Source organism: Halalkalibacterium ligniniphilum (genome assembly GCF_000334155.1).
Classification (GTDB): domain Bacteria; phylum Bacillota; class Bacilli; order Bacillales; family Bacillaceae_D; genus Halalkalibacterium; species Halalkalibacterium ligniniphilum.
The window spans coordinates 1-43,210 of record NZ_ANNK01000120.1 but is presented as its reverse complement, the minus strand read 5'-3'; the positions used below and the strand labels follow the sequence as shown (position 1 = coordinate 43,210).

At 40.1% G+C, this 43,210-nt stretch carries 73 protein-coding genes, 1 tRNA gene and 3 pseudogenes; 73 read left to right on the top strand and 4 right to left on the bottom strand.

All coding sequences use genetic code 11. The features are described from left to right. The 9 genes and pseudogenes from BLT_RS0114885 to BLT_RS0114850 all read left to right on the top strand — a co-directional run. Window positions 1-423: orotidine 5'-phosphate decarboxylase / HUMPS family protein (locus BLT_RS0114885; protein WP_017728572.1), on the top strand; the 423-nt coding region annotated here is incomplete at its 5' end. A 5-nt stretch (window positions 424-428) separates the two neighbouring features. Next, a complete protein-coding gene (hxlB, locus tag BLT_RS0114880) occupies window positions 429-986 on the top strand; it encodes a 6-phospho-3-hexuloisomerase (RefSeq protein ID WP_026105143.1) in 558 nt (185 codons plus the stop codon). A gap of 153 nt (window positions 987-1,139) precedes the next feature. Further along, complete coding sequence (locus tag BLT_RS0114875; protein WP_017728570.1) at window positions 1,140-1,910, top strand: TIGR01457 family HAD-type hydrolase; 771 nt, start codon at window positions 1,140-1,142, stop codon at window positions 1,908-1,910. Between the two features lie 238 nt (window positions 1,911-2,148). Further along, window positions 2,149-3,285, top strand: coding sequence for a M20/M25/M40 family metallo-hydrolase (locus BLT_RS0114870; RefSeq protein ID WP_017728569.1), 1,137 nt, complete (start codon window positions 2,149-2,151; stop codon window positions 3,283-3,285). Between the two features lie 237 nt (window positions 3,286-3,522). Next, complete coding sequence (locus tag BLT_RS0114865; protein ID WP_017728568.1) at window positions 3,523-3,747, top strand: hypothetical protein; 225 nt, start codon at window positions 3,523-3,525, stop codon at window positions 3,745-3,747. Window positions 3,748-3,845: 98 nt separating this feature from the next. Next, a complete protein-coding gene (locus BLT_RS0114860; RefSeq protein WP_017728567.1) occupies window positions 3,846-4,631 on the top strand; it encodes a PhzF family phenazine biosynthesis protein in 786 nt (261 codons plus the stop codon). Between the two features lie 45 nt (window positions 4,632-4,676). Further along, window positions 4,677-5,243 carry a phosphatase PAP2 family protein gene (locus tag BLT_RS0114855; RefSeq protein ID WP_017728566.1) on the top strand — a complete coding sequence of 189 codons (567 nt, stop codon included), beginning with the start codon at window positions 4,677-4,679 and terminating at the stop codon, window positions 5,241-5,243. A gap of 321 nt (window positions 5,244-5,564) precedes the next feature. Next, window positions 5,565-5,827, top strand: a pseudogene (locus BLT_RS24525) (DDE-type integrase/transposase/recombinase); the annotation flags it as partial. Between the two features lie 43 nt (window positions 5,828-5,870). After that, the gene (locus tag BLT_RS0114850) at window positions 5,871-6,353 is read left to right on the top strand and encodes a hypothetical protein (RefSeq protein WP_017728565.1); all 483 of its coding nucleotides are present in this window, start codon (window positions 5,871-5,873) and stop codon (window positions 6,351-6,353) included. 8 nt (window positions 6,354-6,361) lie between these two features. Here BLT_RS0114850 and BLT_RS24520 read toward each other — a convergent pair. Then, window positions 6,362-6,864, bottom strand: a pseudogene (locus BLT_RS24520) (transposase); the annotation flags it as partial. A 304-nt stretch (window positions 6,865-7,168) separates the two neighbouring features. On the opposite strand from BLT_RS24520, the pseudogene BLT_RS22095 reads away from it, so the two are divergent. Then, window positions 7,169-7,522, top strand: a pseudogene (locus BLT_RS22095) (sigma-70 family RNA polymerase sigma factor); the annotation flags it as partial. A gap of 113 nt (window positions 7,523-7,635) precedes the next feature. Here the strand turns inward: BLT_RS22095 and BLT_RS0114835 are convergent. Beyond that, on the bottom strand, window positions 7,636-8,250 hold the full coding sequence (locus BLT_RS0114835; RefSeq protein WP_017728562.1) for an ImmA/IrrE family metallo-endopeptidase: 615 nt from the start codon (window positions 8,248-8,250) through the stop codon (window positions 7,636-7,638). An 84-nt stretch (window positions 8,251-8,334) separates the two neighbouring features. After that, window positions 8,335-8,673 carry a helix-turn-helix domain-containing protein gene (locus BLT_RS22090; protein WP_017728561.1) on the bottom strand — a complete coding sequence of 113 codons (339 nt, stop codon included), beginning with the start codon at window positions 8,671-8,673 and terminating at the stop codon, window positions 8,335-8,337. A gap of 163 nt (window positions 8,674-8,836) precedes the next feature. On the opposite strand from BLT_RS22090, the gene BLT_RS0114825 reads away from it, so the two are divergent. The 15 genes from BLT_RS0114825 to BLT_RS22075 all read left to right on the top strand — a co-directional run bounded on the left by BLT_RS0114825 (window position 8,837) and on the right by BLT_RS22075 (window position 16,402). Further along, window positions 8,837-9,067: a helix-turn-helix transcriptional regulator gene (locus BLT_RS0114825; RefSeq protein ID WP_017728560.1), complete on the top strand. Its 231-nt coding sequence runs from the start codon at window positions 8,837-8,839 to the stop codon at window positions 9,065-9,067. A gap of 162 nt (window positions 9,068-9,229) precedes the next feature. Next, window positions 9,230-9,496, top strand: coding sequence for a hypothetical protein (locus BLT_RS0114815; RefSeq protein WP_017728558.1), 267 nt, complete (start codon window positions 9,230-9,232; stop codon window positions 9,494-9,496). After that, window positions 9,496-9,714, top strand: coding sequence for a hypothetical protein (locus tag BLT_RS0114810; protein ID WP_017728557.1), 219 nt, complete (start codon window positions 9,496-9,498; stop codon window positions 9,712-9,714). Before BLT_RS0114815 ends, BLT_RS0114810 begins: the two co-directional genes overlap by 1 nt. Then, on the top strand, window positions 9,714-10,307 hold the full coding sequence (locus tag BLT_RS0114805; RefSeq protein ID WP_017728556.1) for a host-nuclease inhibitor Gam family protein: 594 nt from the start codon (window positions 9,714-9,716) through the stop codon (window positions 10,305-10,307). Before BLT_RS0114810 ends, BLT_RS0114805 begins: the two co-directional genes overlap by 1 nt. Before the next feature lie 2 nt (window positions 10,308-10,309). Further along, the gene (locus BLT_RS0114800) at window positions 10,310-10,966 is read left to right on the top strand and encodes an ERF family protein (RefSeq protein ID WP_017728555.1); all 657 of its coding nucleotides are present in this window, start codon (window positions 10,310-10,312) and stop codon (window positions 10,964-10,966) included. 338 nt (window positions 10,967-11,304) lie between these two features. Next, complete coding sequence (locus tag BLT_RS24730; RefSeq protein WP_017728553.1) at window positions 11,305-11,634, top strand: DNA adenine methylase; 330 nt, start codon at window positions 11,305-11,307, stop codon at window positions 11,632-11,634. A 34-nt stretch (window positions 11,635-11,668) separates the two neighbouring features. Beyond that, a complete protein-coding gene (locus BLT_RS24725) occupies window positions 11,669-12,112 on the top strand; it encodes a DNA adenine methylase (RefSeq protein WP_268871135.1) in 444 nt (147 codons plus the stop codon). Between the two features lie 26 nt (window positions 12,113-12,138). Next, window positions 12,139-12,690 (top strand): MT-A70 family methyltransferase, encoded by a 552-nt coding sequence (locus BLT_RS0114785; protein WP_017728551.1) that lies wholly within the window; start codon window positions 12,139-12,141, stop codon window positions 12,688-12,690. 74 nt (window positions 12,691-12,764) lie between these two features. Further along, window positions 12,765-13,046 carry a hypothetical protein gene (locus BLT_RS0114780; RefSeq protein ID WP_017728550.1) on the top strand — a complete coding sequence of 94 codons (282 nt, stop codon included), beginning with the start codon at window positions 12,765-12,767 and terminating at the stop codon, window positions 13,044-13,046. 155 nt (window positions 13,047-13,201) lie between these two features. Further along, entirely contained in the window at window positions 13,202-13,663 is a 462-nt protein-coding gene (locus BLT_RS0114770; protein ID WP_017728548.1) for a hypothetical protein, read from the top strand. Then, on the top strand, window positions 13,660-14,469 hold the full coding sequence (locus BLT_RS0114765) for a thymidylate synthase (RefSeq protein WP_017728547.1): 810 nt from the start codon (window positions 13,660-13,662) through the stop codon (window positions 14,467-14,469). Before BLT_RS0114770 ends, BLT_RS0114765 begins: the two co-directional genes overlap by 4 nt. A gap of 64 nt (window positions 14,470-14,533) precedes the next feature. Then, a complete protein-coding gene (locus BLT_RS0114760) occupies window positions 14,534-14,917 on the top strand; it encodes a hypothetical protein (RefSeq protein WP_017728546.1) in 384 nt (127 codons plus the stop codon). Between the two features lie 93 nt (window positions 14,918-15,010). Then, window positions 15,011-15,316: a hypothetical protein gene (locus BLT_RS0114755; protein ID WP_017728545.1), complete on the top strand. Its 306-nt coding sequence runs from the start codon at window positions 15,011-15,013 to the stop codon at window positions 15,314-15,316. A gap of 187 nt (window positions 15,317-15,503) precedes the next feature. Further along, on the top strand, window positions 15,504-15,713 hold the full coding sequence (locus BLT_RS0114745) for a hypothetical protein (protein WP_017728543.1): 210 nt from the start codon (window positions 15,504-15,506) through the stop codon (window positions 15,711-15,713). A gap of 452 nt (window positions 15,714-16,165) precedes the next feature. Continuing rightward, the gene (locus BLT_RS22075) at window positions 16,166-16,402 is read left to right on the top strand and encodes a hypothetical protein (RefSeq protein ID WP_017728540.1); all 237 of its coding nucleotides are present in this window, start codon (window positions 16,166-16,168) and stop codon (window positions 16,400-16,402) included. Between the two features lie 173 nt (window positions 16,403-16,575). Here the strand turns inward: BLT_RS22075 and BLT_RS0114725 are convergent, their stop codons facing one another. Beyond that, entirely contained in the window at window positions 16,576-16,788 is a 213-nt protein-coding gene (locus BLT_RS0114725) for a helix-turn-helix domain-containing protein (RefSeq protein WP_017728539.1), read from the bottom strand. 142 nt (window positions 16,789-16,930) lie between these two features. On the opposite strand from BLT_RS0114725, the gene BLT_RS0114720 reads away from it, so the two are divergent. The 48 genes from BLT_RS0114720 to BLT_RS0114465 all read left to right on the top strand — a co-directional run. Beyond that, on the top strand, window positions 16,931-17,155 hold the full coding sequence (locus BLT_RS0114720; protein WP_017728538.1) for a helix-turn-helix domain-containing protein: 225 nt from the start codon (window positions 16,931-16,933) through the stop codon (window positions 17,153-17,155). Between the two features lie 67 nt (window positions 17,156-17,222). Beyond that, window positions 17,223-17,375 (top strand): DUF6906 family protein, encoded by a 153-nt coding sequence (locus tag BLT_RS24265; RefSeq protein WP_017728537.1) that lies wholly within the window; start codon window positions 17,223-17,225, stop codon window positions 17,373-17,375. 26 nt (window positions 17,376-17,401) lie between these two features. Then, on the top strand, window positions 17,402-18,181 hold the full coding sequence (locus BLT_RS0114710; protein ID WP_017728536.1) for an ORF6N domain-containing protein: 780 nt from the start codon (window positions 17,402-17,404) through the stop codon (window positions 18,179-18,181). A 37-nt stretch (window positions 18,182-18,218) separates the two neighbouring features. Further along, window positions 18,219-18,413, top strand: coding sequence for a hypothetical protein (locus tag BLT_RS0114705; protein WP_017728535.1), 195 nt, complete (start codon window positions 18,219-18,221; stop codon window positions 18,411-18,413). Between the two features lie 98 nt (window positions 18,414-18,511). Beyond that, window positions 18,512-19,297: a DnaD domain protein gene (locus tag BLT_RS22070; RefSeq protein WP_017728534.1), complete on the top strand. Its 786-nt coding sequence runs from the start codon at window positions 18,512-18,514 to the stop codon at window positions 19,295-19,297. Continuing rightward, the gene (locus tag BLT_RS0114695; RefSeq protein ID WP_236611101.1) at window positions 19,230-20,111 is read left to right on the top strand and encodes an ATP-binding protein; all 882 of its coding nucleotides are present in this window, start codon (window positions 19,230-19,232) and stop codon (window positions 20,109-20,111) included. Before BLT_RS22070 ends, BLT_RS0114695 begins: the two co-directional genes overlap by 68 nt. A gap of 55 nt (window positions 20,112-20,166) precedes the next feature. Further along, window positions 20,167-20,412: a hypothetical protein gene (locus BLT_RS0114690; RefSeq protein ID WP_017728532.1), complete on the top strand. Its 246-nt coding sequence runs from the start codon at window positions 20,167-20,169 to the stop codon at window positions 20,410-20,412. A 14-nt stretch (window positions 20,413-20,426) separates the two neighbouring features. Beyond that, window positions 20,427-20,771, top strand: coding sequence for a zinc-finger domain-containing protein (locus BLT_RS0114685; protein WP_017728531.1), 345 nt, complete (start codon window positions 20,427-20,429; stop codon window positions 20,769-20,771). 2 nt (window positions 20,772-20,773) lie between these two features. Further along, a complete protein-coding gene (locus BLT_RS0114680) occupies window positions 20,774-21,460 on the top strand; it encodes a sigma-70 family RNA polymerase sigma factor (RefSeq protein ID WP_017728530.1) in 687 nt (228 codons plus the stop codon). 196 nt (window positions 21,461-21,656) lie between these two features. Continuing rightward, window positions 21,657-22,055, top strand: a complete 399-nt coding sequence (locus BLT_RS24995) for an HNH endonuclease (protein ID WP_017728528.1) — start codon at window positions 21,657-21,659, stop codon at window positions 22,053-22,055. Further along, on the top strand, window positions 22,033-22,617 hold the full coding sequence (locus tag BLT_RS22745; protein ID WP_236611100.1) for an HNH endonuclease: 585 nt from the start codon (window positions 22,033-22,035) through the stop codon (window positions 22,615-22,617). The genes BLT_RS24995 and BLT_RS22745 overlap by 23 nt, the downstream gene beginning before the upstream one ends. Next, complete coding sequence (locus BLT_RS24105; protein WP_017728526.1) at window positions 22,614-22,790, top strand: hypothetical protein; 177 nt, start codon at window positions 22,614-22,616, stop codon at window positions 22,788-22,790. Before BLT_RS22745 ends, BLT_RS24105 begins: the two co-directional genes overlap by 4 nt. Before the next feature lie 40 nt (window positions 22,791-22,830). Continuing rightward, on the top strand, window positions 22,831-23,076 hold the full coding sequence (locus BLT_RS0114650; protein WP_017728525.1) for a hypothetical protein: 246 nt from the start codon (window positions 22,831-22,833) through the stop codon (window positions 23,074-23,076). Between the two features lie 137 nt (window positions 23,077-23,213). Continuing rightward, on the top strand, window positions 23,214-23,402 hold the full coding sequence (locus BLT_RS0114645; RefSeq protein WP_017728524.1) for a hypothetical protein: 189 nt from the start codon (window positions 23,214-23,216) through the stop codon (window positions 23,400-23,402). Beyond that, window positions 23,403-23,828, top strand: coding sequence for a single-stranded DNA-binding protein (gene ssb / locus BLT_RS0114640; RefSeq protein ID WP_017728523.1), 426 nt, complete (start codon window positions 23,403-23,405; stop codon window positions 23,826-23,828). Between the two features lie 27 nt (window positions 23,829-23,855). Beyond that, on the top strand, window positions 23,856-24,047 hold the full coding sequence (locus BLT_RS0114635; RefSeq protein ID WP_017728522.1) for a hypothetical protein: 192 nt from the start codon (window positions 23,856-23,858) through the stop codon (window positions 24,045-24,047). After that, window positions 24,044-24,610, top strand: coding sequence for a dUTP diphosphatase (locus BLT_RS0114630; RefSeq protein ID WP_017728521.1), 567 nt, complete (start codon window positions 24,044-24,046; stop codon window positions 24,608-24,610). Before BLT_RS0114635 ends, BLT_RS0114630 begins: the two co-directional genes overlap by 4 nt. Window positions 24,611-24,924: 314 nt before the next feature. Next, on the top strand, window positions 24,925-25,194 hold the full coding sequence (locus tag BLT_RS0114620) for a hypothetical protein (protein ID WP_017728520.1): 270 nt from the start codon (window positions 24,925-24,927) through the stop codon (window positions 25,192-25,194). After that, entirely contained in the window at window positions 25,194-25,634 is a 441-nt protein-coding gene (locus BLT_RS0114615) for a DUF1064 domain-containing protein (RefSeq protein ID WP_017728519.1), read from the top strand. The genes BLT_RS0114620 and BLT_RS0114615 overlap by 1 nt, the downstream gene beginning before the upstream one ends. Before the next feature lie 4 nt (window positions 25,635-25,638). After that, window positions 25,639-25,926, top strand: a complete 288-nt coding sequence (locus BLT_RS24100) for a hypothetical protein (RefSeq protein WP_017728518.1) — start codon at window positions 25,639-25,641, stop codon at window positions 25,924-25,926. Window positions 25,927-26,055: 129 nt separating this feature from the next. Continuing rightward, complete coding sequence (locus tag BLT_RS0114605) at window positions 26,056-26,403, top strand: hypothetical protein (RefSeq protein ID WP_017728517.1); 348 nt, start codon at window positions 26,056-26,058, stop codon at window positions 26,401-26,403. A gap of 10 nt (window positions 26,404-26,413) precedes the next feature. Continuing rightward, window positions 26,414-26,605: a hypothetical protein gene (locus BLT_RS0114600; protein WP_017728516.1), complete on the top strand. Its 192-nt coding sequence runs from the start codon at window positions 26,414-26,416 to the stop codon at window positions 26,603-26,605. Window positions 26,606-26,619: 14 nt separating this feature from the next. Continuing rightward, complete coding sequence (locus BLT_RS24095) at window positions 26,620-26,772, top strand: hypothetical protein (protein ID WP_017728515.1); 153 nt, start codon at window positions 26,620-26,622, stop codon at window positions 26,770-26,772. A gap of 279 nt (window positions 26,773-27,051) precedes the next feature. After that, complete coding sequence (locus BLT_RS0114585; protein WP_017728513.1) at window positions 27,052-27,474, top strand: DUF722 domain-containing protein; 423 nt, start codon at window positions 27,052-27,054, stop codon at window positions 27,472-27,474. Window positions 27,475-27,894: 420 nt separating this feature from the next. Further along, window positions 27,895-27,966, top strand: a tRNA-Arg gene (locus BLT_RS0114580). A 252-nt stretch (window positions 27,967-28,218) separates the two neighbouring features. Further along, window positions 28,219-28,461 (top strand): hypothetical protein, encoded by a 243-nt coding sequence (locus tag BLT_RS0114570; RefSeq protein WP_161603252.1) that lies wholly within the window; start codon window positions 28,219-28,221, stop codon window positions 28,459-28,461. A gap of 131 nt (window positions 28,462-28,592) precedes the next feature. Next, entirely contained in the window at window positions 28,593-29,426 is an 834-nt protein-coding gene (locus BLT_RS0114565) for a terminase small subunit (RefSeq protein ID WP_017728510.1), read from the top strand. Continuing rightward, the gene (locus tag BLT_RS0114560; protein WP_017728509.1) at window positions 29,419-30,699 is read left to right on the top strand and encodes a PBSX family phage terminase large subunit; all 1,281 of its coding nucleotides are present in this window, start codon (window positions 29,419-29,421) and stop codon (window positions 30,697-30,699) included. Before BLT_RS0114565 ends, BLT_RS0114560 begins: the two co-directional genes overlap by 8 nt. Before the next feature lie 73 nt (window positions 30,700-30,772). Then, on the top strand, window positions 30,773-31,039 hold the full coding sequence (locus BLT_RS0114555) for a hypothetical protein (RefSeq protein ID WP_017728508.1): 267 nt from the start codon (window positions 30,773-30,775) through the stop codon (window positions 31,037-31,039). Between the two features lie 11 nt (window positions 31,040-31,050). Further along, window positions 31,051-32,535, top strand: coding sequence for a phage portal protein (locus BLT_RS0114550; RefSeq protein ID WP_017728507.1), 1,485 nt, complete (start codon window positions 31,051-31,053; stop codon window positions 32,533-32,535). Then, on the top strand, window positions 32,535-33,671 hold the full coding sequence (locus BLT_RS0114545; RefSeq protein WP_017728506.1) for a phage minor capsid protein: 1,137 nt from the start codon (window positions 32,535-32,537) through the stop codon (window positions 33,669-33,671). Before BLT_RS0114550 ends, BLT_RS0114545 begins: the two co-directional genes overlap by 1 nt. Next, the gene (locus tag BLT_RS0114540; RefSeq protein ID WP_017728505.1) at window positions 33,668-33,898 is read left to right on the top strand and encodes a hypothetical protein; all 231 of its coding nucleotides are present in this window, start codon (window positions 33,668-33,670) and stop codon (window positions 33,896-33,898) included. The genes BLT_RS0114545 and BLT_RS0114540 overlap by 4 nt, the downstream gene beginning before the upstream one ends. Before the next feature lie 5 nt (window positions 33,899-33,903). After that, window positions 33,904-34,176 carry a DUF2829 domain-containing protein gene (locus tag BLT_RS0114535; RefSeq protein WP_017728504.1) on the top strand — a complete coding sequence of 91 codons (273 nt, stop codon included), beginning with the start codon at window positions 33,904-33,906 and terminating at the stop codon, window positions 34,174-34,176. 79 nt (window positions 34,177-34,255) lie between these two features. Then, a complete protein-coding gene (locus tag BLT_RS0114530) occupies window positions 34,256-34,939 on the top strand; it encodes a hypothetical protein (RefSeq protein WP_017728503.1) in 684 nt (227 codons plus the stop codon). 22 nt (window positions 34,940-34,961) lie between these two features. Continuing rightward, window positions 34,962-35,870, top strand: a complete 909-nt coding sequence (locus BLT_RS0114525) for a hypothetical protein (RefSeq protein ID WP_017728502.1) — start codon at window positions 34,962-34,964, stop codon at window positions 35,868-35,870. A 49-nt stretch (window positions 35,871-35,919) separates the two neighbouring features. After that, a complete protein-coding gene (locus BLT_RS0114520) occupies window positions 35,920-36,225 on the top strand; it encodes a hypothetical protein (RefSeq protein ID WP_017728501.1) in 306 nt (101 codons plus the stop codon). Between the two features lie 13 nt (window positions 36,226-36,238). Beyond that, the gene (locus BLT_RS0114515; RefSeq protein WP_017728500.1) at window positions 36,239-36,634 is read left to right on the top strand and encodes a hypothetical protein; all 396 of its coding nucleotides are present in this window, start codon (window positions 36,239-36,241) and stop codon (window positions 36,632-36,634) included. Next, window positions 36,624-36,962: a putative minor capsid protein gene (locus tag BLT_RS0114510; protein ID WP_017728499.1), complete on the top strand. Its 339-nt coding sequence runs from the start codon at window positions 36,624-36,626 to the stop codon at window positions 36,960-36,962. Before BLT_RS0114515 ends, BLT_RS0114510 begins: the two co-directional genes overlap by 11 nt. After that, window positions 36,959-37,315, top strand: a complete 357-nt coding sequence (locus BLT_RS0114505; RefSeq protein ID WP_017728498.1) for a minor capsid protein — start codon at window positions 36,959-36,961, stop codon at window positions 37,313-37,315. Before BLT_RS0114510 ends, BLT_RS0114505 begins: the two co-directional genes overlap by 4 nt. 76 nt (window positions 37,316-37,391) lie before the next feature. Continuing rightward, a complete protein-coding gene (locus BLT_RS0114500; protein WP_017728497.1) occupies window positions 37,392-37,646 on the top strand; it encodes a hypothetical protein in 255 nt (84 codons plus the stop codon). A gap of 6 nt (window positions 37,647-37,652) precedes the next feature. After that, the gene (locus BLT_RS0114495; RefSeq protein WP_017728496.1) at window positions 37,653-38,057 is read left to right on the top strand and encodes a phage tail terminator protein; all 405 of its coding nucleotides are present in this window, start codon (window positions 37,653-37,655) and stop codon (window positions 38,055-38,057) included. Beyond that, window positions 38,050-38,484, top strand: coding sequence for a phage tail tube protein (locus BLT_RS0114490; protein WP_017728495.1), 435 nt, complete (start codon window positions 38,050-38,052; stop codon window positions 38,482-38,484). Before BLT_RS0114495 ends, BLT_RS0114490 begins: the two co-directional genes overlap by 8 nt. Next, window positions 38,474-38,746 carry a fibronectin type III domain-containing protein gene (locus BLT_RS23265; protein WP_081599676.1) on the top strand — a complete coding sequence of 91 codons (273 nt, stop codon included), beginning with the start codon at window positions 38,474-38,476 and terminating at the stop codon, window positions 38,744-38,746. The genes BLT_RS0114490 and BLT_RS23265 overlap by 11 nt, the downstream gene beginning before the upstream one ends. A gap of 50 nt (window positions 38,747-38,796) precedes the next feature. Beyond that, entirely contained in the window at window positions 38,797-39,174 is a 378-nt protein-coding gene (locus BLT_RS0114480; RefSeq protein WP_017728493.1) for a hypothetical protein, read from the top strand. 9 nt (window positions 39,175-39,183) lie between these two features. Then, window positions 39,184-39,744, top strand: a complete 561-nt coding sequence (locus BLT_RS0114475) for a Gp15 family bacteriophage protein (RefSeq protein WP_017728492.1) — start codon at window positions 39,184-39,186, stop codon at window positions 39,742-39,744. Window positions 39,745-39,824: 80 nt separating this feature from the next. Continuing rightward, window positions 39,825-40,358 (top strand): SHOCT domain-containing protein, encoded by a 534-nt coding sequence (locus BLT_RS24515; RefSeq protein WP_017728491.1) that lies wholly within the window; start codon window positions 39,825-39,827, stop codon window positions 40,356-40,358. Window positions 40,359-40,426: 68 nt separating this feature from the next. Then, entirely contained in the window at window positions 40,427-40,537 is a 111-nt protein-coding gene (locus tag BLT_RS24990; protein WP_081599675.1) for a zinc finger domain-containing protein, read from the top strand. A gap of 57 nt (window positions 40,538-40,594) precedes the next feature. Continuing rightward, window positions 40,595-43,210, top strand: a 2,616-nt coding sequence (locus tag BLT_RS0114465; protein ID WP_017728490.1) for a phage tail protein, incomplete at its 3' end; no start/stop codon positions are given.

Here is a 43,210-nt window from a genome sequence, read left to right as displayed (position 1 = left end):
AGCCAAGCCTCTGCGGCTGGTGCTGACATTATCACGATTCTTGGCGCAGCGGAGGATCAGTCGATCAAAGGTGCTGTTGAAGAAGCGAAAAAACAAGGCAAGCAAATTCTTGTTGATATGATCGCAGTCAAAGACATTGCTACACGTGCCAAAGAGCTGGACGAGTTTGGTGTTGACTACATTTGTGTCCACACAGGCTATGACCTTCAAGCAGTTGGTCAAAACTCGTTTGAAGACCTTCAAACGATTAAAAGTGTTGTTAAAAATGCAAAAACAGCGATCGCTGGTGGAATTAAATTAGAAACGTTGCCAGAAGTGATTAAAGCACAACCAGATCTTGTCATCGTTGGTGGTGGAATCACAGGTCAAGAGGATAAAAAAGCGGCGGCTGCAGAAATGCAAAAATGGATCCAACGAGGGTAATGAGCATGCAAACGACAGATTATCTAGCGGAAATCATTGCTGAGTTAAAGCGGACTGCTGACCTGCTCCTCAATGACGAAGTGGAGCAGCTCGTCGATGCGATCCTTTCTGCCAAGAAAATTTTCGTCGCTGGAGCCGGGCGCTCTGGCTTTATGGCGAAAGCTTTTGCGATGCGGATGATGCACATGGGACAAGACGCCTATGTGATTGGCGAAACGGTGACTCCTGGCTATGAAAAAGAGGATCTTTTGATCCTCGGTTCAGGCTCAGGGGAAACGAAAAGCCTCGTCTCCTTAGCTGAGAAAGCACAGAGCATCGGTGGAAAAGTGGCAGCTGTAACGATTCACCCTGAATCAACGATTGGAAAGCTTTCCGACATCACCGTAAAAATACCCGCACAGGCAAAATCGGAAACCAATGGGGCCTATAAAACGATTCAGCCAATGGGCTCCTTATTCGAGCAAAGCCTTTTGCTCATCTATGATGCGATCGTTTTGAAATTGATGGAAAAGCAAGAGCAAGACGGCGTCAAGATGTATGGCAAGCACGCCAACCTTGAATAGGCATATGCATAAAGTGACCGCAAAGCAGTTTATTCAACAGGCTTTGCGGTTTTCCATTTACACATGTGTGTAAAACGATTACGATAATAGGCGGACAACCAATGTAAGAATGCTCTTTAGTGTTTGTGAGAGTATCGTGTCAGGAGGGGAAAAATGAAGACATATCGAGGATTTTTAATTGATCTAGATGGAACAATTTACCGCGGATCTGAAAGCATTCCAGAAGCGATTGCCTTTGTGAATGAACTAGAACGACGGAAGCTGCCTTATTTGTTTGTCACAAACAATTCAACGAAACCACCGAAAAAAGTAGCGGAAATCTTGGTCGGGATGGACGTGCCTGCAACTGTGGACCATATCTTTACAACGAGTATGGCAACAGCTAATTATATTTTTGAAAGAAAACCAAATGCGCGCATTTATGTCGTTGGTGAGGAAGGCCTTCGTTCAGCTTTAGAATCAAAAGGATTTGAACTTGTTGATAAAGATGCGGACTATGTCGTGATGGGATTAGACCGTTCCATTACGTATGAAAAGCTGACAGGTGCAGCTTTAAATGTTCGAAACGGAGCAGCCTTTATTGCGACAAACGGAGATGCGGCACTACCAACAGAAAGGGGCTTGGTTCCAGGGAACGGATCGCTTGTATCTGTTGTTTCAGTTTCAACGGGTGTTGAGCCAATTTTTATTGGTAAGCCAGAACCAATTATCGTTGAACAAGCATTAGAGGTTTTAGGAACAACAAAGGAAGAAACGCTCATGGTTGGTGACAATTATGATACCGATATATTAGCTGGTATACGAGCAGGAATCGATTCATTGCTCGTTCATACAGGTGTTACAACGAAGGAGCAATTGCTTAAAGTTGTAGAGAAGCCCACTTACTCCATAGGCTCACTTGCTGAGTGGACCTTTGGTGAGTGATAAAGAAAAAATAAAAGAGGATGCTAAATGCTATAGCTTTGGTGTTCTCTTTTTTTGTATTCTCTTTTAGGTTTAGAAAATAATGATGAATTTAAATGGAAAGTTTGTGCCAAAACGATGATCAATTGGGAATGAAAATGGGGAGAGACTGCTGTTTAAAAAATCGCTAACACGTAACGCCTTGCATATGGTATAACAAAAGGAACATCATGAGTTTTGATTAGTAAGGGGAACGAGAATGATGGACGTGAAAATGTATAAAAAGGACATGTTAGCGCTGCTAGAAAAACTCGTCAATGTGGATAGTGGTTCCAATTACAAAGAAGGGGTAGATAAAGTTGGAAACCTTTTAGCAGAAAAATTTAACGAACTCGGTTTTTCTGTTGAACGAATTAAGCAAGAAACGTTCGGTGATCATCTTCGCATTCGTTGTGGACAAGGCACAAAGTCTACGATATTAATTGTCGCTCACATGGATACCGTGTTTAAAGAAGGTACTGCCAAAAAACGTCCATTTTCGATTGTAGGAGAGCGGGCTTATGGACCTGGTGTGATAGATATGAAAGCAAGCCTTGTCTCTGTTCTTTATGCCTTCACCGCGTTGAAAAAGGCAGGGAGTGAGCAATACCGTAACGTTGAAATCTTAATTACTAGTGATGAAGAGATCGGCTCTCCAACGTCAAAAGCATTAATTGAGCAAGCAGCGAAAGGGAAGCGTTATGCTCTTGTGATGGAGCCGGCGCGAAAGGATGGCTCTCTTGTCACAGAACGCAGAGGGAACGGACGCTTCACCCTTGTTGTAAAAGGGCAGGCTGCACATTCAGGAATTGAACCGGAAAAAGGCAGAAGTGCGATTGAAGAATTGGCGTATAAAATTGTAAAGCTCCATCGATTAAATGATCTCGATCAAGGCATTTCCATCAATGTTGGGAAGATTGAAGGTGGGGATGCCGTTAACACGATTTCTCCAAGAGCTGTCGGTTACATCGATGTGCGCGTCTCCACGTCTGAACAAGCAGTTGCAGTAGAACAAAAGATCGAAGAAGTCTGTGCAACATCCGATGTAAAAGGAACGAAAATCGAGCTTCACGGTCATATGAAACGACCACCAATGAAAAAGGATCAGCAAATTGAAGAGCTCCTTCAGATTGTTCAAGAGGTTGGCCGTGAAATGGGGCTTGATTTAAAGGATACAGCAACAGGTGGCGGGTCAGATGCGTCATTTACCGCTGCAATGGGTGTGGCAACCATTGATGGATTAGGTCCTATCGGTGGCAATGCCCATAGTGAAAAAGAATACCTTGAAATCCCTTCATTGACGGAGAGAACACTTTTACTAGCCAAAATCATTGAGCGGCTTGGAGACGAAAAATAAATCTCAGCTTTTTAAAATGACAGGTTCTTTCGAGTCTGTTATTTCTTTTACAATCCTAAAGGAAGTCCATGATAAAATAAAGTGTAACTTCATTCATTTTCTCAAGTGGAACCAACATTGTAAGGTAATTATTCATTTAACAAAGGTGATGCGAGTGGAAGTGCTTTATTGTTTCTCAGCTTGAACAGAAACTCTGTCGCTTTTTCATACACCAAAAAAGGAGTGATACTGGACATTATGGTTGACTCTTGGAATCAATATGGCGCACTGTTTATGAAAATTTTTACCGGGTTTACCGTGATTTTTGGCGTCATCGGTGTGATTATGGGGATGGAAGGCCCCTTATTACCCAAGCTAGGTATCGCCCTCGTCTACGCAAGTCTCGTATGCGGGATGATGTATCTCTATTACCGACTGATGGATTATTTAATAAATCGACTCTCCCAATCTAAACAAGAATAAATAGATAATGTGGGATTTAACCCCTATCCAAAATAATTGTAAGCAAAAATTGAAGCAGTTAAATGATAATCGCCCATGGGATTAGAGGAGGACACGTAATGAATATCTATACCGTTGATGCTTTTACAGACAAACCGTTTTCTGGAAATCCAGCAGCTGTTTGCATGGTTGAAAAAGATGTAGATCACAAATGGATGCAGCAGGTTGCAAAAGAAATGAATCTATCTGAAACGGCTTTTCTAAGACGGTCAGGAGATGAATTTCTTTTGCGCTGGTTTACACCAGAGGTAGAAGTCGATCTTTGTGGTCATGCTACATTAGCGAGTGCTCATGTTCTTTGGCAGGAGGGCTACATTCCTGCAGACGAGGCAATCACCTTTGCGACTAAAAGCGGACAATTAGTAGCGAAACAGAAGGATGGCTGGATCGAGCTTGATTTTCCAAGCGAGCCGCCAGCGTCCTGTGAGCTACCGACGATCATTAAAGAGGCTTTTGATGTGCCAATCAAGGCGGTCGGAAAAAATCGATTGGATTATATCGTTGAAGTTGAGACAGAAGAGCAAGTGAAACACCTCAAGCCAAACATGCACGTGTTAAAAGAGCTTGTTACAAGGGGAACGATTGTCACGAGTAAAAGTGAACGGGACGGCGTTGATTTTGTTTCCCGCTGTTTTTTTCCTGGAGTGGGGATTGATGAGGACCCGGTGACAGGCTCTGCTCACTGTTGTTTGGGGCCTTATTGGGAAGCGAAGCTAGGAAAATCAAGCTTTTATGTTGAACAAATTTCACCACGTCTAGGGAAATTGCACGTGCGTGTGGAGGGAGATCGTTGTTTTCTGCTCGGACAAGCTGTAACGACGATCAAAGGCAAATTGCAGGTGTGATATAAAAATTCGAGATGAACAGCGCAGGGATGAAAGGATTAATTGATGCTAGAATTTATTGTAGAGGTTGATCGGAGTTTATTTCATTGGATTAATCAAAAGCTACATACGAGTTTTTTAGATTCAGTGATGCTTTTTTTGACAACGATTAGTAACTTGGCAATTTTTTGGTTTGTTATGGCACTAGGGTTATTTTTCGTTAGAAAGAAAATTGGCGGTGCTCTTTCGAGTGTGACATTGTTTGTCGGGGTTAGCCTAGCCCTGTTAGTCGATGAGGTATTAAATGCAATTGTTGGACGACCTCGTCCTCCTCAAGTAGAGGAAGGTGTGCGTCAATTGGTTGATTTGCCTCTTTCAAGTTCATTTCCTTCGGGGCATGCAGTCACCTCATTTGCCGCTATGTATATACTTGTCTATTTCTTCCCAAAAACAAAATATTGGTTGCCTCTTTTAGCTATATTATTTGCCTATTCACGTTTATATGTCGGGGTTCATTACCCGCTCGATAGTATGGCCGGGGCACTTATAGGTATATTAGTTGGAATGATGACAATGAAGCTCCCTCTCAATTCCTTACTCAGCAAACTGCAAAAAAGATTTCCCTCACTTTAATTTTTCAGAAAGAAAGAGTCTGAACAGTGTAGAGCCTGTTCAGACTTTTACTTAGGTTTTAAATCTAAATGATAACAGGGGAAGATGAGCTTTACGGTTTATCTACACCGTGTTGACGGAAAAACAAGACGGTTTTGCTACGGTCATTAATACCGATTTTTGCATAAATCACACTAATATAGTTTCTAACCGTACCTTCACCCATAAACAATCAACAAAAGTTTATGAAAAAATCTAATATCAAATGGCTCAAGTAATTGTTGCGAAGCGGATCGCTTTTCAATTGCGATGGTGGCTCAGTTTTAGCTTAACAATCTACATAAATATGGCTCATCACAAAAGGCCTACCTGAGTGCCATTCTTGACCTATATGATGGCTCAATTGTTAGCTACGTATTGGGACCTCTAACAATAATTAGCTTGTGTTTGATACACTTGACGAAGCCTTAGCTATTTCTCCAGAAGCACATTCTCTTTTACATAGTGATCGAGGATTTCAGTATATCTCTCTTGGATTTAAACGGAAGATAGATAAAGCTAAGATGAAGCAAAGTATGTCACGTGTGCTTTTAGAAGAGTTTTGGAGAAAGTAAAGAAGCGTTAGACTTGATGCAGGAGGGGAAAACAATGTATAAAAAAGGAATTTTATTATGTATCATTGCTGCATTCATGACATTGATAGCTTGCAGCAATGCAAAAGAAGCGGAATCATTTTCATCAAAGGAAGAAGCATTAGAGTATTATATTGAGAAGGAAAATATTCAAGGAATGATGGTATTAATTCATACAACATCAGGAGATCAAATACTAATTTCTGAGTACCGTGAAGATTTATATCATTTAGGAGAATTACTTACTATGGATCATTCGTTTTCGACAATCAAACTAACAGAAATGACATCTTTTAAGAATTCGCCTGGAGGGATTATGGAATTTTCCACATCTAATGGAATGGATTATACTATTAAATTTGACAATGAAGAACATGTTCATTCAGTGTCTTTACCGGACAACAAATTTCACATCTCTATAGTTGAAGAACACGTTTTATCGAAAATGCCTTACGTTACAACAGCTGCTATTGAATCAATAGAAATTATTAAAAACTGAATTGTTATTTGTCTAGAAACGATCTTTCCAAGCTTCTTTAACTCGTGTTTTATCTTACGAGTCTCATAGTTTTGACGATTTTGCATGAAAAATCTCAGGTAATATCGGACATGATATATCCTCAGAAGGACGTTCTTTTGCTTCATAATAATAGGTGCTTCTCGGTCATTGTAGAACTTTGCACATTGCTGATATTGAGTATTTGTGTTGATTATTCTTGATCACATTTACTTTCGTTCTAGTATCAGCGCGCTTGCTTTAAAATATCATTCTCCATTTCTAGTTGCTTATTTTGTTTTCGGAGTTCAATCAGTTTCTTCTGTTCAGCCGTTAGATTCTCTTTTTCCTTAAACGAACCGGAGTTCTGACTTTGATTCACCCACTTATCTAAGGAAGAAGGAGTCAGGTCATACTCACGAATGATTTCTTTTCTTGGTTTACCACTTTGGTACAGCTGCACAATCTGTTGTTTAAACTCATCAGTGAAAGTTTGACGTTTTCTTTTAGTCATCGTAGATTCTCCTCAAATGTATTGTCTGTAGTCTACTTGGCCTTAATTTTTCTGTCTGTAGTCGGTACAGGCTTGAAATAAGTATGAAGAGCTGACTTTCACGCTTCGATCCCCTACTCGATATCTCCATCTAGCTTTTGAGGAAGCACAGTCTGTTAACTGCAAAGGTGACCTCACTTCCAACTGTAAGATTTTAGGTCTAAAAGGAAGCCAATGAAATGAAATGGTATGAAATTTTTTCAAATAGTACAGACACGCCCAAGCCCAATTCGACATAGATATAAAAGGAAGAGGGGGTGAGATCGTGTCAGGTATTATTGCGGCGATTTCTTATTTTGTGAAAGAAATCATCGTTTTCGTGTCTTATGTAAAAAACAACGCGTTTCCCCAACCGTTGAAGAAAGATGAAGAGCGTCTTTATCTAAAGCGTATGCAAGAAGGCGATGAAGAAGCACGGAATCGGTTAATTGAACATAACTTGAGGCTTGTTGCACACATCGTTAAGAAATTTGAGAACACCCGGGAAGATACGGAGGATTTAATCTCTATCGGAACGATTGGACTGATAAAAGCAATTGAGAGCTATTCCGAGGGTAAAGGAACGAAGCTCGCCACATATGCAGCGCGCTGTATAGAAAATGATATTCTAATGTCAATAGCTAAGATACATATTTAAAAGGTGTAGCTTGGTAGCTACACCTTAATTATACTCTATAGAAATCTCTTCGAGGTAACAACACCCACTTAGGATGTAATTCTCCGTCCGTGTCATCAAAGTAAACTTTTAACGTCATTACTTAATTTCTCCTCGCCTACCTGATTTTTAAGTTGGTTTAAAATAGCCAATGTTGATTTATAAACTTTCCCTTTGTTAAGAGAACGATTAATCCGTGACTCTTCACTCTTCTTTATCCTCATATATTGCATTTCCGTTTGGTTTTGTTGACGGATCATCCGTACTCGTTCTTTTATCATGCTGTCAGGTAATGCAAAAATTTCTCTCAACTCTATTAATGATTTTACTTCATTCATAATAGGTTCAAAGATGTACCTAGGCATCGATAAATATAACGAGGTCCAGTGAGCTTGACGTTCTTGTAGCCGTTCGAACTCAAGAGGCATATCCCGCTGATCCCCACAGTGAACAAAGTAGTGAGCCATTTCGTGAAAGAAATCCTTACGAATGTCTTCTTTTGACTGTTGATTGTTTATATACATCATTGCACATTTATCGTTATACAGGCAGTCTGTTTCATATTCATAATAGTTCACTTTGATTTTAAATAACGATGATAAATTCTCAATTGTTAAATCATGGGGGTTTTGAATACCTAGTTCTTTATACTTTTTCGCAATTTTTTCTTCTCTCAGATTAGCAAACCTCAAGTTATCACCACCAAGTACATTTGTCCTAATTATACGAATGTACGTTCTGTTTGTAAAGAAAAAGAAAAAGACCAAAAATGGCGATTAACCATTCTCTTGATCTTCTACTTCTTTTTGCCATTCTAAAAACTCCGCGAATTTTTGTTTTAATCTCGCTGTATCATCTTCTGATCTTGTCCGTTTAGAAAATCCGTCTTTTGCTGCATAACTAACAGGAGTTTCCTGATCTGTTCTACCTAATAAGAAATCTGTTGATACCTCAAAGAAATCAGCGAATTTATTTAACATTATAATATCTGGTACATTTTCACCAGTCTCGTATTTTGCATATGTAGACCGTTTAATTCCAAGTCTTTCTGCTAACTTCTCTTGGGTGATTTTCTTTTTATTTCTACATAATTTTAAGCGATCTTTAAACTCCATTAATTTTCCACCCGATTCGTAATGATTTAATTAAATTATAAGTGATTTTTCATCACAATGAAATAAAATGTTATTTTAAATAACAAAAACTTCTTGACTGTGATTTAAAATAACTGTATAATGTGATTATAAATAACAATAACGAGCTTTGGAGGTGATAATTATGGGACTCGTTAAAAGAAGTTGGTTAGTTACATTAAGGAATGAAATTGGGTTGACTCAAGAAGCTGTAGCTGAAATGGCTAAGATTGAACGTTCGACTTACACCAAAGCCGAAAATGGTTATCCAGTTAGAGTACAAACTGCAAAATCAATAGCAAATGTCCTTGGATTCAATTGGATTCTTTTTTTTGAAAATGATTGTGATTTAAAAGGACAAACAGATTGTTCGTAATCACAAATAACATTCTACTAGTTTTTATGAAATCCTGCTAGGAGGTAATTATGAACGTCCGAATAGAGAAAGGACCACATTTCGACCGAAACTTAAAATCGGCCATTTCACAAATCATTAAACAAGCTCTTCAAGAGCAAGAAAAGAAAAAGGAGGCCTAACATGCATATCGCCAAAAAACTAGTCGCACTCGAACAGGAGGTAAGGGGGTTAGGTGCTATCTCAATGTTCATCGGCGCAACCGGCATTTCAGTACAAATGAATTTCGGCGCTATTAATAATTTGGGAATTGAGGTCGAAATCGACAAAGATTACAAGGATGAGGGTCTCAAGCGAATAGTCGGTTACTCAAACGGCGTTGAGTTTATCGAACTGGCAACTGAAGAGGATATGGATAAATACTTCTCGCATTTAAAGGAGGAAGCGTGATGCAAACATTACCTAATTACGATAACTGGAAGTTGGAATCACCAATTGAATATAGTAAAGAGCTTTGTAAGTGTGGTTTTTGTAACACAGCGTTGCATGAGGGGGACGAAGTAATTCCTTATAACGATGCTTTTTATTGTTCTGAAGAGTGTTATCAAGAAAAGCTATGCCGTATGAATGAACCTGATTATATCACATTGAGCGAGGAGGTTATCTAATGTCTGAACGCACGAAAGAAATAAGGCAGGGGTTAGAGGATGTTATGGAGGGATTTTATCAAGAGGAACAACAACAAGAAGTATTCGAGGTAATGGATCTTGAATCAGCAGCAGAAGCGCAAAGACGCGTTGGTTATTTCAAGGAACAACAGGCGCAGATTGATGAAATTGCCCAAAAGCAAATTGAACCATTTCTTAAAAAAATCGAAAAGATCAAAACGTGGGCAGAAGAAGCTAAGAAAGAGTTTGTCGAACGTGAACAGTTCTATACTCATCGCCTAGAGTTTTACATGCGTGAAGAGGTAAAGAGACAAATGAATAGCGGTAAAAAACCCAAGAAAACGATTAAGTTGCCATACGGTCAAATTAAATTAGTTAAGCAACAACCAGAATTCCGAAAGGATGAAAACGAGTTACTGAACTATGCCAAAGCAAACGGATTTATCAAGGTGACAGAAAGTGCCGATTGGGCAGAAATCAAAAAGAGGTGTTCTGTATTGGGCGACAAGTTAATTGATGAAAATGGCGAAGTGATACCTGGAGTAACAGTAGTCGAAAGAGACGACAAATTCTCATTAGTATTGGAGGACTGAACATGAATATCTATCAAAAACTTCTGGAAGTTAGGAAATCCGTTCCTTACTTAAAAAAGGCTAGTCAAGGTCACCAGTACAACTACACAGGTTCTAGCCAAGTTCTGAGTGCTGTTAGAGAAAAATTAGACGAACTGGGTCTTGTGCTTATAACTAAAGTTATTGATAAGAACGTGCTTACAGAAACGGTTGAAAACAAGGATAAGTACGATAACAACAAAAAAACAACAACTTATTTTACTGAATTGAATTTGGAATTTACATGGATAAATGCAGAAAATCCTGAGGAGACAATCGTCATTCCATTCTATGCACAAGGTGTGGATATAGCAGGAGAAAAGGGAGTAGGTAAGGCACTCACATATGGAGAGAAATATTTCTTACTTAAGCAATTTAACATTGCGACTGACAAAGATGATCCTGACGCATTTCAACAAAAAGTAGAAAATTACAAGCCCCCAAAATTAATAACCCCTGAACAAATTGGCGAGTTGAAAACATTAGCATTGCAGTTTGCGAAATTAAGGAATCAAACAGAAGCAGCGGTTTATAAAGTCCTTGGGATTACTGATATCGAGAAATTGCCTGAGGGTATGGCACACAATCACATCGGAACGTTAAAAGCGTGGATTGAAAAAGCAGAAAAAGAATCAGATTGAGGGGCATAGCTTACCCGGCCGCCCCTCTCTAACCACAAGGAGTGTGATTATATGTTCACTTTATCATTAATTTCAGGTGTCGTCTATGACTAAAGAAAACTGGATAGGCCTCAGTATAGGCTTCACCCTATTTCTCGGTCTACTGGTGTATTCGCTTTATTTTAATTACGTTAACTATTGAATAAAAGGAGTTAGCTAAGTGAGTGCGTGGAAATCATTTAAAACAAGCTTCATGAAAGAGTTTAAGGGAAGGAGACTATTAGAAAATTTATTGTTTGGAGCGGTTGTCGCTCTAACATTCTTCGTCCTTTCCCACTTTATATAAGGAGGGTTGATATATGAAGGTAAGATCGCCTTTGATTTGGTTTGGTGGCAAGAGCAAGCAAGCTGAACACATCATCAGCAAAATGCCTAGCCACAAAGTATATATTGAGCCATTCGGCGGTGCTGCTCATGTGATTTCTCAAAAAACCCGTGTTAACCATGAAGTATATAACTATATTGATGGGATTCTAGTTAATTTCATCATGCAATCTATTGAAAATACAGAAAAATTGATTGAACGCTGCGCTGAACTTCCGTACAGTCGGGAACTTTACGACCGGTACCGGAAAGAGGAAATGCCTCGAGATCCATTTGAGCAAGCAGTCCGTTTTTTTCTACCTTAATCGATCGGCCATTAGCAAAGGAAATGCTGAGAAAGTGCCAACTACTGGTTGGAGACACAGTACAACGTGCAATCAAAACCCTGCTATGGGTTACGTTAATGCTTGCCAAGTTATTAAAGACTTTGCTAAACGAATGCAAGGTGTCATGATTGAAAACCTAGATTTTAGAACAATCATTGAAAAATACGATTCAGAAGAAGCTTTGTTTTATGTTGATCCTCCGTATGTTGGCCGAGAAAAGTTTTATGCTGGTGGATTTTCGTTAGAAGATCATTACGAATTAGGCGAAATACTTAATTCGATAAAAGGAAAGGCGATAGTGAGCTATTACGAAGATCCAATTATTAATGAGATATATGGAGATTGGAACATTGAGCGACATGCAGCTTTTAAACAAGTAGTTGGTGGTCATGATGTTATTCAATCAGAGGAATTACTGATTATGAACTATGAAACAAAGCAGCTTAGTTTATTCTGATATATCGCAGTACGACTCACGAAGGAGTGATACTTATTATTCCGTTTCCGAATCAAAAATACAACGTTATCCTAGCGGATCCCCCCTGGTCTTACCGCCAAGGTGGACGGGGCGCAGCGAAAAACCACTATCTTACCATGACAACAAAAGAAATTATGAGATTGCCAGTACAAGACATAGCGAAGCCTGACTCGATCCTTTTCATATGGGGGACGTTTCCGAATCAATCCGAAGTTGAAAAGGTGATTGAGGCGTGGGGATTTACGTATAAAACCGCCGCTTTCTTGTGGGTGAAATTGGTCAGCAAAGGAAAGCCCTGCATCGGCGGTGGTCACTACACCCGAGCAAACGCAGAACCTTGTTATGTAGCTGTCGGACCCGCTTTTAAAAACAAGCAACAAATTATCGACCGCTCGATCAGTCAAATTATATTTGCCCCTAGAGGCGTGCATAGTGCGAAGCCAGCTGAGGTGAGAGAGCGAATCGTCAAATTAGTTGGAGATGTACCACGTATAGAACTCTTTGCTAGAGAGAGAGCGCCAGGTTGGGAATCATGGGGGTTGGAAGTGCCAGTTTAACCACGGGGGGCTTACCCCTCCCCTTATAAAGTATTTATGCGAGTGAGGATCATCATGTGAAGGAGTGAAGATAAATGAGTGGATTTACAGGATATAGAAAGACAAACAAAATTGACTTTGGTGATTATGTCCAAATTGAAATGTACCGTTACCATTCCGAAAACGAATTTTATATTCACAAAGTCGTCAATTCATTGGAATCAAATGTTTGGGTTGATGTTCCTATCAAATGTGTGCCAACTGAAACAAGTCATAATCAAATGGAGAAAGTGTTGTCGGTCATTCAATGTGGAGTTGATGAAACAAAGGTTATAAGAGTAAGAGAAAAAGACTGCAAGTTATTAAAAAGAAATTAATGCACAATTCTTATTTCAAATGAAGGAGGGTCTATCCCTCCCCTATATAAAAGGAGGCTTCCCATGCTTGAACAATTCGTATCTAACCTAACAGCCGCAGAAAAAGAGAAGTTAAAAGCCATACTCGATGAAAAATACAATAAGGAGAATCAATCATGATACCTAATACAAGCAGAGAAGTATTGAACATCATCGCCAAGCAGCTGGACAAGCAGAACAGCAAAGGTTTATCCACGTATGGAACAACAATTGATGAAGCCTCTAATGATGATTACAACTGGAACGATGAAGCGTTAGCCGAACTAGCTGATGCTTGTCAGTACCTCGTTAAAGAAAATAAGAGGTTGCGTGTGAAAGTTATGCACTACGAGCGCCATTACGAGAATAGCGGTGGTATTTTTAACCGCATGAACATGAAACAAAGAATAGAAGAGTTGGAGAAGGAAAACGAGCTACTACGCCTAAATGAGCAGCGCTTGATCCTAACAGCACAGAAGAGGGTTGAGCGGTATGAGAAAGCGTTTTTAGAAATAAGACATTCCCCAGATAAAAATCTATTTGAATATGCCGAGTTTTGCCTAGAAACAGCTAAACAAGCATTGGAGGAATCAGAATGAAACAATACCACGACCTATTACGCCACGTATTAGAAAACGGAATCAAGAAAGAGGATAGAACAGGTACAGGTACACTCAGCACGTTTGGTTATCAGATGCGCTTTAACTTACAAGAAGGCTTTCCTCTTGTGACTACTAAGTATGTGAACTATGAAAAGGTGCTAGGAGAGTTATTAGCCTTTATAGCAGGAGAGACAAATGCGAATGTCATCGCTGAAAAGTATCGCTTTAAAACATGGAAGCTGTGGGCAGATGAGGATGGAGAGTTAGGTCCTGTCTATGGGAAGCAATGGCGTAGTTGGTGGGGCGCTAGTAGTATTATCAATCGAAAAGGCATCGACCAATTGCAAAATGTAGTTGAACAAATCAAAACCAATCCAAACAGTAGACGCCTCATCGTATCAGCTTGGAACGTTGGAGAGTTAGACGACATGGCTTTACCACCTTGCCACTTGTTATTCCAATTCTACGTTGCTGATGGTAAGCTTTCATGCCAACTTTACCAACGCTCAGCCGATCTTTTTCTAGGTGTGCCTTATAATATCGCCTCATACGCAACGTTGATACACATGATTGCTCAAGTGACTGGATTAGAAGTCGGGGAGTTCGTGCATACATTAGGTGATGCTCATATCTATCTAAATCACGTGGAGCAAGTGAAGGAGCAGCTTAGTAGAGAACCGAGGGAGCTTCCGCAATTAGGACTCGAGCCGGATATTAAAAACATTGATGATTTTGATTTCGATGATTTTAGCTTGATTTTGTACAATCCGCATCCGGCTATTAAAGCAGATGTATCAGTATAGAGGTTCTGAAAGCAACCCTCTTCAGACCCATTATGTACAGAAATTTATGAAAGGGAGAGGACAAATGGAAAAATTAAAATTGTCGGAGTTAAGTGATGATATTGAGGTATCAATCGAGGAATCAAGTACAGTCTACACTGTTGCTGAACTGAAACGTGAAATTATCGAATTAGGAGAGCCACACGATGAATCGTCTTGGTATACAATCACAAGAAAAAAATGGATACCAGATGCTCGTGGGATGGTTGAAGGATATATTGAGTCTGAATACGACAATATGTATGAAGATTGGGATGAAAGAGCTTGGGATTGTGTAATGAATCATGGTGCAATTGATAAAATTCAAGCAATTTTAAATGAAACATTTAAAGGTGAATATGCTACTGCTTACTGGACGTATGAAATGCCTGTTGAAATAGATATTTTACCAAAAACAGTTACTTCGTAGTACGGCCGTTTAAGCAATATACCAGGAGATTAACCTCTCCTCTTCTAAACTGGTGTGAATAAGACACAAACTGCGTACTAAGGAGGAAACGATTTGGAGATTAAAAAAGACTATACGAACAGAGGTTTTGATAATATCGAATTTAAAGATAGATATGGTGCTGCGTGTAGTATCCAGAAATCTTCTTTAGCCACTGAAGATGCAATTTGGTTTGGGGTAAATGATGCTGACCCTAAAATAATGGCTTCTAAAACAAGAGAAGGTGGTACAGGTTGGGTTTCCTATGACATTCCAAAAGATGTGCTTCTCACTACTAGAATGCACTTAACACAAGAACAAGTTAAAGAGTTGCTTCCAATTCTACATGTGTTTGCAGAAACAGGTGAATTACCAGGTTGATGAATAATTCGAAGGAGGGATAAAGTTGACTGTTAATTGTGTAATGTGCGAAAAGGAATTAAATCATGACGAGGATAATTATGAAATCGGTGTTTCACTAGGCGAATATTGGTGTAGAAGTTGCGCTGATGAAGAGGAACAAAATGACCATTACCAATAAGACACATGAAACGAAGGAGGAAATGAAATGCCGATATTAACGTTTTCTTGTCCGAAGTGCGAATATCCAATGGGTTTTGATTATGCTGACTATGATTTAAAGAATGCTATAAACAGTGAAAAATCAATTTATCACTACGAAGAATTAGAATGTGAGCAATGCGGTAAAAAATTAAAAACAGTCCCTTGGATTGCTGTTTATGACGAAGAAGAAGAGGAACCTATCACCTTTGTTTAATGAACATCTCTATGAAGAAGCGTTGAAAGTTATATTCTCTTTTACAGGCATCCCAGTGATGGTGTTACGTAAAATGAAACAATCAATCATGACAATACAGATTCCGAGGATGATTTTTATTCCTTCTGGTGATAAAAGTAATTGTCTCATAAACACCACTCCCTTTTCTATAATTTTCACTGGGTAGAAAGCCTGAACAGCTTCTGGGAGCAGAGCCTGTAAAAAAGAACAAGTTATTTTTTTATTCAAAAATATTAAGAAGATCTATACCTATTAGATTAAATAGTAAAACTACTACAATAAATGCAACAACAGATCCTATAACTTCCCTCAATAGTATCCCTCCTTTAGGAGAATTGTACCATAAAAATTAATATTTTTTGTTAGAAAGTTTACTGCGTATTCCGACCATTAGTCGACTCATTAAGCGATATAAAGAAAGGGTGGTATTTGTGATAGGAGTTAAGGGTATTGATTACCTTGATGCTGTTTGGGAAATAGCAAACTCAAGAGGTTGCAAGTGTAATACAAGCGAACATTTTTCACAAGACTTCTTAGGAGAAATGAGATGTGTAAAGTGTAAAGCGATTATTATTTCTCAATCAGAAGTAAACGAAATGGAAGCGAAAAACATGTTGCCAGCCCCAAAAATTACTAATGAAAAATTGAACGATTGGTTTAGCAATTAATGTCGCATTACGAGGATTAAGCGATACACAAGGAGATTAACCTCTCCTTCTCTTTTTTACCCAAACACCGAACATACATTCTTTTCCAACCCAAATAAAAAGGAGCCAACCATGTATAGTAGAGCGCCCCCTTTCGATTATGTAATTTATAGTGCAGTCGACAAACTGCTTTTTCATTCGCCTTCTTCATCGATATACAGTAGTTCGTCAACTGACACGTCAAAAAGTGTGCAAAGCTTATAAATTGTTTCAAAAGCAATTGTTGTAGATTGTTCGTTGTATAACTTAGAAATCGTTGTTCTGCTAAGACCGGTTTTTTCGGCTACATCTTTAATATTCATTTTGTGTTTTGCCATCAATACCCTTAGATTATTCTTAACAATCATTATATTCACCTCGTATAGTTTATGTTAATTATTATACACCAACATAATCATAGTGTAAACATTTTTTAAAAAATAACCACGAATGTGTTTACAAGAACCACATAGAGTGTTATAATTTATTTATTGAGATGGAGGTGAGTAGATGGAAAACATCGAGTTTAGGCTCCTTGAACAAATGGCGAAAAATAATATCCGTCAAATTAAAGAACTTCACGAAAAGTCAGGCGTTTCACGCACGACCATTTCGGCTCTGTTAAGTGGCGAAAAAATTGCCATACGACTCGATACGGTTGTGAGGCTTTGTAAGGCTCTTGATTGTACAATTGGTGATCTGATTGTGGTGGTCGATGAAAAAGAGACCGCTTGATATGGCGGTCTTTATGCGAGGTGAACATGGTTGTTGAGATATCTGATTAGAAAAGGAGGGTGATTGAATGAAAAGTGGCAAGAAGCCTACTCGCGCACAAATGGAAGCTATCTCGTACGCAGGTCTGTCAGCTGATAAGTGGCTAGTGGTTAAGAACTTGTCTGATGAGCTACATCTTACTCATCGTGAAACTGGACAAGTAAAGGTTATAGCAAATTAAACATAACGGATAAGGAGAGTGGGTGAATGAACGAGTTGAAAATAATTGAAATTTCAGGACAGAGAGTTCTTACCACCAATCAATTAGCTGAATCTTACGGTACGGATAATAGACGTATTTCCGAAAATTTCAGTTCTAACAAACATCGTTATAAACAGGACAAGCATTATATTTTGCTAGAAGGTGAAGGGCTTAGAGATTTTAAGAACAAATACGGAAATTCCGTAGTCGCTCAAACGGCAAACAAACTTTACCTTTGGACAGAAAAAGGAGCTTGGTTGCACGCTAAATCATTGAACACAGACGAAGCGTGGGAAGCTTATGAAATGTTAGTCGATGATTATTATCGCCAAAAGCAAACGGTCATTGATACTTCTCAACTTAGCCCGGAGTTGCAAATGTTCAAGCATTTATTTGACAGTTTGGCTAAAACTCAACTTGAGCAACAGGAGACAAGAAAAGAGTTACAAGAGGTCAAGACAGCTGTGACTACAATCAAGGATACTTTTTTGCAACGTGATGACGATTGGAGAAAGTCGGTCACTAGATTGCTAAATAAGGCAGCGAACGAACGTAATGGGCAATTTAGAGAGATTAGGAGCGAAAGCTATCAAATCCTCGAAGAACGCGGGCGATGCAACTTGAATATCCGTCTCGCAAACATGAAAGAAAGATTAGAAGAAAGAGGAGCGTCCAAAACAAGGATCAATCAAACGAATAAATTGGATGTGATTGAAGCTGATGCGAGGCTAAAAGAAATCTATACAACGATTGTTAAAGAATTATCCATAGGTAGTTTGGTGTAGCTAGACCAAGACGTCGAGAACAAATTTAGGAGGAGTTATGGAAAATAAATTAATTCTTATGTATGTGAAAGATGGTGTTGTTTATCCAGTTGCATTATCAGATGAACAAGAGAAAATATTTCAAATGACAGCAAGTCTATTTTCGCCAATTAAAGTCATAGAGAACTATCCATTAGGCAAGGTGATTAATTTGGCAGAAATGAAAAATAGCCACTGCTGCAACAGTGGCTAAAAGTTAACACCGATTCAATTAATCTTATACTCATTATACCCTAAATAATCCCTAATGAACACAGGAAACATATGTACGATTTGTAAGGAGTGAAAGCGTTGGGCATTTATCGAGTCAGCAAAGACAACAATTTCGTGGTCATGAATAAAACAGCTTTGCAAGATGAGCGCCTAAGTTGGAAAGCGAAGGGGTTACTAGCTTATATGCTGTCAATGCCAGACAATTGGAGATTCTATAGAGAAGAACTAGCGACACATGCCAAAGATGGTGTCGATTCAGTAAAGAGCGCCTTAAAAGAGCTTGGGGAACGCGGATATCTCAAGCGAGTAAGGAAAAATGATGAGAACGGAAAAATCTATTGGGAAACAATTGTATATGAAATACCACAGGAGGATTCACCACCGGTGGAAAAACCACCAATGGTTCAACCACAGGTGGGAAAACCACCGGTGGAAAAACCATCGGTGGAAAATCCACTACTACTAAATAATAAAGAACTAAATAATAAAGAACTAAAGAAAGAAGAAGAAGCAAATGCCTACTTATTCTATCAACAAAACATCGGAATGATTTCGCCATTTCAGTGGCAACAGCTTTATGGATTTGTTGAACATGACGGAATGGAGGAAGCGGTTTTAATCGAGGCGATGAAACAAGCTCTTTTGCAAAATAAGTTGAGTGTTAAATACATTACAGCCATTCTTAACGATTGGAAAAAGAGCAACATCAAAACGGTAGGACAAGCTCAAGCAAAGATACTTGATTTTGAGCAAAGGAAATCACAAACCCCTAACTACCCAAAAGAGGTGAAATCGGATGACAGGCATGGAAGAGGCAATGGAGCAAATGATGACCGACTTGGGTGCGTCCGACTCTACAAGTAAGCGACCTATCTTTTGCGAAAAATGCGGTAAGGAACGTGACCAGGTGCTAGTGAAACACCCATTCAAAGATACCAAGTGGTGGGCGCCAGTCGTTTGCGAATGTGTCGAGCGAGAAATGGCAGAGGACAAGCGTCGCCAAGAAGCTTATTACAAGAAACGGAAAATTGAACGAGCGTTAAAGAACAGTAGCAGCCTAGAGGATATAAAAAGTATGACATTTGAAAATTACAAAGCAAGACCTGGAACCGAAAGAGCGGTTGAAGAAGTAAAAGACGCCGTTAGGAATTTCGAGGAACGCGGCAAGTTGGGCATTTTCATTTTCGGAGAAACAGGAAACGGCAAGAGCCATATCACAAGCGCTGGAGGAAATGAGTTGATTGCAAAAGGGTACTCAGTTATCTTCCTGACCGAAAAAGACTTACTCAGCCGGTTTGCTTCAACGAAAAACTTCAACAATAACGAGTCATTTCATGAAATCATGGACGCTTGCATCAAAACAGACTTGCTCATCTGGGATGACTTCTTAAGTAGTCAAAAACTAACTAACGAAGAAAAAGACTGGATATTCCAAATTATCAACGGCAGAGAACGCGCGAATAGACCGATTTGGGCAACTTCGAACTTAACACCGCAGGAATTTGAGGACGACCGCACCGCTTACAAACTTGATGACAAAGGACGTACATGGTGGAGATTAATCGGCAACATGAATCCGATTTACAACAGAGCTACGAACTATCGAAAAGCAAAAGCGATGGCAAGAGCGCTCGGGATGACGGTTGAGGAGTACGAGTCAAAAGGGTTGATGGTATGAGCGTCGCATGGTGGGTAGATTTAGACTTTATCTGGTCTAAGGAAGTGGAAGTCTCATGGCTATACAGTTAAATAATTACGCTGATGACTATTATATACCGCTAGAGGATCTCGATTGGCGATGGACTAAGCAAGAGGTTGAAGCTTTCCGCCACATGTGGAATACAGGCTATTCACCCGAAAAAATAGCGAAATATTTAAACAGAGAAGATCCTGACGAAGTAATCGTAATTGCGCTATGTCAGCTTAGAAAAGGCGCTATCGAGAAACGCCCTGGTGGGATGAAAGGAACAATCGAGTGATTGGGGGTGTATCGGTGAAAAGGATTGATGTGATAAAGCAAATTAACATCATAAAAGACACGTACTGTGAACAGTGCCCTTTCCAAACATACGAGAACCCAGCGGATTGTGCAAGGTGCAAACATTACGCTGAATTAAACCGATGCGGGGCAATGTTAACGAAAATATCGAAGGAAAGAAGGAGAAAGAAGTCGCCTAACAACAAGCGAGGTCAAGAATTAAGTAAGCGAGACTATACAAAGCTTAAGAAATTGAAATGTACTGATAAAGAGATCGCGAGTATGTACGGGATCGGAATGACAAAGTTTATGCAGAAAAAATATTCATGGGGCATTGCGAAGAAGAAAGGTGGCGAGTGAGGATGAAAGACTTGGGAAGCGGTGTACTGGTGTCAATTGAAGATGCTGTGCAACAAAATATCGGTTTAATCAAAAAAACAGCTAGTAAATATGCGAAGAGTTCAAGGTTTTACGGTTTTGATTTTGATGATTTGTTTAGCTATGCGTCAATCGGATTATTAAAAGCTTACAACAATTTCGATGCGAGTAGGGGAGTGAAATTTTCGACATATGCTGTCGAAATGATGAAATGTGAAATAAAGAAAGCTTTTAGAGAGTGGAATATCGGACCAAAGACGATTCGAAGATTAAAAGAATGCGGATTGAAAATATCAAAAGCTGACGATTGGGAATCAAAGAGTGCTGAACAGCTAGCGGAAGAACTAAAGGAAAGTGTTAAAACCGTGTCGGAATCCCTAGTTTACTTGCGACAATGTCGGCCTGCATCGATGCAAGGGGCGGCGATATCAAGTGATGATGGCGATGTTAATTTAGAGGACACGATCGGGAAAGAATTTGACGTCAGTGTTCTTTTCGTTAGTGAGTTTATAGACAGTTTGACCGAAAGAGAGCGAGTAGTGTTACAAAAAAGATTGAATGGTTATACACAAGGGGAAATTGGAAAGGTTGTTGGCGTTAGCCAGTCTCGTGTAGGGAAGATCCTTAACAACGATATTACCGAGAAAATAAAAGAATACATGGCGGTTTAAGGAAGGTGGTGCTGTGATGAAAAAGACAAGCGAAATGACAAAAGCAGATTGGTTAGCTGAGCAGAAGCGGATTATCAGAGAGGAAGCGAGAGACGAGAAGAAGGATACCTTGAGAGAATGAAATAGGTAATTAGAGATACTTCGGCAATCGAAAATATCACTGGTGTGAAGAAGTAACTTTTGAAGGGGTGAGCTAATGCGTTTAGACCTTGAACCTATCAGAAGCGTAGCAAAGCCTAAACATAAGCGGAAATCGAGAAAGAGAGCCGACAGAGGTAAGTTCACGGACCCAATAAGAAAGAAAATAAAAGAACACTTTCAGCACACTTGCCAAGAATGTGGAGGCAGAGGGCATCATTGTCACCATGTAAAGCCAAAAGGAAGCGGTGTAGGTCGAGGGGTTTTCACGAACGGATTATTGCTCTGTAAAAGGTGTCACGATGCGATACACAATGAATTAGACCAAACGAGATTGAAGTATTGGCAAAATGTATTCAAAGAACAATATGGGATTCATTATTTTCGAGACAAAGAAGATTTAGAAAGGATTTCGTGGGAAAGGAGGAAACGAGTTGAGGATTTGTACGATGAATAATTGCGATAATCCTAATTATGTCGGTGGTCTTTGTAATGCTCATTATCTCAGGAAGCGCAGGCATGGAGATGCAAACATTAAAAAGAAAAAATATAATGAACCGCTTAATTTTGAGATTAATGAAAATGGTTGTTTTGAAGTTACTTCTCATAGAACAGGAACGCACGGTTATCCTCAAGTCAGGCACAAAGGAGTGGCTTCTCCTGCTCATCGGAAGGTATTTGAAGAAATGTTCGAGGAAATACCAAAAGGTTTAATGGTTCGCCATAAGTGCGATAATCGTTTGTGTATCAATCCTGAGCATTTAGAACTAGGGACACTGAAAGATAATATGAGAGATAAAGTTGAAAGAGGTCGACAATCTAAAGGTCAAGATGTTGGATCATCAAAATTGAAAGAATTCCAAGTTATGCAGATAAAAAGCGCATTATCGCAAGGGATTAGTGTAAGGAAATTAGCAGCGGAGTATAAAGTTGGTGTTAGTACGATTTACGATATTTACTACGGTCGAACATGGAGACATCTGGAACAAGAAGCACTTGAAAGAGCGATATCAGAATGACGCGATGGGTAACGATTAGACCGTATCTCGACATAGACAAGGAGCTGCTAACAAGAATCGTCATTCATCCAGAAGGCGTAAACAAGCAAGAGATAAGAGCAGAATACGGCGAGTACATGCAGGAACGAAATGTGCTAATAAAAAGAGGGGATAGGTACGAGTTTAAGGAGTAGGAGACAAAATAGGCGTATTAAATTAAAGGAGGAATTTGTGATGTTAGAACCAAGATTTTGCTATCGTATTTCAGCCAAAGCGGGTATGGCGCATGATGGAAAGGGTAATGACGCTTCTTGTTTTACGCAAATGAATTTTGAAGGTGGGAAAGCATTGAGTGAAGATGATTACAACTCACTTCATGAAAAGTTAAAAATCTCATTATCTAATCAATTAGATTTACCAGTCGAGTATTTAGAGTGTATCAGTCAACAAGAATATGATGAAAATCACGATGACGATTGACGCATATCCCGATAATCAAACCAAACAACCTGTACTCACATAAAACCTAATCATAAAAAAGCACACAAGATACCACATTACACTATATAAAAAATCGAATGCCTGTTCAAGAGAATGGGCGTTCGTAGGAGGTAACTATGAGTCTACACATACAAAACGGAGCTGGGTATGCAGATGTATACAAAGGCATGAACATAGTAGCGAGGATATGGGATGACGGGAACGGTGGTCATCTGGTGAAGGTATATGCAGATGGTTATGATACGACAGTTTCGAGCACGCAAGACGCGCTCAAAATGATCGCTGGAAGATTGGAGGATGAATAGATGCTTAATAGGGTGACACTTACTGGACGGTTAGGCAAGGATTGCGAACTTAGATATTCTCCTCAAGGGGTAGCAATCGGTAATTTTAATTTAGCAGTAACGCGACAGTACAACCGAGAGGAAACAGACTGGATTCAAGTGGTCTGCTTCAAGAAAACGGCTGAAAATACGGCTAGCTTTACGAAAAAGGGTTCGATGGTGGCGATAGACGGAAGGATTCAAACAAGGAACTACCAGAATAGCGAGGGAAAGACTGTCTATGTGACGGAAGTAATAGCCGACTCTGTGATTTTCTTAGAAAGCAAGGGTTCAAGTCAAGGTAACTCCGAAAATAGCAACAGAGGGCAACAGGGAGGGTATAACAACGATCCGTTTGCTAATGATGGAAAATCAGTTGATATAAGCGATGATGATCTTCCGTTTTGATGAGTAAAAGACACATGAGGTGAACCTATGGACCGCAAACAAGCAAGAAAAGAGCTACAAGACATCCTCTCTCAAAATAGCGTGAGGGTGTCTAGGCTCAAACGAGTGATAGAAGCTATCGGAATAGAGCAGCTTATCAAACAGAATGTGGAGCAGGCGAAGAAGATACAACGGCAGACGGAGCGGTTGAAACAATTAGAGCAAAGGGAGATTAGATGAATCTTATAAAATTATTCGAAATGCAACGTGTGCTTGATGGACGGATCATAAAGGAAAAGGGGTTAGAGGGGCGAGACCTTCTTCCTCAGAAAATACTAGCTTTGCAAGTGGAGCTTGGAGAATTGGCAAATGAGTGGAGAGGGTTTAAGTTTTGGAGTGAGGATCAGAAACCTAGAACAAGAGAATATCTAACAGAATACACAGAACAAGATTCGATATTAGGTCCTGGAGCGATATGGAGAAATCCTCTCCTAGAAGAATACGTGGATTGCTTACACTTCATTTTGTCGATTGGGTTGGAGTTAGGATGTGAAAATACGCTAGTTGGAACGGCTGATTTTTTCGATAATGTCACAGAGGCGTTTAACTCTGTTTTTACACAAGTACAAACGGTCGCAAATACGCCAGCTTTCAGCAGTGTGGTTAAGAGGGGACGCTACTCAATTTTATTTGATTACTTTTTAACCCTAGGTGTAATGCTCGGCTTCACATGGGAACAAATCGAACAAGAGTATTTGCGGAAAAATCAGATAAATCACGATCGTCAAAATAACGGATATTAGGGGTGGCGAGCGATGAGATGTAATGATTGCATGCAGTACACCGTGCAATGTCCTTGTTGTAGTGAAAGTTTTTGTCCGGGATGTGGAATAACGGAAGAAGAGTTGGAAAGTAACGAAGATGAATGAATGGGATGAGCAGATTAGAAAGTTGAAGCAGAAACAGGAGCAGAGCAAACAAACAGAGGTTACATACAACAAGACAGGTCGCTGCTCCTGTGGGTGCGGAAGGTTTGGACATGAAATGAGAAATGGAGATTTGATACGGATATGCCACGATTGCAAAGCGGAGAAAGAATTTTAAGGGGGATGAGTATATGAATAAAACACTAGCAATTATTGGTGGGGTAATGCTGGCTATTTTGATAACAGGAGTGTCTGGGTTAATCGGTTACGCAGTTGGCTATATTTTTGATTTGATTTTTGGTGGGGTTAATACGATGTTGATTGCTTATGTATTTGCAGGGGTGGGTTTATTATCGTGGTTAACATATGTGATTATCTTGGCTGCTGGTTTTATGTATGCGAAGAAGAAGGCTGATGAATTTGACGAGGAATTCGACCGTAAGTGGAAAGGGTTTCGTTAATGGGGAAAGTCAAGATACCAAGTAAGAGAACAACCTATTACGGGATAACATTCGACTCGGCAGCGGAAGCAGAATTTTATCTTATGCTGCGAGCTGATAAGACAGTGAAAGAGATAGAGTGCCAACCGCAATATACACTACTAGATCCTTTCGAGGTTGCTTGTATAGCTTGTGCAGGTCAAGGCAAAGCGGTGTCGGAAAAGACAGGTAGGCTCATAAAATGCAGACGTTGTAATGGATCGGGCAAGAAAGGCAGACAACCTTGGACGTACAAGCCTGACTTCAAAGTGACATATCATGATGGACGAATAGAGGTCATTGATGTCAAAGGCGGATTTGTAAACGAGAACTTCAGACTAGTTAAGAAGATGTTTGAATACACCACTGGACAAGAGTTGGTCGTGTGGAAGAAAACAAAAAAAGGCTGGAAGAAGGGATGATTTCATGAAATGTATTTATCTAAACGGAATTGAACTATCAAAAGAGGCGGCAATTATTTATGAATCCACAATCAATAAATACGTTGAAGTGGCAAAGGAATTGGGGAGAGCGTTAATTTCTTGGGTGAAGGAAAAATGGGAAAAAGTTAAAGAGTGTGTCATGAGGTTTTACCAAAGATACCAGGTCATTAAGCGTAATTACTTTGTCAAAAGAAGAAGTACTACAAGAAAAATAGATCATCAAGTAATAGACAAGCGCCCGTTTCGGATACTAGCTAGGAGTAATTGTTGAGGGGTGAGCGAATGAAAATACCACTAGGTCACAAGATTGCACATCGATTAGGAATTTGTCGTCTATCTCTCTGTATAAAATACGAATGTTGGAACAGGAGAGAAATGAAAAGGTGGCGGTGGTGAGTAAATGACTCAACCGAGAAGAACAATCGAATTGACACAGATAACTAGCGAAATGTACGAGATTACAAAGCGCATGGATAAAGCGAGCAAAGAGATATTCCGTCTTGCTGAAAAGAAAGCCGATACGGAATTGGAATATAGACGAGAGCTAGGAAAGGCAATTGTCCGTTTAAGGAGTGAGGGTGTACAAGCCACTCTCATTCCAGATATGGCAAGAGCAGAGGTAGCTGAACTTAAGCATGCAAGGGATATGGCGTTAGAGCTTCACAGGAGTGGATTGGCTTCGCTTGATGTGATTCAGGCACAAGGCAATATATTGCAAAGCATTAGTAAATACCAATCAGAAGTGTAGGGGTGATGTTATGAATTTTCACGAAGAATTGATGAAATTCACAACAGGATTATTTGTTATAGCTTTAATAGCGCTAATACCTTATGCAGCCTACCAGGAAGAAGGGTGGATCGGAGTTGTTGCTGTTTTTGGCATGTACATCGTATTGGTGGCGTCATGGTTAATAGGTAGGCTCATCTGGTCTTTGTGGGAAAAAAGATAAAGGAGAGGGAGCGCATGAAAGTGTTCAAGCTATACGTAAATAAAGCGATGCATAAAATGTATTCTCTCAATGAGCAAGGATTTACCGAGTGTCAAAAGGAGTTAGACAAGCTGACAGAAGAAGGTGTTGAGAAGCGTGACGTATACGTGATAATTGACCAAATTTGAGAGGGGTGGGGCATATGGAAAAGAGGGATTTGTCGGATGTGAAGATGGACTTGAATGCAGTAGGTGGCAACCTGCTGTTGTTCAGCCCGTTCTTATTCGTTTGCAACGTATGTCATACACACAACTGGTTCCACGGCAGCGGAGAACAGTTAAAATCGTTCATTCGCAACATGAAAAGGACAGGATACGCCAATTGCCCGAGATGCTACCACACAAAGAAAATCGACTACACTTGGAAGAAAATGTTAGAACAACAGGGATTTGAGTGGAGGGGATAGGATGACAGCACTAAGAAAAGCGACATTCAAACATGTGGAAGCGGAATTGTACGCATATCCCGATACAAAAAAAGAGATTAAAAGGCTAAGAGAGCAAATCATGAATGATACTGAAATAGATGAAAATGTGGGGATGGGGAGCAATAGCGTAAGAGTGGCTTCTCGCCCTACTGAACAAATCGCCACTCGCTTAACAACCAACAAGACCTTGCGTAATTTAGAAGAGATTTCAGACGCAATAGAGAGCGTGTACGAGCAGTTAGAGGAATCGCAAAAGAAACTCATACGGTTGCGGTACTGGAATGGGCGTAGAGGGTTTAGCTGGGAAAGGATCGCACTTGAGTGCAACATTAGCGAAAGAACGGTGTATAACTACCGAAATATGATTATTGATGCTATCGCTGAAAGGGTAGGTTGGAGATAAGACGAATGATGTTCATTAAGAAAGGGTGAAAAAATGAACGAACATGAAAAAAGAAGGATTAGGAGACTGTGGACTTTGTTTTTTTGGAGACACCCATTTACAAAATTCGTTGAGTGGACTTTAAAGAAAGTGATAAGGAATTAAGAAACTGATTTATAGCACGATCGTTATTTGCAGTAAATTTGCAGTTTTGGGGGGTAAAACCCTGTTACTATGATAGTAGGTGAAAAAGTTAGTATGTAATCTCCTGAGTGGTCCATTTTTTATGCTAAACCACGATGAAAGGAGATGGTATTCGCTTCAACCCAATCGTCAAAATAAAAGACGGTTGTATCCTAGGTGGTTGCGGGGCGAAAACAATTTAAAAAACACTTGTCGCAAAAAGTGAGAGCTTATAATTGCGGCAGGTGTTTTTATTATGCCTCTATCGTCTAACGGATAAGACAACGGGTTTCTATTCCGTCAATGTGGGTTCGATTCCTGCTAGGGGCTTTAAAACAAACATAGGAGAATGAACATGAAAAACAAATGTAAAGGGTGTGTATGGGGTACGAAGATAAACGATAAGAAGATATTGTGTATGTTTCCTAGGTGCATAAAAAATAGCCAGGTTCCCCAAACCTGACTATTATATAAAATAGAAAAAGCGCATAACTAAATGGTACAGGCGATAAATCTGAATTGCAAGATAATTTTGCAGGGATTTCCTCTTTTTTTGCCGAATTTGTGGGTAGAAGGGAGATGATGATGATGGTGGAAAACACGGATCAAATTTTAACTAGATTAGTGGTCAGAGTGATTGAGTTAGAGGCGAGAGAAAAAGCGTTATTAAAGATTTTGGTTGAAAAAGAAGTTGTCGACCATGATGTTTTTTCAAAAGAAATAAGTGATCACTTTGAAAGTGTACAAAAAGATTCGATGATGGATCTTTTAGGTGTGAGTGAAGAAGAGTATAAAGAATTAGAGCGAAGAAATGAAATCGGGTAATTAAAACAGCATCCTTCGGGGTGCTTTTATTTATTGTCAACAAGGCGCAATCGAATAGTGTAGAGTCGCAATCTTGCTGTTTGTGTCTTGTGGAGAGTAAATAAAACAGTGTAGGAGGTAGGTGCTATGTAATGAATTGGGAAGAGATAAGAAAAGAATACGAGACAACCACCATCACATTAAAGGCACTTGCTGAGAAACATGATATAAAGTTAGGTACTCTTAAAAGCAGAAAGAGTCGTGAAGGATGGGAGAGGGATGCACCTAAAAAGGATGCAACCAAACCAAAGAAGGTTGCAACCAATCAACAGAGGGATGCAACCCCTCAGCCGATTATAGAGAATGATGATTTAAACGACAGACAAAAGATGTTCTGTCTTTATTACATCAAGTATTATAATGCGACCAAAGCATATCAAAAGGCTTACGGATGCGCTTATAGTACAGCGATGGTTGAAGGTCATAGAAGTCTAAGAAATCCTAAGATATCCGAAGAAATCGAACGTCTGAAAGCTGAACAGCAATCAGGCGTTTTTTTAGATGCTCAAGCTGTCCTACAGAAGTACATTGATATTGCTTTTGCGGATATAACGGACTTTGCTACTTTTGGTAAGAAAGAGGTCATTGTCGATTATGAGGATACAGAGGATGGTAGGAAGCCTATTAAAGAATTTTACAATTATGTAGATTTTAAAGAGTCATCCGAAATTGACGGTACCGTTGTTACTGAGGTCAAACAAGGCAAAGATGGCATATCCGTCAAACTCGCAGACAAGATGAAAGCTCTTGAAATGTTGACGAAATACTTCGACCTTCTATCTGAGAATGATAAGAAAAAGCTGCAAGAAGAAAAGCTTAAGGCAGAAACAGACTTCGCTAAAGCGAGAGCGGAATTAATAAAAGGTGCCAAAAAAGATACTTCTTTACTTGAAGCTCTTATCGATGTGGTGAAAGAAAATGATTAACTTCTCTCCTAAGCAGAAACAAGTCATACAAGCTCCTTTTGATGTGACATTGGAAGTTAACGAGGGCACGCCACGTTCTTCTAAGACGACAGCAGGAGTATTTAAGTATGCTCGCTATCTTGCTGCCACGCCAGATGAAAACCATTTAGTTGTCGCCTATAACCAAGAGCAAGCCTTTCGGCTATTTATGGAATGTGACGGATTTGGACTTATTCATATATTTGGAGACTTGGCCAAGATTAAGCATGATGAGAATGGCGACCATTTAGAATTGCACACGCCCAACGGAGTGAAAAAGGTGTATTACAAAGGTGGAGGGAAAGCGGACAGTAAGAAAGCGATAACTGGTATGTCGTTAGGTTCTGTAGCCTTTTGTGAGATAGACCTATTGCACATGGATATGATTCAAGAGTGCTTCCGGCGGACGTTTGCTGCTAAGATGCGTTACCACTTGGCAGACCTTAATCCTCCTGCCCCTAATCATCCAGTGATAAAAGAGGTATTCGAGGTTCAAAAGACACGTTGGGTGCATTGGACCATTGACGATAACCCAATTATCACAGAAGAACGAAAACAGGAGATATACGAAACGCTGAAAAAGAACCCTTACTTGTTGCAACGTGATTGGTATGGCAAGCGTGTTATCCCAAGTGGTGTGATTTACAGCATGTTTGACATGAAAAAGAACATCAAACAGAAGCTTGAAGGCAGAAAGATAGAAATGTACTTCTCTGGTGACGGTGGTCAGAGCGATGCTACTAGCGTTAGTTGCAACATCGTCACGAGGCATAAAGGGAAGAAGAGGCAATATGATTACAAACTAAATAGGGTTGCTCATTATTACCATAGTGGTTCCGACACGGGTCAAGTAAAAGCAATGAGTACCTACGCTAAAGAAATCAAGACTTTCATTCTATGGTGCCAAGAGAAATTTGATATGGTTCGCTCAGAAGTGTTTATCGATCCGGCCTGTAAGTCATTACGAGAAGAGTTGCATATGTTGGGAATCATAACGAGTCCAGCTGATAATAACTCGAAGGATATAAAGGGATCTTCAAAGGGGATTGAGGTAGGGATTGAGCGAATGCAGAGCGCTATTACAAACGAACAATTATTGCTACTGGAAACAGAGGAATACGACCACTACAACTTTATCAAAGAGATAGGGATGTACTGTCGAGATGACAATGGCAAGCCTGTAGATGAGAATAATCATGCGATGGATGAGGCGAGATATGCCAACAATTATTTCTATAGAAAATATGTGCTGTAAGAGTGACGGATTTCAGTATTACGTTAATCACAATTTGTAAAAGTTAGAACTTAAATTTTAGGGGGTTGTTAAAGTGCCAAAATATCGAAAGAAACCAGTGGTTATTGAAGCTGTTCAATTCACAGGCAAAAACGAAGAAGAAATAGAGCGTTTTGTCGATAAACCATTAGATAAATTAAAAGTGATGGGAGAACGCGAGACGGTGGCTTTATTTATAGAGACGCTCGAAGGTGAAATGACAGCCAATGTAGGGGATTACATTATCAAGGGTATAAATGGGGAGTTTTATCCATGTAAACCAGATATCTTTGAGAAAACATATGAAGTTGTCAAAGAATAGGCGGTGATGACATGTTCCACAAAATTAAAGGCTTCTTTAAGGGGGTGATGCAGAGAATGGGACTCGTAAAAAATATTAAGAGCTTATCGCAGCTAAAACAGATTCCAATGGACGATGAATATTACAAGCACATTGACAAATGGAAAGCACTCTACCAAGGCTATTTTAGCGATTGGCATGATTTGAAATACAATACAATCAACGGCACGAAGAAACGTCGTATGGGTACGTTAGGGATGCCGAAAGTGGTAGCGCAAGAGATGGCTTCGCTCATATTTAATGAGCGGTGTGAGATCAATATATCTGACGAGGAATTATCAAAAAATATTAAGAATGTGTTTGATCAAAATAAATTCGTCAAACGATTCCAGGATTACCTTGAGTTTCAGTTTGCGCTTGGTGGAATGGTCATCAAGCCATATTTTAGCGATGGGAAGCTTAAGCTTTCTTACGTGACTGCTGATTGCTTCATTCCGGTTAGCTGGGATAACCAAGGCATCCATGAAGCGGTATTCCCTAACGAGATCCGCAAAGGGAAGAAAAAGTACACTCACCTTGAATGGCATCTGTGGGAAGGTAAGGAATATGTCATTAAAAACGAGTTATTCGTAAGCGACAACAACAGTGATCTAGGAAAAAAGGTTCCGCTCTCTGAACTTTATCCAGACTTAGAAAAAGAGGTAAAAATAAAGGCTTTCAAGCGTGCTAATTTCGTTTACTTTCGACCAAACATTGCTAATAACATTGACATGCATAGTCCTCTTGGTATTTCTCTCTTTGCCAACGCACTAGATACACTTAAATCTCTCGATATTGCGTTTGATAGTTATCAGAGGGAGTTCAGGCTAGGAAAAAGGCGAATTATCGTTCCGGCTTCTGCTGTGAAGATGGTAGTGGATGAGGACGGGAACATGAACCGTTATTTTGATGCTGATGATGAAGTGTATCAAGCGATGGGTACTGGTAGTATGGATGAAATGAAAATTCATGACAACACCGTTGAGTTACGGGTAGAAGAACATATTGCTGCGATTAATTCTTATCTTAATTTACTCGCTACTCAAACGGGGTTCAGCACAGGGGCTTTTACTTTCGACGGAAAGAGTATGAAAACCGCCACCGAGGTTGTTAGTGAGAATAGCAAGACGTTCAAATCGAAGCAATCTCACGAAAACATAATTGAAGCTGGGTTAACCGAGTTAATTGACTGCATCATCCAAACTGCTGAATTGTATGAAGTGTTCGAGCGACCGAAAGAGGGTTGGGAGGTAACAGTCACATTTGATGACTCAATAGCCGAGGATCAGACAGCCGAGATTAATAAACAAGTACAGCTCGTATCTAACAAGCTCACATCAAAGAAAAGGGCAATCATGAAAATACATGGATTATCAGAGCAAGAAGCTGAACAGTTGATGAAAGAGATTGCGGCCGAGAATCAAACAGCGACAGCGGAGACAATAGACTTTTTTGGCATGAACCGAGTTGATGCATAATGAATCCTGAGCGTAACCAAAGGGTAGCACAGCCGATTACGGACATTTATTTGAGAATTGAAGATGAAATCCTGACTAACATAGGGAAAAAACTTAGAAGAGACAGGGAGCTGCTGATCGATGGTGATTTTGAATCGTGGCAGCTTATTAAGTTATCGCAGTTGAATAAGTTAACTCAAGAAAATCTAATTACGATTGCAAGGTATAGCGGCTTGGCGATCGATGAAATATCTGAACTTCTCGAGAAAGAAGGCTATAGGAGCATAGCCGAAACGGATAGATCGTTAGATGACGCTGTTAGGTCCGGTCATGTGATTAGACCACCGGCAGGCGATTCTCCTGTAATTAGAAACATCCTTGATGTTTACCAAAATCAAGCGAGACAATCTTTTAATCTCATTAATTCGACCATGCTACAACAGTCAGAAACAGCGTATGTGGGCATTTTAAACGAAGCGAATGCTTTAGTGATTACAGGGGTTAAAACGCCGCAACAAGCCGTTAGAGAGGTTGCTAGTAAGTGGGCGAATAAAGGGATCCCTGCTTTAGTAGACAGAGCAGGGAAAGAGTGGTCGACAGAAGCTTATGTGAATATGGTCATTCGAACAACATCTAACAACGTAGCAAATGAAATGCAGTTCGCAAGGATGGATGATTATGAGATTGATCTAGTTGAAGTATCCAGCCATATCGGAGCTAGACCAAGATGCGCACCGTTTCAAGGGCGGATATTCAGTAGGAGTGGCACTAGTGACAAGTACCCCCCTTTGTCGGAAACAAGCTATGGCGAGTTAGCTGGATTGAGGGGGATCAATTGCGGACATGTTTTTTACCCGTTTGTCGAAGGTGTATCGATACCACGTCCTCATGATTTCACGAAAGAAGAAAATGACACGGCCTATAAAGAATCGCAGAAACAGCGTTATTTGGAACGTCAGATACGATATGCCAAGCGTGAATTAAACATGATGAGCGCAATGGGTGATGAAGAAGGCGTTGCGATGGCTAAAAGCAAGGTTAGGGAACGACAAGCTAATATACGTGAGTTTATAAGTGAGACTGGTAGAACAAGAAGAAGTAATCGTGAGCAGTTAGCGATAAATAATCCAAATGTTGGAGGAGGAAATAGGTTATGACATTCAAAGAATTATTTCCAACGTTCATAGCTGGAACGCCAATCAAACGAAAGGTTTGGCGAGGGTATTGGGTTTATAAATATGGAAAAATCGAAATCCACGCAAAAACGGGTGAGGTAATCGACTTTCAAGATACAAAGGACATTCTTTTTACCGTGAGTGGCATTCTTGAAGATGATTGGGAAGTTGCTACAAATGAAAATTGCGATATTGAAGTTAAAGGGTGATTTAGATGAATTTCGAACAAGCATTAGAAAATTTAAAGCAAGGTTGTAAATTAGGTAGAACTGGTTGGAATGGAAAAGGTATGTTTGTTGTTTTCCAAAAAGGATATCCTCAGGGGATCCCTTGTAATAAGCAGACAGCAGAAGCGTGGGGAATGAAAGAAGGGGAATTGTTTAAGTGTGAGCCGTATTTGCAAATTAAAACAGCACAGGGGTCTCATGCTATGTGGGTTCCGTCAATAAATGATGTACTAGCAGAAGATTGGGAAGTCGTTGAATAACGGTTATTTTTTGTGCCTTTTATTCGGCAAGGCGTTAAAGAAACGAAAGGACAAATACCCTTATGGGAGGTTAAAAACGATGGAAAAATATATGAAGGTTAATCAACCGACCTCAAAGGTTGAAGGTGAGAAGTTTTTTATTCCTATGAAGCTACGACATTTTAGCGAACCGACAGAAGGACAGGGCGACCAGCAAGCCGACAACCAAACTGGGGGAGATACACAACAACAAGAGAAAACAGACGTTCAATCGGGTACTGGTGACCAGCAATCACAAGAGGGAAAGACATTTACTCAAGAAGATGTCAATAATCTCATTGCTAAAGAAACTCGCAAGCAGCAAGAAAAACTGCTAAAGCAACTCGGTGTTGAGAATTTCGAAAATGCCAAGGAAGGGATGGAAAAGTTCAAGGAATGGCAAGAGTCGCAAAAGACCGAACAACAAAAGCAAGCAGAGCGGTTACAAGAGTTAGAAACTAACTATTCTACGATAAGCGAAGAGAATACTGATTTGAAGGCACAAATTAGTGCTATGAAATCGGGGGTTCTCGCTGAATCAGTAGAGGACGTTGTGACACTAGCTAAAACAATGGTTAGTGACGACATGGATATGGATGCTGCCATTGCAAAAGTCGTGGAAAAGTATCCGCACTTCGCACAGCAACAACAAGAAGAACAGGAAGAGAAGCCGTCATTTTCAAAAGGCCAGCACCAAAAGAAACAAGAGACGCAAGTGGAACAATGGTTAAACGCATTTAAATAAAAATTAACAGGAGTGATTTGATATGCCACCAGTAAACTATGCTGAAATGTACCAACAAGCACTACAACAAAAATTTTCTCAAGGGTTAGCGTTTAGTGCGCTTTATGCTTCACCAAACAACGCTAACATCCGATGGACGAGCGCAAAGACGATTCAGATTCCTAATATCACAACAGGCGGTTTTGTAGATGTCGATCGTGATGTGATGGGGAACTACACACGCCGAGTGGATAATCAATGGATCCCGAAAACGCTTGAACATGATCGTGAGTTCAAAACACTTGTCGATCCGCAAGACGTTGATGAAACAAACATGGCGCTTACGATCGCTAACATTACAAGAGTGTTTAATGATGAACACAAGATTCCTGAGATGGATAAATACATTGCATCAAAGTTATTCGCAGAGTACACAGCTTACGGAGAGGCAGTGAATACTGAGGTTGTAACAGAAGCTACAGCTTTAGCGATTTTTGACGACATGATGGAGGAAATGGACGAAGCAGAAGTACCGCAGGAAGGTCGTATTTTATATGTGACGCCTGCTGTCAAAAAAGTATTAAAGAATGCTGAAAAGATTCAACGTACTTTAGAAGTGAAAGGCGAAGCGTCGGCTATCAATCGAAATGTGCGTTCGCTTGACGAGGTGACACTCGAGACGGTTCCTTCTAGCCGCATGAAAACTCTTTATAACTTTACTGACGGTGCGGTTCCTGACCCAGCTGCACGACAAATTAATATGATTTTAATTCATCCAATTGCAGTCATTACTCCGCAAAAATATGAGTTTGTTTCTTTAGATGAACCTAGTGCTACCACGGGCGGAAAACACTTGTACTACGAGCGGAAATATTGGGATGCATTCTTAATTGAGCAAAAGGTAAAGGGTGTAAAGTTTAACGTAGAACCTGAACCAGCACCAGCGGGATAAATAACTTAGGAGGGCTTCGGCTCTCCTTTTAACACAAAGGAGCGATATCATGCCAAAAGTAAAAAAGGGTAATCGTATTTTAAACGTTGATAAAGACCGTGTTGAATCATATCTTAAGCAAGGGTATGACGAGATTGACGAGTCGGGAAAAGTGGTAAAACACGCAACAGGTGGAAAAAGCGTACCTGTAGGCGAGTATAACAAGCTGTTAGAAAAGTTAGCTGAGTTTGAATCTGCTAATACGGAAGAGTTAAAAAACGAAATTGCAGATTTAAAAGCAGAAGTTAAGAAACTGAAAGCAGAGAATACAAAACTGTTAAACGAGAACAAAGCGCAGCAAGAAGCAAAAAAGTAAGGGGATGATTTAATTGCCTTACATTACAGCTGAGTATTACAAGTACGAATATATGGGCGTAGAGGTTAGCGAGAACGACCTGACACGTTTTATTCAGCGTGCTTCTGATGTGATCGACCAAGTAACAAATTATGCTATTGACGATTTTGAGAACCTGCATCCATTTGTACAAGGGCAAGTCATGAAAGCTACCGCTGCGCAAGTTGAGTTTTACCAACTCAATGGCGGTACGGATATATCCGTCACGGGCGATGATGCGACTGGTGTAGCAATCGGTAAGTTTTCTTATGGAGGCGGTAACAGACCGGCTGGTAATGCTAATACAACGATAGCTGCTAATCTAGTTGACTACCTATTGCCGACTGGTCTTTTGTATAGTGGGATCGGAGTGGTTGATAGTGCGTATTAAGCCTATTCCGAGAAGGTTCCTCATTCACTCAATCGAATATGAAGAATTTGTGAGAGATGGCTCGTTTGGTGAAGAATTTGCACCGAGTGAAACCATCTCTTTTGTATTGGTTCAGCCTAAATCAGAGTTAAAACGAGACTCGAATGGTGAAGAGGTTCAGGTGCAGGGGGTTATCTTCCTAGACGCGGTTAATACACCGAAATTTAAACGGTTGAGAGAAAAGTCGAAGGTGAAATTCAACGGCAATGATTATCGCATTGTCGCTTGTGATGCGCTTTATGCGTTTAAGTCTAATACGCCACACCATTACGAGGTGGACATTCGATGACAAGACAAAGAGTGAGAGTAACAATAGATACGAAGAACATTGCACCGAAACTTAAGAAGGCATCTGAAAGGGCTAGATTTTTAGTATCGCAACAAGTCTTAAAGGATAGCAACCGTTTTGTACCGTTCGACACTGGTAACTTAAGAGATAGCAGCATCCGAGCCTCGAATTTTGATGAAGGTCAAATTGCGTGGGATACCCCCTATGCCCGTAAGCTGTATTTCGGGGTGAGAATGAATTTTTCAAGGGATAGTAATCCAAGTGCAGGACCTTTGTGGTACGAGAGGGCACGCGCAGCTCACTTGCAGGGGTGGATAAACGTCGCTAAACAGGCGGTGAATAATCAATTATGACGAAAAGGTTTTAACGCTGAACCGATAATCAGCGTCTTTATTTCAAATACATTATTAGGATAGGGAGGGAAGTTAATTGTTGGTCAAGCAAAAGTTATCTCAAGATAGGGTGAAAAAAATTTCACTTAACATGGATGGCGATAAACCTTGTTGCTTCGGAAAGATAGAAATAAATGGTCTGACAATGGGAGAGGGCATTATATCAGTGGAATTTAATCTAGTAGCAACTGAACGTCCAGAAATCATTGTTGAATATAGCCCTTACGGAATAACAACCGAAGTGAGTGACGCGTTAGGTCTAGAGAAAAAAGATCGTGAAAAAGGTGAATAATCAATTATGACGATGGACTTTTTAGAAAGGCTAGTTCTTGATGTGTTAGATAAGCAAGGATACTACGCTAGGGTTGTATCGCCGACGCTTGTAAGTGGTAACAGTATCGCCGTTACGGTCATGCCTGCAAGAGATCACCGTCACTATTACGACGGGTCAAAGGATCAAGGTTTCGCCTTTCAAGTGATGACGAAGCACGAGAATCAGCTAGAAGCTTACCAAACACTATTGCGAATCACTAGCCTGTTAAGCGGGATTAACGACATACCAAGCAATAATGGCAGTTATGACTTTTGCGGAATTACGATAACAACCGATCCTAATGTAGTTGGGCAAGATGAGAGGTATTACATTTATGGCGCTCAGTTTAGCGCGGAGTTATATATTAAAGGAGTGGTAAACAATGGCTAAAGTAAAAAATGCTTTAACAAGTTACTTTGTGGCCCCAATCCCAACAACAGGGGAACCTGAGTATTTGGAACTCGCAAAATGGATTACAAGTGTGACAGACGATTCTGACGAAAACTCAGAGGAAACAGGATACTATGATGGGGATGGAAACCCTACCACAGAAGTTATCTCACGGTCTGAAAGATATTCGTTTGAAGGTGTGTACGATGATGAAGATCCTGCAATGAAGTTTATAAAGGGGTTAAAAAGAGAAGTTGGAGAAAGTCGAAAAATCATGTTTAAAATCGTAGAACCGAACGGAACGGAGATAAAAGGTCCGGCGACAGTGACGGTTCCTATCACAAGCGGTGGAGAAGCGACAGAGTTCCCAGCCTTTAGCTGCACTATCTCGTTTGACCGCAAACCTGATGTGATAACTGTACCCTAATGCGCCCCAAAATCTAACAGTTAGTTCAGTGACAGATACATCGGTTTCGTTGGTCTGGGATGCAGTTACTGTTAGTGGGGCGACTATCGAATATGAAATTTATCGAGATGGGCAGAGTGTGGGTATGACCGGAAGTGAAATGTTTACCGATGTAGGCTTAATGGCGGGTACATCATATGATTATTATGTTATTGCTGTTTCGAGTGCAGGAAAACAATCACAACCGTCTGATGTCGTAACCGCAATCACAAATGAGGTTTAGAGAGTCTTACCAGGCTCTCTTTTTAAAACATTTACTAGGAGTGAGGATATATGGCGATTAAAATTCAAACGGAAAAAACGGTCATACCTGTGGAAATCGGTGAATTAAATTTTGAATTTAATGTATCGGACGAAGCAATCAAGAACTTACGTAAAAACGCCAAGATAGTACAAGAAGAGTTCGTAAATATAAACGATGCAGTCGATGAAGAAAAATCAGAGAAAGCGGCAAAAACAGTGCTTCAAAAAGGGTTTGACCTTCTTCTTGGTGAGGGGGCGTTTGAAAAAATTTATGCACAAACTCCTTCAATTATTTATTTGATGAAATATTTTATTCAGTTATCTGAAGGAATCGATAAAGAGTTAAAAACTCTAGGTATCGATGCGTCTCAAAAGGAGAAAGTGAAAAAATATTTAAATAAGAAATAGGTGGTAAGGATGTTTACCCTTTCTTATCCGCTAGAAAATCAGATAGAAATCGATGGAGTAACCTATCAAGTCGACATGAGTTTTGACAATATATTGCGTTTTTATGAGTTGTCAACCGATGAGGAAATTGACAAAGTCACACAAATTGAAGTTGGGCTACAAATGCTAATTAACGTAGATTTAGACTGTGACATAAGAAAGAAATCAGAGATATTAAAGCAAATTTACGAAAAGTTGATTACGAGTGGCGTAAAGGAAGAACCGGCCGTTGATATAAAGGGTAATCCAGTACCTGTTGAAAAAAAAGAAGCGCCGTATTCTTTGGTTGAGGATGCTGAATATGTGTATGCATCTTTTATGCAAGACTATGGAATTGATTTATTTGAGCAACAAGGCAAATTGGATTGGCGTAAGTTTCTAGCGTTACTGGATGGCTTGCGCGGCGATACACGCTTCAAAGAAGTCGTTGAGATACGTACAATGGAACTACCGAGCGGTAAGGGTAGTGAAAAACAACGACAGAAATTACTTAAGTTGAAGGAAGCTTACAAACTAAAAAACAAAAAATAGGAAACTTTTACCTATGTTTATTGAAATGTTTAGGTTTTCCTCTATAATTAACCGTATAGAAGATAAAGGGCGGTGATGTTATGGGGATTATGGATTTATTTAAGTCTAAAGGGTTTGTTATTACAGTAACAAATGGACAGATCGGCAATAAGAAAGAGTCGTCATATGCAATTGAATTCACTAACGATAAAGGAATAGTTAAAGTTAAGAAGAGAAACTATTATTTCCTTGGTTTTTCAGAAAAAACTTTATCCGAAATGAGCGCAGCCAAAACACTGTCTGGTGCGGCAATCGGAACTTTTTTCGCCCCTGGGATTGGAACATTAATTGGAGGGGCGATAGGTGCAAAGAAGAAAAAGAAAACAACCTACACTATGGCTTTTATGGATGTTGAAAGTAAAGAAAAATTCATGGTTGAGGCAAACCTTTTTGCGGCATCAGAAGCAGATTTGAAGAAACTTGAAGCTCATCCTATAGCAAAAGAGGCTACTCTAAACGAAGAAAAGCCGACTGTATCAAAAGTGGATGAGATTAGAGAGTTCAAGAAATTATTGGATGAAGGGATTATCACTCAAGATGAATTCGATAAGAAGAAAGCGGAATTGTTAGGTTAATGAAATACGAAAGTTAAGGTCGTTCCTATAGGGGCGGCTTTTTTGTTGCCTTAAAAGGCGGTGGATATATGAAAGAATTTCGATGTAAAAAATGCAATAGATTATTAGGAAAAGTTAAGGGCATTGCCGAGATTAAATGCCCTAAATGCGCAACGGTCAATACAGTAAAAGACCGTTAGAGAGCCATCGAGCCCCTGTGCGAATGAAACGACTTGCATGGGGGTGAATTGTGCAAAATGGCAGACGGAAGAGTAGTTATTGATGTCATGCTTGAAGATGGTTCGGTAGCCAAAGGCGTTGCTGATTTAGACAAGCAGCTAGGTGGTCTTGGCAAGAGTGGGGAACAGGCTTCGCTAGGGCTAGGGAAAATAGTTACAGCTCTAGGGCTTGTCGCACTAGGAGCAAAAGCTATTGGCATGGTTAAAAACTCCATCTCATCTGCGTTTGGTCGTATCGACACAATGGAATCCTTTGAGCGTGTTATGACTGTTATCACAGGTAGCACAGAGGAAACGAACAGAGCATTACAACGAACGGGTGACATTGTGACAGGAACAGGGTACGGATTGGATGTCGCCGCTAAAGCAGTACAAAACTTCGTAACAAGGGGAATAGATGTCGATAAAGCTACAGACCGAATTGAAGCTTGGGGGGATGCTGTAGCTTTCTATGGTGATGGTTCAAATGAACAGTTTGCAAATGTAACGGATGCACTAGCCAAAATGTCGACAACGGGTAGAGTCCACATGGATCAGTTAAACAGGCTGTTCGATGTGGGGATTGATGCGGTTGGAATGTACGCAAAAGCGACTGGTCGGGATGCGGAATCCGTTCAGAAAGATTTATCAGCAGGAAGAATTACCGCCGAAGAGTTTATCGATACGGTAACCGAAGCAATGATGGAAGGTACAAACGGAGTTGTGAAGATTGCAGGTGCAGCTAAAGAAGCAGGGGCTTCTTGGGGAGCTTCATTTGATAACATGCAGGCAGCTGTTACTCGTGGTGTCGTAAACATCATCCAAAAGATTGATGAAATGTTAACGTCAAACGGACTGCCGACTATGCGTGATATGATTGCAGAAAACGGTAGATTATTCGAGAGAGTCCTGAATTCAATCGCTGATAACATTCCTGCTGTAGTAGAAAGAATCAAGTCTATTTATAACGCACTCGAACCATGGCTTCCTTTAATAAAGGCTGTTGCCGCTGGTGTAGGAGCGGCAATACTTGCATTTGCCGGTCTTAATTCAGCAAAAAACATTGTGGAAAATTTAACCCAATCTTTCGCAGTTTTAAATAAAGTTTTAAAAATGAATCCATGGGTATTAGTGGTTGCCGCTGCAGTAGCTGCTGTTGTTCTTATCTATCAAAATTGGGAACCGATCAGCGGGTTCTTCATCAACCTGTGGAACTCAATTAAAGAAATTACATTGACGGTGTGGGAATCTATTAAAGGGGTCTGGCAAGCCACAGCGCAATGGTTCACCGATTTATGGGCAGCTACAGTTGAGTTTTTCACATCTATATGGTCCGGGATTGTGGATTTTTTCTCTTCCTTGTGGCAATCGATTGTTAAAATTGCAACGAGCGTTTGGGATGTTGTTGTTGAAAGATGGAATGAAGTCGTAACTCATGTAAAAACAATTTTTAGTCCGCTTATCGATTTTTACGTGACGATGTGGGAGACGATCTCCAACAATGCTAAGCAGTATTGGAATAACATCAAAAGTATGTTCGATACAGTATGGAATAACATTCGAATTGCAGCTAAGGCAGCGTGGGAATTGATCAAGAATGTGATCTTGGGTCCTATCCTTTTATTAATCAACCTTGCAACGGGCGACATGGAGAGTTTTAGAGAAAACCTTCGTGCAATATGGGGTAACATCAAAAATGCTGCCTCAACGATTTGGAACGCCTTAAAAGACTCTGTTGTTACGGTTGTGAAAACTCTCATTAGCAATGTAAGGCTTGCGTGGGATACATTCAAAGTTTACATTTCAGGGTTATGGACAGCCCTTTTGAGAACAGCAACAAACATCTTTGAGAATATCAGAGCTTCAGTTCGAGAAAAAACAAATCAAGCAAAGTCGACGCTGCAATCGATATGGAACTCTGTAAAATCCTTTTTTACTGAAACTTTAACAAGGATGTGGAACACCGTTCAGCAAAAGTTTCAAGATATCGTAAACGCAGTTAAACAAAAGATGAATGAAGCCAAGCGAAACGTAATCGAAGGTTGGAATGCTGCTATGGAGTTTCTGCGCGGCATTGACCTTGTGCAGATAGGGAAAGACATCATACAAGGGCTGATTAACGGAATTAAAGGGAAGATAGAGGACGTAAGACAAGCAATCACAGATGTTACCGATGCAATTACAGGGAGAATCAAGAGCATCCTGCAGATCGCCTCTCCGTCCAAACTCATGAAGCAATTTGGTAATTGGGTTGGCGAGGGTCTAGCGATCGGTATGAATGATACAGTCACAACGGTGAAGAAGTCGTCTGATAAACTAGCCGCTGCGGCCGTTCCTGATCTTAGACAAGAAATAAAGGCGACCGAGTCGCAACTAAGAGAATTGAACAGAGTCATTACCGATGAAAATAATAAAACATCACGTGACCGCTTGAATGCAGTTCAAAATTTCATCGATAACAAAAAGAGATTAGAATTAATCTCGACACAAGATGAAATCGCCTATTGGCAAGAAGCAGTTCGACAATTTAAAAGCGGAACAGAAGAAAGACGAGTCGCTGCGCTCGCATTACGGGATGCGAAGCGCAACATTGATCAGCAGATGTTCAACAGTGAAAAAGCGTGGATTGAAGAGAAGAAGAAGTTGAACGAACTC

What these genes read in the sequence shown, in the direction of transcription:
- hxlB (WP_026105143.1), top strand. Translation starts at nt 429, where the DNA reads ATGCAAACGACAGATTATCTAGCGGAAATCATTGCTGAGTTAAAGCGG.
- BLT_RS0114875 (WP_017728570.1), top strand. Translation starts at nt 1,140, where the DNA reads ATGAAGACATATCGAGGATTTTTAATTGATCTAGATGGAACAATTTAC.
- BLT_RS0114870 (WP_017728569.1), top strand. Translation starts at nt 2,149, where the DNA reads ATGATGGACGTGAAAATGTATAAAAAGGACATGTTAGCGCTGCTAGAA.
- BLT_RS0114865 (WP_017728568.1), top strand. Translation starts at nt 3,523, where the DNA reads ATGGTTGACTCTTGGAATCAATATGGCGCACTGTTTATGAAAATTTTT.
- BLT_RS0114860 (WP_017728567.1), top strand. Translation starts at nt 3,846, where the DNA reads ATGAATATCTATACCGTTGATGCTTTTACAGACAAACCGTTTTCTGGA.
- BLT_RS0114855 (WP_017728566.1), top strand. Translation starts at nt 4,677, where the DNA reads ATGCTAGAATTTATTGTAGAGGTTGATCGGAGTTTATTTCATTGGATT.
- BLT_RS0114850 (WP_017728565.1), top strand. Translation starts at nt 5,871, where the DNA reads ATGTATAAAAAAGGAATTTTATTATGTATCATTGCTGCATTCATGACA.
- BLT_RS22090 (WP_017728561.1), bottom strand. Translation starts at nt 8,673, where the DNA reads ATGGAGTTTAAAGATCGCTTAAAATTATGTAGAAATAAAAAGAAAATC.
- BLT_RS0114825 (WP_017728560.1), top strand. Translation starts at nt 8,837, where the DNA reads ATGGGACTCGTTAAAAGAAGTTGGTTAGTTACATTAAGGAATGAAATT.
- BLT_RS0114815 (WP_017728558.1), top strand. Translation starts at nt 9,230, where the DNA reads ATGCATATCGCCAAAAAACTAGTCGCACTCGAACAGGAGGTAAGGGGG.
- BLT_RS0114810 (WP_017728557.1), top strand. Translation starts at nt 9,496, where the DNA reads ATGCAAACATTACCTAATTACGATAACTGGAAGTTGGAATCACCAATT.
- BLT_RS0114805 (WP_017728556.1), top strand. Translation starts at nt 9,714, where the DNA reads ATGTCTGAACGCACGAAAGAAATAAGGCAGGGGTTAGAGGATGTTATG.
- BLT_RS0114800 (WP_017728555.1), top strand. Translation starts at nt 10,310, where the DNA reads ATGAATATCTATCAAAAACTTCTGGAAGTTAGGAAATCCGTTCCTTAC.
- BLT_RS24730 (WP_017728553.1), top strand. Translation starts at nt 11,305, where the DNA reads ATGAAGGTAAGATCGCCTTTGATTTGGTTTGGTGGCAAGAGCAAGCAA.
- BLT_RS0114780 (WP_017728550.1), top strand. Translation starts at nt 12,765, where the DNA reads ATGAGTGGATTTACAGGATATAGAAAGACAAACAAAATTGACTTTGGT.
- BLT_RS0114770 (WP_017728548.1), top strand. Translation starts at nt 13,202, where the DNA reads ATGATACCTAATACAAGCAGAGAAGTATTGAACATCATCGCCAAGCAG.
- BLT_RS0114765 (WP_017728547.1), top strand. Translation starts at nt 13,660, where the DNA reads ATGAAACAATACCACGACCTATTACGCCACGTATTAGAAAACGGAATC.
- BLT_RS0114760 (WP_017728546.1), top strand. Translation starts at nt 14,534, where the DNA reads ATGGAAAAATTAAAATTGTCGGAGTTAAGTGATGATATTGAGGTATCA.
- BLT_RS0114745 (WP_017728543.1), top strand. Translation starts at nt 15,504, where the DNA reads ATGCCGATATTAACGTTTTCTTGTCCGAAGTGCGAATATCCAATGGGT.
- BLT_RS0114725 (WP_017728539.1), bottom strand. Translation starts at nt 16,788, where the DNA reads ATGATTGTTAAGAATAATCTAAGGGTATTGATGGCAAAACACAAAATG.
- BLT_RS0114720 (WP_017728538.1), top strand. Translation starts at nt 16,931, where the DNA reads ATGGAAAACATCGAGTTTAGGCTCCTTGAACAAATGGCGAAAAATAAT.
- BLT_RS24265 (WP_017728537.1), top strand. Translation starts at nt 17,223, where the DNA reads ATGAAAAGTGGCAAGAAGCCTACTCGCGCACAAATGGAAGCTATCTCG.
- BLT_RS0114710 (WP_017728536.1), top strand. Translation starts at nt 17,402, where the DNA reads ATGAACGAGTTGAAAATAATTGAAATTTCAGGACAGAGAGTTCTTACC.
- BLT_RS0114705 (WP_017728535.1), top strand. Translation starts at nt 18,219, where the DNA reads ATGGAAAATAAATTAATTCTTATGTATGTGAAAGATGGTGTTGTTTAT.
- BLT_RS0114695 (WP_236611101.1), top strand. Translation starts at nt 19,230, where the DNA reads ATGACAGGCATGGAAGAGGCAATGGAGCAAATGATGACCGACTTGGGT.
- BLT_RS0114690 (WP_017728532.1), top strand. Translation starts at nt 20,167, where the DNA reads ATGGCTATACAGTTAAATAATTACGCTGATGACTATTATATACCGCTA.
- BLT_RS0114680 (WP_017728530.1), top strand. Translation starts at nt 20,774, where the DNA reads ATGAAAGACTTGGGAAGCGGTGTACTGGTGTCAATTGAAGATGCTGTG.
- BLT_RS24995 (WP_017728528.1), top strand. Translation starts at nt 21,657, where the DNA reads ATGCGTTTAGACCTTGAACCTATCAGAAGCGTAGCAAAGCCTAAACAT.
- BLT_RS24105 (WP_017728526.1), top strand. Translation starts at nt 22,614, where the DNA reads ATGACGCGATGGGTAACGATTAGACCGTATCTCGACATAGACAAGGAG.
- BLT_RS0114650 (WP_017728525.1), top strand. Translation starts at nt 22,831, where the DNA reads ATGTTAGAACCAAGATTTTGCTATCGTATTTCAGCCAAAGCGGGTATG.
- BLT_RS0114645 (WP_017728524.1), top strand. Translation starts at nt 23,214, where the DNA reads ATGAGTCTACACATACAAAACGGAGCTGGGTATGCAGATGTATACAAA.
- ssb (WP_017728523.1), top strand. Translation starts at nt 23,403, where the DNA reads ATGCTTAATAGGGTGACACTTACTGGACGGTTAGGCAAGGATTGCGAA.
- BLT_RS0114635 (WP_017728522.1), top strand. Translation starts at nt 23,856, where the DNA reads ATGGACCGCAAACAAGCAAGAAAAGAGCTACAAGACATCCTCTCTCAA.
- BLT_RS0114630 (WP_017728521.1), top strand. Translation starts at nt 24,044, where the DNA reads ATGAATCTTATAAAATTATTCGAAATGCAACGTGTGCTTGATGGACGG.
- BLT_RS0114620 (WP_017728520.1), top strand. Translation starts at nt 24,925, where the DNA reads ATGAATAAAACACTAGCAATTATTGGTGGGGTAATGCTGGCTATTTTG.
- BLT_RS0114615 (WP_017728519.1), top strand. Translation starts at nt 25,194, where the DNA reads ATGGGGAAAGTCAAGATACCAAGTAAGAGAACAACCTATTACGGGATA.
- BLT_RS24100 (WP_017728518.1), top strand. Translation starts at nt 25,639, where the DNA reads ATGAAATGTATTTATCTAAACGGAATTGAACTATCAAAAGAGGCGGCA.
- BLT_RS0114605 (WP_017728517.1), top strand. Translation starts at nt 26,056, where the DNA reads ATGACTCAACCGAGAAGAACAATCGAATTGACACAGATAACTAGCGAA.
- BLT_RS0114600 (WP_017728516.1), top strand. Translation starts at nt 26,414, where the DNA reads ATGAATTTTCACGAAGAATTGATGAAATTCACAACAGGATTATTTGTT.
- BLT_RS24095 (WP_017728515.1), top strand. Translation starts at nt 26,620, where the DNA reads ATGAAAGTGTTCAAGCTATACGTAAATAAAGCGATGCATAAAATGTAT.
- BLT_RS0114585 (WP_017728513.1), top strand. Translation starts at nt 27,052, where the DNA reads ATGACAGCACTAAGAAAAGCGACATTCAAACATGTGGAAGCGGAATTG.
- BLT_RS0114570 (WP_161603252.1), top strand. Translation starts at nt 28,219, where the DNA reads ATGATGATGGTGGAAAACACGGATCAAATTTTAACTAGATTAGTGGTC.
- BLT_RS0114565 (WP_017728510.1), top strand. Translation starts at nt 28,593, where the DNA reads ATGAATTGGGAAGAGATAAGAAAAGAATACGAGACAACCACCATCACA.
- BLT_RS0114560 (WP_017728509.1), top strand. Translation starts at nt 29,419, where the DNA reads ATGATTAACTTCTCTCCTAAGCAGAAACAAGTCATACAAGCTCCTTTT.
- BLT_RS0114550 (WP_017728507.1), top strand. Translation starts at nt 31,051, where the DNA reads ATGTTCCACAAAATTAAAGGCTTCTTTAAGGGGGTGATGCAGAGAATG.
- BLT_RS0114545 (WP_017728506.1), top strand. Translation starts at nt 32,535, where the DNA reads ATGAATCCTGAGCGTAACCAAAGGGTAGCACAGCCGATTACGGACATT.
- BLT_RS0114540 (WP_017728505.1), top strand. Translation starts at nt 33,668, where the DNA reads ATGACATTCAAAGAATTATTTCCAACGTTCATAGCTGGAACGCCAATC.
- BLT_RS0114535 (WP_017728504.1), top strand. Translation starts at nt 33,904, where the DNA reads ATGAATTTCGAACAAGCATTAGAAAATTTAAAGCAAGGTTGTAAATTA.
- BLT_RS0114530 (WP_017728503.1), top strand. Translation starts at nt 34,256, where the DNA reads ATGGAAAAATATATGAAGGTTAATCAACCGACCTCAAAGGTTGAAGGT.
- BLT_RS0114525 (WP_017728502.1), top strand. Translation starts at nt 34,962, where the DNA reads ATGCCACCAGTAAACTATGCTGAAATGTACCAACAAGCACTACAACAA.
- BLT_RS0114520 (WP_017728501.1), top strand. Translation starts at nt 35,920, where the DNA reads ATGCCAAAAGTAAAAAAGGGTAATCGTATTTTAAACGTTGATAAAGAC.
- BLT_RS0114505 (WP_017728498.1), top strand. Translation starts at nt 36,959, where the DNA reads ATGACAAGACAAAGAGTGAGAGTAACAATAGATACGAAGAACATTGCA.
- BLT_RS0114495 (WP_017728496.1), top strand. Translation starts at nt 37,653, where the DNA reads ATGACGATGGACTTTTTAGAAAGGCTAGTTCTTGATGTGTTAGATAAG.
- BLT_RS0114490 (WP_017728495.1), top strand. Translation starts at nt 38,050, where the DNA reads ATGGCTAAAGTAAAAAATGCTTTAACAAGTTACTTTGTGGCCCCAATC.
- BLT_RS0114480 (WP_017728493.1), top strand. Translation starts at nt 38,797, where the DNA reads ATGGCGATTAAAATTCAAACGGAAAAAACGGTCATACCTGTGGAAATC.
- BLT_RS0114475 (WP_017728492.1), top strand. Translation starts at nt 39,184, where the DNA reads ATGTTTACCCTTTCTTATCCGCTAGAAAATCAGATAGAAATCGATGGA.
- BLT_RS24515 (WP_017728491.1), top strand. Translation starts at nt 39,825, where the DNA reads ATGGGGATTATGGATTTATTTAAGTCTAAAGGGTTTGTTATTACAGTA.
- BLT_RS24990 (WP_081599675.1), top strand. Translation starts at nt 40,427, where the DNA reads ATGAAAGAATTTCGATGTAAAAAATGCAATAGATTATTAGGAAAAGTT.